Source organism: Candidatus Woesearchaeota archaeon, assembly GCA_030651375.1.
Classification (GTDB): Archaea; Nanobdellota; Nanobdellia; order Woesearchaeales; family UBA12501; genus JAUSFM01.
Genome location: JAUSFM010000011.1, coordinates 55538 through 111132, shown reverse-complemented (window position 1 = coordinate 111132; position 55595 = coordinate 55538). Strand labels below are relative to the sequence as shown.

63 protein-coding genes and 1 tRNA gene are annotated in these 55595 nt (G+C 46.1%); 35 read left to right on the top strand and 29 right to left on the bottom strand.

Annotated features, from left to right (window positions below):
* Window positions 1-1441 precede the first annotated feature (1441 nt).
* The 3 genes from Q7R76_04020 (at window position 1442) to Q7R76_04010 (ending at window position 5910) form a co-directional block, all read left to right on the top strand.
* Window positions 1442-4588: a hypothetical protein gene (locus tag Q7R76_04020; protein ID MDO8642726.1), complete on the top strand. Its 3147-nt coding sequence runs from the start codon at window positions 1442-1444 to the stop codon at window positions 4586-4588.
* A 105-nt stretch (window positions 4589-4693) separates the two neighbouring features.
* Entirely contained in the window at window positions 4694-5041 is a 348-nt protein-coding gene (locus Q7R76_04015) for a hypothetical protein (protein ID MDO8642725.1), read from the top strand.
* A gap of 146 nt (window positions 5042-5187) precedes the next feature.
* Window positions 5188-5910, top strand: coding sequence for a hypothetical protein (locus Q7R76_04010; protein MDO8642724.1), 723 nt, complete (start codon window positions 5188-5190; stop codon window positions 5908-5910).
* A gap of 36 nt (window positions 5911-5946) precedes the next feature.
* Here Q7R76_04010 and Q7R76_04005 read toward each other — a convergent pair whose 3' ends face one another.
* On the bottom strand, window positions 5947-6339 hold the full coding sequence (locus tag Q7R76_04005; protein ID MDO8642723.1) for a PIN domain-containing protein: 393 nt from the start codon (window positions 6337-6339) through the stop codon (window positions 5947-5949).
* Window position 6340: 1 nt separating this feature from the next.
* Window positions 6341-6577: a hypothetical protein gene (locus Q7R76_04000; GenBank protein MDO8642722.1), complete on the bottom strand. Its 237-nt coding sequence runs from the start codon at window positions 6575-6577 to the stop codon at window positions 6341-6343.
* Between the two features lie 111 nt (window positions 6578-6688).
* On the opposite strand from Q7R76_04000, the gene Q7R76_03995 reads away from it, so the two are divergent.
* Window positions 6689-7369, top strand: coding sequence for a hypothetical protein (locus Q7R76_03995; protein MDO8642721.1), 681 nt, complete (start codon window positions 6689-6691; stop codon window positions 7367-7369).
* On the opposite strand, the gene Q7R76_03990 is transcribed toward Q7R76_03995, so the two are convergent.
* The 4 genes from Q7R76_03990 to Q7R76_03975 all read right to left on the bottom strand — a co-directional run bounded on the left by Q7R76_03990 (window position 7347) and on the right by Q7R76_03975 (window position 10692).
* Window positions 7347-8321, bottom strand: coding sequence for a bifunctional phosphoglucose/phosphomannose isomerase (locus tag Q7R76_03990; protein ID MDO8642720.1), 975 nt, complete (start codon window positions 8319-8321; stop codon window positions 7347-7349). The genes Q7R76_03995 and Q7R76_03990 overlap by 23 nt on opposite strands.
* 91 nt (window positions 8322-8412) lie before the next feature.
* Window positions 8413-8955 carry a nucleoside monophosphate kinase gene (locus Q7R76_03985; GenBank protein MDO8642719.1) on the bottom strand — a complete coding sequence of 181 codons (543 nt, stop codon included), beginning with the start codon at window positions 8953-8955 and terminating at the stop codon, window positions 8413-8415.
* 70 nt (window positions 8956-9025) lie between these two features.
* Entirely contained in the window at window positions 9026-10432 is a 1407-nt protein-coding gene (locus Q7R76_03980; protein MDO8642718.1) for a hypothetical protein, read from the bottom strand.
* Between the two features lie 41 nt (window positions 10433-10473).
* Window positions 10474-10692, bottom strand: coding sequence for a hypothetical protein (locus Q7R76_03975; protein ID MDO8642717.1), 219 nt, complete (start codon window positions 10690-10692; stop codon window positions 10474-10476).
* 330 nt (window positions 10693-11022) lie between these two features.
* On the opposite strand from Q7R76_03975, the gene thsA reads away from it, so the two are divergent.
* Window positions 11023-12648, top strand: a complete 1626-nt coding sequence (thsA, locus tag Q7R76_03970; protein MDO8642716.1) for a thermosome subunit alpha — start codon at window positions 11023-11025, stop codon at window positions 12646-12648.
* A 10-nt stretch (window positions 12649-12658) separates the two neighbouring features.
* Here the strand turns inward: thsA and Q7R76_03965 are convergent, their stop codons facing one another.
* Both Q7R76_03965 and Q7R76_03960 read right to left on the bottom strand, forming a co-directional pair.
* Window positions 12659-13504: a BRO family protein gene (locus Q7R76_03965; protein ID MDO8642715.1), complete on the bottom strand. Its 846-nt coding sequence runs from the start codon at window positions 13502-13504 to the stop codon at window positions 12659-12661.
* Window positions 13505-13588: 84 nt separating this feature from the next.
* On the bottom strand, window positions 13589-14518 hold the full coding sequence (locus Q7R76_03960) for a DDE-type integrase/transposase/recombinase (GenBank protein ID MDO8642714.1): 930 nt from the start codon (window positions 14516-14518) through the stop codon (window positions 13589-13591).
* A gap of 94 nt (window positions 14519-14612) precedes the next feature.
* Here Q7R76_03960 and Q7R76_03955 point away from each other — a divergent pair, with 94 nt between their 5' ends.
* Together Q7R76_03955 and Q7R76_03950 are read left to right on the top strand one after the other, a co-directional pair.
* A complete protein-coding gene (locus Q7R76_03955) occupies window positions 14613-14768 on the top strand; it encodes a hypothetical protein (GenBank protein MDO8642713.1) in 156 nt (51 codons plus the stop codon).
* Window positions 14765-15802 carry a site-specific DNA-methyltransferase gene (locus Q7R76_03950; GenBank protein MDO8642712.1) on the top strand — a complete coding sequence of 346 codons (1038 nt, stop codon included), beginning with the start codon at window positions 14765-14767 and terminating at the stop codon, window positions 15800-15802. Before Q7R76_03955 ends, Q7R76_03950 begins: the two co-directional genes overlap by 4 nt.
* Here the strand turns inward: Q7R76_03950 and Q7R76_03945 are convergent.
* Window positions 15794-16396 (bottom strand): MjaI family restriction endonuclease, encoded by a 603-nt coding sequence (locus Q7R76_03945; GenBank protein MDO8642711.1) that lies wholly within the window; start codon window positions 16394-16396, stop codon window positions 15794-15796. The genes Q7R76_03950 and Q7R76_03945 overlap by 9 nt on opposite strands.
* Before the next feature lie 296 nt (window positions 16397-16692).
* On the opposite strand from Q7R76_03945, the gene Q7R76_03940 reads away from it, so the two are divergent.
* Window positions 16693-17301, top strand: a complete 609-nt coding sequence (locus tag Q7R76_03940; protein ID MDO8642710.1) for a hypothetical protein — start codon at window positions 16693-16695, stop codon at window positions 17299-17301.
* 14 nt (window positions 17302-17315) lie between these two features.
* A complete protein-coding gene (locus Q7R76_03935; protein MDO8642709.1) occupies window positions 17316-17948 on the top strand; it encodes a hypothetical protein in 633 nt (210 codons plus the stop codon).
* A 9-nt stretch (window positions 17949-17957) separates the two neighbouring features.
* On the opposite strand, the gene Q7R76_03930 is transcribed toward Q7R76_03935, so the two are convergent.
* On the bottom strand, window positions 17958-18320 hold the full coding sequence (locus Q7R76_03930; GenBank protein MDO8642708.1) for a hypothetical protein: 363 nt from the start codon (window positions 18318-18320) through the stop codon (window positions 17958-17960).
* Between the two features lie 139 nt (window positions 18321-18459).
* Here Q7R76_03930 and Q7R76_03925 point away from each other — a divergent pair, with 139 nt between their 5' ends.
* Window positions 18460-18675, top strand: a complete 216-nt coding sequence (locus Q7R76_03925; GenBank protein MDO8642707.1) for a hypothetical protein — start codon at window positions 18460-18462, stop codon at window positions 18673-18675.
* 12 nt (window positions 18676-18687) lie between these two features.
* Window positions 18688-19578, top strand: coding sequence for a DUF1385 domain-containing protein (locus Q7R76_03920; protein ID MDO8642706.1), 891 nt, complete (start codon window positions 18688-18690; stop codon window positions 19576-19578).
* Window positions 19579-19597: 19 nt separating this feature from the next.
* Here the strand turns inward: Q7R76_03920 and Q7R76_03915 are convergent, their stop codons facing one another.
* Complete coding sequence (locus Q7R76_03915) at window positions 19598-21328, bottom strand: glutamate--tRNA ligase (GenBank protein MDO8642705.1); 1731 nt, start codon at window positions 21326-21328, stop codon at window positions 19598-19600.
* Window positions 21329-21400: 72 nt separating this feature from the next.
* Here Q7R76_03915 and Q7R76_03910 point away from each other — a divergent pair, with 72 nt between their 5' ends.
* A complete protein-coding gene (locus Q7R76_03910; GenBank protein MDO8642704.1) occupies window positions 21401-21628 on the top strand; it encodes a histone family protein in 228 nt (75 codons plus the stop codon).
* Between the two features lie 18 nt (window positions 21629-21646).
* Here the strand turns inward: Q7R76_03910 and Q7R76_03905 are convergent, their stop codons facing one another.
* The 3 genes from Q7R76_03905 to Q7R76_03895 all read right to left on the bottom strand — a co-directional run bounded on the left by Q7R76_03905 (window position 21647) and on the right by Q7R76_03895 (window position 23320).
* The gene (locus Q7R76_03905) at window positions 21647-21913 is read right to left on the bottom strand and encodes a hypothetical protein (GenBank protein ID MDO8642703.1); all 267 of its coding nucleotides are present in this window, start codon (window positions 21911-21913) and stop codon (window positions 21647-21649) included.
* 77 nt (window positions 21914-21990) lie between these two features.
* Window positions 21991-22248: a hypothetical protein gene (locus tag Q7R76_03900; GenBank protein MDO8642702.1), complete on the bottom strand. Its 258-nt coding sequence runs from the start codon at window positions 22246-22248 to the stop codon at window positions 21991-21993.
* A gap of 106 nt (window positions 22249-22354) precedes the next feature.
* Window positions 22355-23320, bottom strand: coding sequence for a PD-(D/E)XK nuclease family protein (locus Q7R76_03895; GenBank protein ID MDO8642701.1), 966 nt, complete (start codon window positions 23318-23320; stop codon window positions 22355-22357).
* A 100-nt stretch (window positions 23321-23420) separates the two neighbouring features.
* On the opposite strand from Q7R76_03895, the gene Q7R76_03890 reads away from it, so the two are divergent.
* The 6 genes from Q7R76_03890 (at window position 23421) to Q7R76_03865 (ending at window position 26904) form a co-directional block, all read left to right on the top strand.
* A tRNA-Ala gene (locus Q7R76_03890) sits at window positions 23421-23492 on the top strand.
* Window positions 23493-23722: 230 nt separating this feature from the next.
* The gene (locus Q7R76_03885; GenBank protein ID MDO8642700.1) at window positions 23723-23878 is read left to right on the top strand and encodes a hypothetical protein; all 156 of its coding nucleotides are present in this window, start codon (window positions 23723-23725) and stop codon (window positions 23876-23878) included.
* A gap of 169 nt (window positions 23879-24047) precedes the next feature.
* A complete protein-coding gene (locus Q7R76_03880) occupies window positions 24048-24809 on the top strand; it encodes a prolyl oligopeptidase family serine peptidase (protein MDO8642699.1) in 762 nt (253 codons plus the stop codon).
* 36 nt (window positions 24810-24845) lie between these two features.
* Window positions 24846-25178, top strand: coding sequence for a hypothetical protein (locus Q7R76_03875; protein MDO8642698.1), 333 nt, complete (start codon window positions 24846-24848; stop codon window positions 25176-25178).
* A gap of 90 nt (window positions 25179-25268) precedes the next feature.
* Window positions 25269-26477, top strand: coding sequence for a sugar phosphate nucleotidyltransferase (locus tag Q7R76_03870; protein MDO8642697.1), 1209 nt, complete (start codon window positions 25269-25271; stop codon window positions 26475-26477).
* Window positions 26478-26490: 13 nt separating this feature from the next.
* Window positions 26491-26904, top strand: coding sequence for an HIT family protein (locus Q7R76_03865; protein MDO8642696.1), 414 nt, complete (start codon window positions 26491-26493; stop codon window positions 26902-26904).
* Window positions 26905-27062: 158 nt separating this feature from the next.
* Here Q7R76_03865 and Q7R76_03860 read toward each other — a convergent pair whose 3' ends face one another.
* Both Q7R76_03860 and Q7R76_03855 read right to left on the bottom strand, forming a co-directional pair.
* Complete coding sequence (locus Q7R76_03860) at window positions 27063-27314, bottom strand: hypothetical protein (GenBank protein MDO8642695.1); 252 nt, start codon at window positions 27312-27314, stop codon at window positions 27063-27065.
* Complete coding sequence (locus tag Q7R76_03855) at window positions 27295-27888, bottom strand: nucleotidyltransferase domain-containing protein (protein MDO8642694.1); 594 nt, start codon at window positions 27886-27888, stop codon at window positions 27295-27297. The genes Q7R76_03860 and Q7R76_03855 overlap by 20 nt, the downstream gene beginning before the upstream one ends.
* A 119-nt stretch (window positions 27889-28007) precedes the next feature.
* Between Q7R76_03855 and Q7R76_03850 the strand changes: the two genes are divergently transcribed.
* The 5 genes from Q7R76_03850 to Q7R76_03830 all read left to right on the top strand — a co-directional run bounded on the left by Q7R76_03850 (window position 28008) and on the right by Q7R76_03830 (window position 30078).
* The gene (locus Q7R76_03850; protein ID MDO8642693.1) at window positions 28008-28250 is read left to right on the top strand and encodes a hypothetical protein; all 243 of its coding nucleotides are present in this window, start codon (window positions 28008-28010) and stop codon (window positions 28248-28250) included.
* A 49-nt stretch (window positions 28251-28299) separates the two neighbouring features.
* Window positions 28300-28683: a hypothetical protein gene (locus tag Q7R76_03845; protein MDO8642692.1), complete on the top strand. Its 384-nt coding sequence runs from the start codon at window positions 28300-28302 to the stop codon at window positions 28681-28683.
* A gap of 60 nt (window positions 28684-28743) precedes the next feature.
* A complete protein-coding gene (locus tag Q7R76_03840) occupies window positions 28744-29217 on the top strand; it encodes a hypothetical protein (protein MDO8642691.1) in 474 nt (157 codons plus the stop codon).
* A 135-nt stretch (window positions 29218-29352) separates the two neighbouring features.
* Window positions 29353-29811, top strand: coding sequence for a hypothetical protein (locus Q7R76_03835; protein ID MDO8642690.1), 459 nt, complete (start codon window positions 29353-29355; stop codon window positions 29809-29811).
* Window positions 29812-29817: 6 nt separating this feature from the next.
* Window positions 29818-30078, top strand: a complete 261-nt coding sequence (locus Q7R76_03830) for a hypothetical protein (protein ID MDO8642689.1) — start codon at window positions 29818-29820, stop codon at window positions 30076-30078.
* A gap of 111 nt (window positions 30079-30189) precedes the next feature.
* Here the strand turns inward: Q7R76_03830 and Q7R76_03825 are convergent, their stop codons facing one another.
* From Q7R76_03825 to Q7R76_03815, 3 genes are all read right to left on the bottom strand, one after another.
* Window positions 30190-30318: a hypothetical protein gene (locus Q7R76_03825; GenBank protein ID MDO8642688.1), complete on the bottom strand. Its 129-nt coding sequence runs from the start codon at window positions 30316-30318 to the stop codon at window positions 30190-30192.
* A 68-nt stretch (window positions 30319-30386) separates the two neighbouring features.
* Window positions 30387-30986 (bottom strand): 30S ribosomal protein S7, encoded by a 600-nt coding sequence (gene rpsG / locus Q7R76_03820; protein ID MDO8642687.1) that lies wholly within the window; start codon window positions 30984-30986, stop codon window positions 30387-30389.
* 69 nt (window positions 30987-31055) lie between these two features.
* Complete coding sequence (locus Q7R76_03815; GenBank protein MDO8642686.1) at window positions 31056-31265, bottom strand: hypothetical protein; 210 nt, start codon at window positions 31263-31265, stop codon at window positions 31056-31058.
* A 449-nt stretch (window positions 31266-31714) separates the two neighbouring features.
* On the opposite strand from Q7R76_03815, the gene ileS reads away from it, so the two are divergent.
* The 6 genes from ileS (at window position 31715) to Q7R76_03785 (ending at window position 38379) form a co-directional block, all read left to right on the top strand.
* Entirely contained in the window at window positions 31715-34927 is a 3213-nt protein-coding gene (ileS, locus tag Q7R76_03810; protein ID MDO8642685.1) for an isoleucine--tRNA ligase, read from the top strand.
* Between the two features lie 128 nt (window positions 34928-35055).
* The gene (locus Q7R76_03805; protein ID MDO8642684.1) at window positions 35056-35838 is read left to right on the top strand and encodes a hypothetical protein; all 783 of its coding nucleotides are present in this window, start codon (window positions 35056-35058) and stop codon (window positions 35836-35838) included.
* Between the two features lie 93 nt (window positions 35839-35931).
* Window positions 35932-36120, top strand: coding sequence for a hypothetical protein (locus Q7R76_03800; protein ID MDO8642683.1), 189 nt, complete (start codon window positions 35932-35934; stop codon window positions 36118-36120).
* Window positions 36117-36374, top strand: a complete 258-nt coding sequence (locus Q7R76_03795; protein ID MDO8642682.1) for a hypothetical protein — start codon at window positions 36117-36119, stop codon at window positions 36372-36374. The genes Q7R76_03800 and Q7R76_03795 overlap by 4 nt, the downstream gene beginning before the upstream one ends.
* Window positions 36375-36388: 14 nt before the next feature.
* Window positions 36389-38161, top strand: coding sequence for a carbamoyltransferase (locus Q7R76_03790; GenBank protein ID MDO8642681.1), 1773 nt, complete (start codon window positions 36389-36391; stop codon window positions 38159-38161).
* Between the two features lie 62 nt (window positions 38162-38223).
* Window positions 38224-38379 carry a DUF5989 family protein gene (locus tag Q7R76_03785; GenBank protein MDO8642680.1) on the top strand — a complete coding sequence of 52 codons (156 nt, stop codon included), beginning with the start codon at window positions 38224-38226 and terminating at the stop codon, window positions 38377-38379.
* On the opposite strand, the gene Q7R76_03780 is transcribed toward Q7R76_03785, so the two are convergent.
* The 3 genes from Q7R76_03780 to Q7R76_03770 are packed head-to-tail and all read right to left on the bottom strand — an operon-like array spanning window position 38364 to window position 42541.
* Window positions 38364-39707: a hypothetical protein gene (locus tag Q7R76_03780; GenBank protein MDO8642679.1), complete on the bottom strand. Its 1344-nt coding sequence runs from the start codon at window positions 39705-39707 to the stop codon at window positions 38364-38366. The genes Q7R76_03785 and Q7R76_03780 overlap by 16 nt on opposite strands.
* A gap of 9 nt (window positions 39708-39716) precedes the next feature.
* The gene (locus tag Q7R76_03775) at window positions 39717-41039 is read right to left on the bottom strand and encodes a hypothetical protein (protein ID MDO8642678.1); all 1323 of its coding nucleotides are present in this window, start codon (window positions 41037-41039) and stop codon (window positions 39717-39719) included.
* Window positions 41040-41059: 20 nt separating this feature from the next.
* Complete coding sequence (locus tag Q7R76_03770) at window positions 41060-42541, bottom strand: RtcB family protein (GenBank protein ID MDO8642677.1); 1482 nt, start codon at window positions 42539-42541, stop codon at window positions 41060-41062.
* Window positions 42542-42618: 77 nt separating this feature from the next.
* Here Q7R76_03770 and Q7R76_03765 point away from each other — a divergent pair, with 77 nt between their 5' ends.
* Both Q7R76_03765 and Q7R76_03760 read left to right on the top strand, forming a co-directional pair.
* Window positions 42619-42939: a hypothetical protein gene (locus Q7R76_03765; protein ID MDO8642676.1), complete on the top strand. Its 321-nt coding sequence runs from the start codon at window positions 42619-42621 to the stop codon at window positions 42937-42939.
* Between the two features lie 7 nt (window positions 42940-42946).
* On the top strand, window positions 42947-43606 hold the full coding sequence (locus Q7R76_03760) for a hypothetical protein (GenBank protein MDO8642675.1): 660 nt from the start codon (window positions 42947-42949) through the stop codon (window positions 43604-43606).
* Here the strand turns inward: Q7R76_03760 and Q7R76_03755 are convergent.
* From Q7R76_03755 to Q7R76_03740, 4 genes are all read right to left on the bottom strand, one after another.
* The gene (locus tag Q7R76_03755) at window positions 43593-45743 is read right to left on the bottom strand and encodes a diphthine--ammonia ligase (GenBank protein ID MDO8642674.1); all 2151 of its coding nucleotides are present in this window, start codon (window positions 45741-45743) and stop codon (window positions 43593-43595) included. The two genes, Q7R76_03760 and Q7R76_03755, sit on opposite strands and share 14 nt — an antisense overlap.
* 36 nt (window positions 45744-45779) lie before the next feature.
* Window positions 45780-46640, bottom strand: coding sequence for an EamA family transporter (locus Q7R76_03750; GenBank protein MDO8642673.1), 861 nt, complete (start codon window positions 46638-46640; stop codon window positions 45780-45782).
* A gap of 2 nt (window positions 46641-46642) precedes the next feature.
* The gene (locus Q7R76_03745; protein ID MDO8642672.1) at window positions 46643-46909 is read right to left on the bottom strand and encodes a hypothetical protein; all 267 of its coding nucleotides are present in this window, start codon (window positions 46907-46909) and stop codon (window positions 46643-46645) included.
* A 496-nt stretch (window positions 46910-47405) separates the two neighbouring features.
* The gene (locus Q7R76_03740; protein MDO8642671.1) at window positions 47406-47831 is read right to left on the bottom strand and encodes a hypothetical protein; all 426 of its coding nucleotides are present in this window, start codon (window positions 47829-47831) and stop codon (window positions 47406-47408) included.
* Between the two features lie 139 nt (window positions 47832-47970).
* Between Q7R76_03740 and Q7R76_03735 the strand changes: the two genes are divergently transcribed.
* Window positions 47971-48381: a hypothetical protein gene (locus tag Q7R76_03735; protein ID MDO8642670.1), complete on the top strand. Its 411-nt coding sequence runs from the start codon at window positions 47971-47973 to the stop codon at window positions 48379-48381.
* A 12-nt stretch (window positions 48382-48393) separates the two neighbouring features.
* Here the strand turns inward: Q7R76_03735 and Q7R76_03730 are convergent, their stop codons facing one another.
* Window positions 48394-50310: an ATP-dependent DNA helicase gene (locus tag Q7R76_03730; GenBank protein MDO8642669.1), complete on the bottom strand. Its 1917-nt coding sequence runs from the start codon at window positions 50308-50310 to the stop codon at window positions 48394-48396.
* A 62-nt stretch (window positions 50311-50372) separates the two neighbouring features.
* Here Q7R76_03730 and Q7R76_03725 point away from each other — a divergent pair, with 62 nt between their 5' ends.
* On the top strand, window positions 50373-50666 hold the full coding sequence (locus Q7R76_03725; protein ID MDO8642668.1) for a hypothetical protein: 294 nt from the start codon (window positions 50373-50375) through the stop codon (window positions 50664-50666).
* Window positions 50667-50893: 227 nt separating this feature from the next.
* A complete protein-coding gene (locus Q7R76_03720; GenBank protein MDO8642667.1) occupies window positions 50894-51169 on the top strand; it encodes a winged helix DNA-binding protein in 276 nt (91 codons plus the stop codon).
* Between the two features lie 11 nt (window positions 51170-51180).
* On the opposite strand, the gene Q7R76_03715 is transcribed toward Q7R76_03720, so the two are convergent.
* Window positions 51181-52008 (bottom strand): inositol monophosphatase family protein, encoded by an 828-nt coding sequence (locus Q7R76_03715; protein ID MDO8642666.1) that lies wholly within the window; start codon window positions 52006-52008, stop codon window positions 51181-51183.
* A gap of 216 nt (window positions 52009-52224) precedes the next feature.
* Between Q7R76_03715 and Q7R76_03710 the strand changes: the two genes are divergently transcribed.
* Window positions 52225-55380: a PKD domain-containing protein gene (locus Q7R76_03710; protein ID MDO8642665.1), complete on the top strand. Its 3156-nt coding sequence runs from the start codon at window positions 52225-52227 to the stop codon at window positions 55378-55380.
* 89 nt (window positions 55381-55469) lie between these two features.
* Here Q7R76_03710 and Q7R76_03705 read toward each other — a convergent pair whose 3' ends face one another.
* Window positions 55470-55592, bottom strand: a complete 123-nt coding sequence (locus Q7R76_03705) for a hypothetical protein (GenBank protein MDO8642664.1) — start codon at window positions 55590-55592, stop codon at window positions 55470-55472.
* Window positions 55593-55595 lie beyond the last annotated feature (3 nt).

Sequence of the window (55595 nt, the reverse complement as noted above, 5' to 3'; positions counted from 1 at the left end):
AGTAGTTTTGTTAATCGTTCTTTGCCGGTGTGTGGGCCGGATTCGCAAAAACTTGTTTATAATGATACTTTTAAGGTTTTTACGTGTGAGTCTGATATTTCTACGTCGGGTGCGAGTCAGGGTGCGGTTGATTCGTTGAATTCGTCGAAGGCGAATGTGACGAATACTCAAGCTGGTTTGGATAGTTTGAATTTGAGCAAGGCTAATGTGACGAATGTGCAGGCGGGGCTTGATTGGGTGAATACAACAAAGATTAATTCTCTAAATGATAGTAAGTTGAATTTGACTGCGGTGTTGAATGATACGGTTTTAATCAGTGTGAATAGTTCTTTTGTTAATCGTTCTTTGCCGGTGTGTGGGCCGGATACGCAAAAATTGGTATACAACGACACGTTTAAGGTTTTTACGTGTGAAACTGATCAGAGTGCGTCGGGTGCGAGTCAGGCAGCGTTGGATTGGGTGAATACGACGAAGTTGAATAGTTTGAATGATTCGACGGCAGGATATCTTCCAGTGCAGGGCGAGGGTGGATTGCCTATTGGGTTGAATTTGAGCAAGGCTAATGTGACGAATGTGCAGGCGCGTTTGGATGGGATTAATACGACTAAACTTAACAGTTTGAATGGTACGAAGTTGAATTTGTCGTCGGGGAATATTGCGAATGGTGGTGTGTTGATTAGTGTTGATAGTCTGTATGTGAATAGGACGCTTCCGACCTGTGGGCCTGATAGTCAGAAGCTTGTTTACAATGATACTAACAAGGTTTTTACGTGTGAGACTGATCAAACGAGTGGCGCCAGTGGTGCGTCACAGGCAGCGTTGGATGAAATAAATATCACTAAACTTGAGGTAGTAAACAAAAGCATAGTGAGCCCCTTTGGTAAGAATGGGAGGCGAATATTTCTTGAAGAATTTTTGGGTGATACCCTGACGACCAGAATTACCACAAACGGAACAGCCAGTACCATTAGTAGTGATGTAGTCGGCTCTAACTTTTTAGGAGTTTACAGCTTTACACACGGAACAGCAGCAAGCAACGGCGCTGATATGGCATTTTCTCTTGGTGGTTCACCTAATTCAATCACCAGCACTCTTGATACCAACATCGGGATATATAATGCTTCTAAATTCATTCATTTTGAAACAAGGTTTCTAATACCTTCAGCTTGGAATTCTATAACAACTGCCTTTGGTTACTTCAGAACACAAGATGATGGTAAGCTTCTTAACATCACTGACGGGGCTTATTTTGAAGGAAATCTAACCTCAGGAACTTTTTTTGCTGTAACCTGTTTTTCTATTACCAACTGTACAAGAACGAATACCGCTATCAGTAATCCTACAAATAACTATGTCACACTCCGTATACTTAAAGAAAATGTTTCGAATGCAAGCAGCCCTGTTCTTTTTTATATTACCACTGGACTCACCAAGAATCTGCTTGTCGCAAATCATTCAACAACGCTTCCTCAAAATGTATCATGGATTGGAGTATGGGGTGAAGAAACATCAACAACGGCACGCTCCATACGCATTGATTATGTTCGCGCTGAACTTGCAAAAGACAATGGCAACTAACAATAAAAAACAAAACGGCATACTCATGCATATCACCAAACCTACTGGAATTGTGTATTCATTGATGTATGTAGTGCTCTTTGTTACGCTCTGCGCTTTTGTTGTTGCACAAGCTGAAAGTGCCAATTATGTTGTTCACTCTCTATCTCAAGTTGTGACCTCGCCTGTTCTTGATGAGGTGTTCTCAGTACCGGCTATTGACTCTTCCCCAAATGAAACGGTACCTCCTCCTGAAACCCGAGACAACGAAACCATGCCTGATTCAATTTCTCTTCCAGAGACTCTTCCAGAACTGCTTCCTGACGAGACATCCATTAATGAAACGCCCGAATCAATCTGGTTTGCCAATGGAACAATTGAACTTCCTGTTCCTATCAACCCTCGTAACGACACGTTACCCAATGAAACACCCTCTGTTGTTGATACATCTCCTGTCATAATTTCCAATGGCACCAACTCGTCACCCTCTTCCAAGAATGAAACGTCCTCTTTTATTGATTCTCCAACAATCATCCCCCGCATAAATGATACCGTCTCAAATGATACCAACGTCTCAATTACGCCCGGAAACGAAACACTGAATGAAACGCTGAATATAACCATTCCTGAAATTGTGCCCTTGAATGAAACCAATAGCTCAATCGTCAACGATTCAAACGCCACCTCTCCTCCTATTTCTGCTTTTTCTGTACCACCCATCGACACGTTTCAGGAAGGAGTGGGAGATGTTTACAGTGTCGAGCGCACTGCTACGGGAAGCGGGGGAACTGGTGTTGGTTCAACCTTTAGCGCACAATCCTATTCACCTTCTGGTGCATCAAGTAGTCGGGATGCGCAATCCTCAAGTTTTTCAGCAAACGTTGGCTTTTATAGTAGTACCAGTTCCAGTGGCGCTGCTGCTGGCGGTGGCGGTGAAGAAGGCGGTGCGCCGCCTGGCGGTAGTCCTGCTCCTGCTGCGCCAAGTCCCGGTGCTCCTGCCGGCGGAGGAGGTGGCGGTGGAGGAGGCGGAGGACCCGGTGGCCAACCTGCGTGTACGTTCATCTGGCAGTGTAACGCATGGACTGATGAGTGTACTGGAGGAACACAAACGCGCGTTTGTACTAATGTGGGAACCTGTAAAGGCGGACAAGACAAACCAGCAGAAGTGCGCAGCTGCCAAGAATCACTGTTTGACATCTGGCTCAACCTTGAAAATCTCGAGTTGCTGAAAAACCAAAACCTCGAATTTAAGGTAACCATGATAGAAACAAAAGGGCCGCCGGTTGATGTGTTGTTCAAATACTCCATTCTTGACCCTGATGGAACACCGATCTATAATTCATCCGAAACAAAAGCCGTATTCAGAAGTCTCTCGTTTATAAAAACAATTAGTGACGTTACATTCAAAGAAGGAGAACATCTGCTTCGGGTTGAAGTATCGTATGGCAACAACCAGCATGCGGTTGCTGCAGCCACTTTCCGGGTAACCGACGAAGGATTGCAGGTTGTCAGTATGGTACAATACATACCGCCAGAAGCTCAAGCAGCAAATACTTGGCTGCCGTTCCTTATTTTACTCGTGCTTCTCCTGTTGATTATCTTGTATTCATACCACAAGTACGTCAACAAACGCTTGAACGACATCCAAAAAGACGTGGCAGCTGCAAAAGCACTACCAGTGCCGCAGCAACAACAATGGCAGGCAACAATCACCGGCAAAATCAAAGAGCGGCCCGTACTCCAAGATAAACAGCATACTCGGGATACTCCACTGATTCTGCTTTCAGACATTGTTTCGAGCGCCGCTGGCTCAATCAAATCAGTTGCATCTGGTGTGTCCCGTTTGTTGGATGGAATAACTGAAACAACTGGCCAGGCTGCAGAAATTTTGGATTCCGGCGTGTCAAAAGTGAAATCAGCAGTGTCAACAACAGTGTCAACTGCAGTGCAGCTCCCTGCACAAATTCCTGCGCAGCTCACTAAATTAACCAAACCAGTAACAGAAACCATAACAAACGCGCTTGCAGGAATATCACGAGTAAGAATTCCACGAATCGGCACGACAACTATTGGCACCAAACAACCGAAACCAATTATCATTCCTTCAGTTTTCTGTACCGTAGTTTCTGGCAGACGAGCTGGCTGGGCCAGCCTGCGGGAGAGCATCGGAAAACACGTCTTCTTTTCCTCGGGTATGTATCTTGGAAAAGTCTTTGAGCTGTTGATTTCCGGCAGGAAAATTGATTCAACATTAATACAAACCGGCGGACAGTTTGCGATTCACGGCAAGAAAGGCGTAAGTGTCAAACAGAAAGACGTTCTTTGCTTCGGCGATGTGGTCTTTGTCAATGAAACATTAGAAGATGCCTTTGTACAGCTCACGGGGAAATCAATGCCGAAACCAATCTTAAAACCAGTTACCAAATCAATGCCAGTGGCGCGACCGGTGACGCGTTCGGTTGCTGATTCTTTCTCCGCACCACGGCCTGCTCCGTCAACATCAATTCACTCAACAATCTCTCCACGATTGCCAACACCGTTCGTACCTGCCAGCGTTCCGACAGTATCCGCCCAAAAAAATGAAAGCCCCTCGAGTACATCAAGCACATCGAGCACCTCTCTTGCAGCCTCCGGTGCAGTATCAGGTGTTGTTGGTGCGGCATTTGGTGGAGTGACTGATGCAGTGTCACGTGCGGTGTCTCGTGCACTGCCTGCTCCTATTCGCGCAAGCATACGCGAAAGTGTTGGAAGACAGGTATTCTTTTCATCCGGTGAATACATCGGCAAAATCTTTGAGCTCGTTGTATCCGGTCGGAAACTTGATGCAGCGTTGGTTGCGTTGGATGGTGACTATCAAATCACCGGCAAAAAGGGAGTAATGGTAAAACAGAAAGATATCCTTTCATTCGGCGACGTGGTATTAATCAGCGAAAACATAAAATCACTTTTGTTGAAACACCATTCGGTTGAATCGGAGATTGGGAAGGGCGAACAGACATCTGGTGCCTTGAGTATAACAAACTTTAAATAGGCTAATCAGGCTAATATTATCCAGAATTAAACGGTGGGGGTTTATCACCCATCTATTTAAACTAACAACGAGGAGGCTGACCCGATGAAATCAAAACTATTTAAATTGCTTGCACCACTGACTGCCCTATTGCTTTTGTTGCTGGTGATTGCGAGTGCGCAAGCTGCAAAAAATAATGTTGTTCGTGGATTTATTATGCCGAACACGCTTGAAGTAACGATCAACGAAGATAATGAGCTTGTCTATACAGGAACCATGATTTTCGCTGCTACTGATGGGATCTACTTTCAACGCATCGACGCTGTTCTTGACCTCATAACCCCTAATGGCATCAACTACGATTTAACCAACGCATCAATAGCTGCTGCCACCGGTCTGGGGCTCGTTGGCGTTAATGGAACTAACATTATCCTACCTGAGTTCCGGCGAGGGGACAGCTCATTCTTGAGTTAAGATATTTTATCTCTTTTTTTCTTTTTATTTTTTTTAACTATCATTTTCTAACCTTCACTCTCACAGAGAAGAAAACTTTATAAACCACAACATTCAATACTTATCTAACCAGTTAATTCATAATCACATAAAAAATGAGGTGTTTGATGAGGCCGGAACATCACCATGCGTCTGATGAATTAATTCTTGTTGCAGTTATTGCGCTGGTTGCCATCGGCAGTCTCATCATGATTGCGCCGTCAAGTACTGACCCACTCACTGATACTGTCACGGGCAAAGCCGTTATTGCTGATCGTGAATCAACGCTTCCGGCTCAATACGATTATAAGGGTGCCTTGGAACGCGGCAAGCTTATTCCAACCTCGAAAAAGGGATGTCCGGTATGCACGTCAGGAACGCTCCGGCCAAGCATGTCACAGGTCTATTCGCTGTGCACCGGCGATTACGCTGTTCGGCTGAATCTGGTTAGCAGCCTCAAAAATCGGGTTATTTTCGACGTCAACGGCGAGCTGTTTGACGCCATGGCCGATGACAAGCTCACGCTGCGCGATGGCATGAACTTCAATGTCAACAGCATCAACAGCAAAAACGGCCAGCAGATGATGTCATTTGAGCTCGGCGCGTTGACCTACACCGGCACATTGAATTCTGGTGATTCAACACATTTCACGCTCTGTGATAGGGCATACACGGTTTTTGTCAACAGTGTTTCAGCTGACCCAAAAACGGTTTCCCTGATGATCAACGGTGAGAACTTTGTGCTTGGCTCGGGCGAGGCACGGCCGCTCAAAGGCGGCAAGACGCTTACGGTCTGGAGCATTGATGCAAAACAAGACCGCTGGGGCAAAGTCAGTTTTGAGATAAGTTGAGTATGTTGTCGATTATTTTGTTTTGAATGTTGCTTCTTAAGAAATCACACGTGAAACCTTTTTGAATTCTTCATCAAATGTTGCGATGGTATCAGTATTAGTAACCGTGAGCGCGACAAGATTTGTGCAGTCAACCAGATTGAGCCCTAAATCAGTTTTGGTAAATATTTTCCATGCTTCCTGAAGCAGGTGCTCATCAATATTCAATAGAACCACGCTTTTTAGAAGACCTTCACCGATCGTTACTGCACGTTCTTTTCCAAATTTTCGGAGCGTAACACCAACCACCTCGTTGAAGATATAATCAGTTATGAACCATGAGCCGTAGGTTCCTCCCTGTATCTTGTTCAACAGGCCACAAGCTTTGGTGTGGTGGACATCGTCTTTATTTTCATATGCTAAAAAGACGTTTGCATCAATGAGAATCACATTATTCACCATACATGATGGAATCTACTTCTTCGCTGACGTGTTCACTTCCTTTGCCGCCGTCAAACGGCGTAACCAGTTGAGTAAACAACGGTCTTTTTTTGGTAAGTTCAGCCCTAAATTTTTGCATGGCAAAGTTTATAGCAGTGCCCAGTGTCATGCCTTTTCGCACTGCGTCTGCCTTAAATTCACGAAAGATTTTTTCGTCCACATCCCGTATTGTGATTTGCATACTCATGTGCAAACATGTAGTACTTGTTGTATTTAAAGGTTGTGATTATCTTTGCTATCGTTCTTATCTGACCATATAAACTAAAGGGTTTATATATCCCAACAATATTCTTCCTTTATGCCTTTATCCCAACTCCATCTCGATGATGCGGCGCGGGCGCGTGCACTTGGAGACCGTGATGCCGTAGCCTATGTTCGTCTTTGTGACGCACAAGGAATCCGTCCTGAAGATGATTTTCTGTATGAACAAGGCCTTGCTGAACGCGTTGCCAAAGCGCATTTCACCACCCTTGCTCCATCGGTACCTCCCCAATTCGGCATACGAAGAAGCGACATCGAACGATTTGGTTATCCAGTTTTAGAATCTCTCTTTCACGGCATGCACGCCATCGCGCTTGCGCCTGAAGTTATGGAACGCATGAACCCTGATGAAATTCTGGCAAAATACTATGGCGCAGCTGACTTCAGGCACCGCAATCAGCCCGTTACAACGAATAGTTTTTCAACACTGATGAAATTGCTTGATGGGCTTGCGTATCGTTCTCCTGGTTTTCGCTCAGGTGTTCGCGGCGTCCAGCGCCGTTTTTCAGCAAAGCCGGGAGAACAGCAAAAACGCCTTGCAGATATTGAACAGCGGGTGAAACAAGAAGTTGTTGCCTCCTTTTTCTCTCCAGTTCCAAAGTATTATAATCCAAATTGCGATGGCAGAGACCGTGAAGTGTATATCGACTCTCTTTTCCGGCGGCTCAAAGAAACTCACGAAACATATACCACGCTCACGCCCGCATCTTCTTTTTGAAATCCTCGACCATGGTAATTGGTGTCGGGTCGACGTTGTACTCCATTGCCAGATAATATCCGACAAAACTGCCGAGCATTATCGTCGAGAAAATCCGGGCGAGCCGATTCTGGCCCGTAACTTTCAATAACAACACCGGAATGCCGCGCTCCTGCATAAACTCCTTGGTTATCTGCATGCGCTTCTTGACACGCTCATGGTCTTCCGCATCCTCAATAATAATCATATAATAATCGCCGAGCGTGTTCGTGAAGCCGACCATCTCGTTGTGGTTCAGCTCGGGAAACACGTTTGCAAATGCCTGCACTTTTGCATTCTCATTAATCTTTGCCTTCCAGATTTTTGCGTAGCACGCCATTTTTTCTGACGAGTAAATGATGGGAATTTTATTTGCTATGCGCTCGGCAATTTGCACCGCTTTTTCACGCACGTCCTGTTTCATGATGCGTACGAGGCTGTTCAGCTCATTTGCCGGTGGAAGCATGCCAGAGCCGATAAGCACGTTCAGTACGGGAATGCTTTGGAAGCCCAGCGAGTCTCGTGGCATCATGCCGCGAGGCACATCAATGACTGGCACACTATCACGTGTTGCCAGCTCGCGGAGCTTGCCATCGCTTACAATGCACACCACCGTGCACTGGCGTTTTCTTGCTTCGGCATAGCACGACAGAACTTCTTCAGTGTTGCCTGAATAGGACACCATAAACATCAGTGTATTCTTGTTGGCCCATACTGGAATCGTGTAATCACGCACAATAAAAAAAGGAAGCTTGTCGTTAAGGTAGGATTTCAGAATTTCAGCGCCCAGCGCACTGCCACCCATGCCGCATACCACAATTGCGTTGATAGGCGGCTTTATCTTTATGTGGGTTCCGAGAGCCAAGGCATCTTCGCACTGCTGCGAAAACGCGTTGAGAACACCGAGCATATTAGATACATCTACTTTCGCCATGCCACCACCGGTGTGGAGAAAGCGCAAACGGCTTATAAATATTGTCTGGAAAGGGGGTATAGGTTGAAATAGTTATTTTTCAATAGGTATGTTACTGTTTTTTCTTCAAAAACAGCAGAATCTTTTTCGCCACCACTACAGCAGGCATGGCTGTGGTGTCAACAAGAAGATCATACTGGCGCTTGTCCATATAATCAATTCCATAATATTTTTTATACCGTTCGCGCTCAAGTTGCGTTCGCTTTGCGAGTTCGCGGGTTGCTTGAGCAAGTGTGGTTATTTTTTCAACCCCCCCGCGATGCTGTTTGACAATCCGCTGTGCAGCAATCTTCGGCTCAACATCAAGAAATATTTTTATTGAGCGAGGAATAAAATGAAAGCCAAGCCGCGCATCAATGATAAAATTCTTTTTTGTTCTGCCCAGCTTTTTCTGGTACGCATCAAGCTGGCGGTCAATCTTTCCCTTGTCACTCTTTGCTTCTTCACTCAACTCAATCAACGACACGCCGCGCTTCTTTGCCAGCGCGCGCATGAAATCGCCGGTAGAATAATGCGTCAGCTTCAACTTTTTTGCGAGCGTCTTTGCCACGACGCTCTTGCCGCTGCCCGGCCTGCCGGAGATAGTGATAATCATCTATCTGTTCTGGAGAATTGATTTTATTAATGTTGCTTTTTTATTTAGGGTGAGGCGTCTTCACATCAGATTATTTCTTCTTGGACGCAAAGATATCAGCGTACGCTTCAGAAAGTTTCTTGTTTGCATTTTTTGGATCTTGATAATATCGTGAAAGCTTGTGTCCAATAGCATTGCCTCGAAGTTGTTGCTCAGGTGCCCATTCCTTCTTTGCTTTATCCCAGCTGTTTTTCAAAGCATTCAAATTGTTTTCCAAGGCATTTAAGTTCTGTTTCAAACCGTTCACCGATTTTTCGTTGGTGTATCCTCTGGTGAATTCGTTTTTTTTGTAGTCATCGAGAACCTGGCCAATAACTTGGTAAAAGTCTCCTGCATCCGTGTTCACCATCTGCATAATTTCTTGTGATCGCATAACCTCTTGTGGTTGGAGTGTTGGTAGTATACCTGCTCCCGGAAGTCCTAGTTTTACTCCGACACCTACTGCACCAGGAGACCTGCCTATATCTGAGCGAAGTCCTGCGTAGCTATGGCCGAGGTCTACATTCTCTTTATCATCGTCAATGATAATTCTTCCATACAGTTCACCTACCTCATTATCCTTAACATCTTTCCATTTGTTAGTCTCAGGAACATGAATAAACAGCGGAGTATTGAAAACAGACTCCTTTAAGAACGGAATATTCTCTAATTCTGGATGCGTCTTTAGTGTTTTCCCTAGTGTTCTCTCGAGATCCTTTTTTTTAGGAGAGTCATATGCCCGTGCGTGCAAGTATGCAGTGAGTGTTTTCCAACTCATGTCTTTATTTTCGTCTTCAAGTTTGCGCAGGTAAACTAAGAACTCTTCTTTAGTGAGCGGTTTCCCGAAGTCTTCGCCTGGTGTGTAATCTCTGCCTGGGTCTTTTTTGAGCTTTTTCTCGACGGCGGACCATTCCGCTGGTTTCTCTGCCGGTTGTTTCGTCGGCAATGGCTTATCAGTCGCAAGAATCTCAAGGTCAAAGTCACCGGTACGCGTCAGCGTGCCGCCGGTGCCGCGCACTGCAAGAGGATAATCGCCGGGAATGCTTGAGTCGGTCGTCGTAATCGTAAGAGTTGTTCTAAACGGCGGCGTGCCTTCAGTGGTTTGGCTGCCGGCAAAGTTCCAGTACGCGCGCTTGCTTTTTACCAGGTCAAAGACGCCCGTGCCTCCTAATGCAAGCAGTACTGATTTTGGTTTTCCCTTTCCCTTCGGCAAGACCTGAACCGCGTATTTTGCTGCTGCCCCTGCCTGTGTTTTCTGCGGCGATGGGCTTACCATCACTATAAAATCAAACGGCTCTTCAGCTTCTGGTGTAGTTGGTCCGGCATTTACGCTTGTTGTTCTGCCTGTTCTGCGGGCTTCGTCGCGTGCCTGTTGGTGAGATTCACGAGCGGCACGAACATCCGCTCTTTTTTGTTGTTTGACGACTGCTTTTTTTGCGCATCTGTTAAGTGCTTTCATTGCGCTGCTATCACTGGATACGCACATCGCGAAGCATGCTTTTATTCTGTTAGTCTTAACGCCTCGGCAGCTGTTAGCACAAGAGAGGAGACGGCTGTTTTGGCACGGGTTGCCTGATTCTGATTTTTCAGAAGGCGGAGAATAACTTGGTGAAGAGATTGGTGAGGATGATCCACTGCTGCTTTCTCCAGTTTGACTTGTTTCAAATGGAGGACAACCCGGAGCGCATCTCTGGTACGATTCATCACAGCGAGGCCCATTTGGCATCGGGTTGCGCCATGCACATACTGCTTGGCCGACATCAGGAATAGGGGCGAGGTACGCCTGAACAGTGATGTTTGCTAGTAAAAAAAGTGCACAGGTCACGAGAACTAGTGTGATACCAAAAAATAAGTTGTTCTTAGCCATAGTGACCTCTTTTTACGCATTTAACCATTTTAACTATTATAAATCTTTTGTTTATGTTTCCATTTTCTCCTTGTTTGTCTTTTTCCTTCCCACCTTTTAAACCATTTTTAAACCCCCTCCGTAACCTTTAAATAGCTCCCGCTTTGTTGGTCTCATACGAACACAAAAAGCGGGGTGCGTCCATGAACCAACAAATCCAACCTATCTTTATCCTTCCGGAAGGAACACAGCGAACCACCGGCAGGAATGCCCAGAAAAATAACATCGCCGCTGCCAAGCTGGTGAGCGAGACCGTCAGAACCACACTCGGCCCGAAGGGCATGGACAAGATGATTGTGGACAGTCTCGGCGACATTACCATCACCAACGACGGCGTCACAATTCTGAATGAAATGCAGGTTGAGCATCCAGCTGCAAAAATGCTGGTTGAAATTGCGAAAACGCAGGAAAAAGAAGTGGGCGACGGCACCACCACTGCGGTTGTTCTTGCTGGTGAACTGCTGAAACAGGCAGAAGACCTTCTCGATCAAAATATCCATCCATCAGTTCTGTCGCGAGGATACCGCATTGCTGCTGAAAAAGCGCTCGCCATTCTCAATCAGCTCGCTGAAGACGTCACTGAAAATGACATTGTCACCCTGAAAAAAATTGCAATGACTGCCATGACTGGCAAAGGCGCAGAAGCATCGAAAGAAAAATTGTCTGACCTCACGGTGCAAGCCGTTATGCAGGTCATGGAGAAAAAAGACGGCATCACTGAAGTAAGCGCTGAAAATATTAAAATCGAAAAGAAAGTGGGCGGCAGTGTTGAAGACACGGAACTTGTCCGCGGCATTGTGCTCGAAAAAGAGCGCGTGCATCCGCAGATGCCCCGACAGGTGAAGCAGGCAAAGATTGCGCTGATTGACTCTGCCATTGAAATCAAAACAACAGAAATTGACGCAAAAATTGAAATTACCGACCCAAACCAGCTGCAGGGATTCCTTGACCAGGAAGAAAAAATGCTGACGAACATGGTCAACAAAATTGCAGCGTCCGGCGCAACGGTTGTGTTCTGCCAGAAAGGCATTGACGACCTTGCGCAGCACTTCCTTGCAAAGAAAGGAATCTTCGCCGCACGGCGCGTCAAGAAATCAGACATTGAAGCGATTGCACGCGCCACCGGCGCGTCCATCGTAACGAGTCTTGATGACCTTTCACCCGGTGATTTGGGCAGTGCTGGACTGGTCGAAGAAGTCAAGATTGGCGATGAAGAATTAACCTACATCAAGGAATGCAGCAACCCGAAATCCGTCACTATGCTCGTCAAGGGAGGCAGTGACCATATTGTTGACGAGGTCAAGCGCGCACTGGACGATGCCGTTGGCGGCGTTATCAGCGCGCTTAAAAACAAAAAAATTGTCGCCGGCGCCGGCGCCGCAGAAATCGAAGTTTCACGAGGACTGCGCCAGTTTGCTGACTCGCTTTCTGGGCGTGAACAGCTTGCGGTGCTTGCATTTGCCAAAGCCATGGAAATCATCCCACGCACGCTCGCAGAAAATGCAGGCCTTGACCCGATTGACGTGCTCACTGAATTAAAATCAGCGCATGACAAGGGCAAGAAATGGGCAGGCGTAAACGTTGACACAGGCAAAGTCTTTGATGCGTGGGCCGATGGCGTGCTCGAACCCTTGAAAATCAAGACGCAGGCATTGAGTTCCGCATCAGAAGTCGCCATCCTTATTTTGCGCATTGACGATGTTATCGCTGGCTCGAAATCCGGCGGCGGCAGAATGCCACAGGGTGGCATGCCAGGAATGGATATGTGATTATTTCTTTTTATTTTTCTTCAATCATCTTTTTCTTGTTTTTTTCCTGCAACTGCACATAATTCTTTTTAGAAACTAAGGGCTTGCCAATTTTTTGTTCGAGCTCCAATCGCGTATTTTTGGCGATATCTCCTCCTTCTCTAGCTGTGGTTGTACATTCTTCCAGCCCTTGTGCGTCTCGTGACGTAGTTATGTCAGTTGTTGCTTTCTCTCCAACCATCGTGAGAATCAATTCCCAATCAGTCATGTGGTCGCGTAGGTTCTGATTTTTCTTGTCGAGGTTTTTGAATTCCTTGTATTCCTGCACTGTTTTCCCAAAGGTTGCCTGCGTTATTTCGTTGGTGAGGATGGCAAATTCTCTTTCCTGCCCGACGCCCCGATTTTTCCATTCATCGGTGAGCTCTTGGCGAATAGCAATGCCCCGCAGTCGCTTCTCAATCCAATCTTTCGGATAACCCTTCAGTTCATAATATTTTTTAATGCGGTCTTGGCCCAGTTCAGGGTTTTCAATTTCCTGAATGCGCTCGTAGCCGACTTTGGCAAGCCAGCGTTTGAATGGCTCTGCTTTAGGGGAGGGGATGGATTGGATGATGCGGAACATAGTGTCAGTATTCGCACAGTCGGTTTCTCGTAGTTTACTATCTTCTGATGGTAATTTCAACTGTACGATTTTATCGTACGCTTCAAAACCTTCTCCTTGAAGCTTAGTTTTAAGATCAGACCAGTATCTTTTTGGTACCGAGCTATCAGTTAAAATTTTTACAATATCTATAATTGAGAAGTACCATTCGTTCTTGTGGAACAGTCTTCGAATATTATTCCCCTCAAACACGACCAAAGCAGTTTTTTGATCCATACTCTATTGGTGGAAGCGGTACTATATAAACCTCACGCGGGTGTTACATTGGTGCATTAAAGGTTGGTAATTCAACCCAAAAAATTAAACTGACATTCTAATCAACTCCAACCATTTATTTTCTGAATTAAGTTTTAAATCAGTAGCCAATTCATAAGGGCATTTATTGATGGTTTGATGCTTTGTAATGAAGTTATAGTATATCTCCCAACCTTTCAATATTGCATTTGCAGAACTAACAGAGCCGTGAAATCCTCTAAAAGTTTTAGTTCTGGCTCTTAAATTGTTATGTAGTCTTTCTATAGGATAATTAAATCCTTCTCCATTTGAAGCATTAACTTTATTGTGGAAAACATTAAGACTATGAGTTTTATTTGAAAAGCCATAAACCTTTTTTATTGCGTTTGGATAAGCAAGAAGTCCATCTGTAGTTATTACTTTAACTTGAACATCTGTTTTTGTTTTAATATCCTTTATTACTTGTTTAAGTTCTTCCATTCCTCTTGATTTAACATATTTAGAAGCGACCATAAATTTTGTTTGAGGACAAATAGAATCAATAAACCAATTTTTATCTACCCCTAATTTTTGTTTATGTGATTTTCTTCTGTGATATTCAACCTCATCAATCTGAACTTCTGCACCAACATTCAATTTTAATTTATTTGTAAACTTAGAAATCATTAAAGAGTATTTTGTAATCCATCTTAAAATTGAGGTATGGTCTGCATTATGAGGATAAAACGCTTTAAAGTGTTCTTGGACTTTCCTTGTGCTTACTCCTCTATAGAACAAGTCAATAGCACAGGTTACCTTTTGGGGTGCATTTCTCATTCTAAAAAATCCGTCATCTATTGTAAAATATTTATTGCAATCCTTACATTTGTATCTCTGAATGTTGCCTCTATTCTCTGTCTTTCTTTTGCACCATTTAATTACATTCTCACTTTTGCATTGAGGACAAATTATCTTTTTATCGTCGGTATCTCTTGTTTGTTGTATTGTATCTACCATAGTAATATACTATAGGTATATATCTATTTAAACCTTTCGGTTATGCTCTATGATTATAGTAAAGTATTTAAAGTAAGACATTCATTAGATATATATGGGTAAGAAAGAAATCACGGTTTATGAGTGTAAATGCGAAAGATGTAAGCACGAATGGATAACGAGAAGTGAAGATGCTCCTGTTGTTTGCCCCTCTTGTAAATCTCCATATTGGGATAAACCAAAAATTATTATAAAAGAGGATAACAAATGAAAACACGACATCAAATAATTTTCGGTGATGCAAGAGATATGGGCAAAATTTCTAATCAAAGCGTGGATTTAATGATAACTTCTCCACCCTATCCTATGATTCAAATGTGGGATGAAATATTTGGAAAACAAAACCCTGAAATAACAACTGCTCTTAATAATGGAAATGGAGAACTTGCTTTTGAATTGATGAATAAAGAATTGGATAAGGTTTGGAAAGAAGTTTATAGAACTCTAAAAGTCGGCGGAATTGCTTGTATAAATATTGGAGATGCAACAAGAAGTATTTCTGAAAAATTTCAGATTTATATGAGCCATGCAAGAATATTGAACTATTGTTTGTCTTTAGGTTTTCATGCTTTACCAGAAATATTATGGGTTAAGGAAACAAATAAACCTGATAAGTTTATGGGTTCTGGAATGTTACCTGTTGGGGCATATGTAACTTTAGAACATGAGCATATCTTAGTTTTAAGAAAACAAGATAAAAGGGAATTTAAGAGACCAGAACATAAAGAAAATAGACAGAGAAGTGCGTTCTTTTGGGAAGAAAGAAATATTTGGTTTTCTGATAAATGGAAAGATATTAAAGGAACTCATCAAAAATTAGAAAATTCGGCAACAAGAGAAAGAAGTGGAGCTTACCCTTTTGAATTAGCTTACCGATTAATAAATATGTTTTCTGTTCAAGGAGATATTGTTTTAGACCCCTTTTTAGGAACAGGAACAACTACTATTGGAGCTGTTGCTTCTGCAAGAAATAGTATTGGTGTAGAAATAGATAACACCTTTAATGAAATGATAGAAGATAAAATAAATAGCGCAATTCAATTAAATAGCTTTATAGAAGAAAGAATAAATAACCATAAAGAATTTATAGAAAAAAGAGTCAAAGAAAAAGGTGAAACAAAATATATTAACAAATTCTATAATTTCCCAATTGTAACAAGGCAAGAAATAAACTTGCAAGTCCCTAAAATAAAGAGTGTAAATAAGAAAGACGAAAATTTATTTGAAGCAGAACATTTATTCTAATTGTGAAATATCAACATTAATTCCATCTTTCTTTTTATCATAGAAAATAAACTTAACATCTATTTTCTCATTTAACATATTCTTAGTTTTGTAAGTTATTGGTTTTATAGAAACTGGCTCTTTTCCGATATAACCATCAATACCTTTGCTTTCTTCTTGCGGATTAGATAAGCGATAAGTAGTATTTTTCATTTTAGCAACCCTCTTTAAAATAGCTTCTTGGAATTTCAGACCAATAAAGGTTTTATCAATTACTAAATCTCTAATCCATAACCTAACCATTGCTTTATCAATTTGATTAATAGTCTTCTTAAATTCTTCAACCATAGCAAAAACCTTTTCAGTTGCGTTGTCTATTGCCTTTGGTTGTTGTTGCAAATACCACTCTTTCCATTTAGAATACTCTTTATGAGGACATTTCTGTATAAGTTCAGATAACTGCCCTACAACTTTTGGGCGAGTTCCTTGTGAGTTTTGATTAGCAAGATTAATTATTTGAGTAGTATACTTTGGAAATATCTTAGCTTCTCCCGAGATTTCAACGATAAGTTCATTATTCTTAATCTTGAACATAATACCCTCTTTTTTATTCATATAAGAGTTAATGAGTCCCTATTTAAAACTCTTTCCACCAACCGCTAACTCACCAATGTACGCGGGTGTTTGTCCAGTGTCCAGTGAAGGCGGGGCACTGCCGGAAATTTTCCGGAGAAAAACAACAGTCCAATGTGATTGCAAGTCGGAAAGTTTCCGGCATAGAGCGAACAACACCTAAGAAAAGGGTGTCCAGTGGTACAGGTTTGTTTTTGGTCAAGTTGCAGCGGCATGAGTTTTTTTCATAAACTTTATAAACCTACTAAGCTAAAAAGAATCAGAAAAAGAGGTGCGCCATGCCAGTCAAGGTGCCGGAAAAATCCGCCAATGAGCAGGAAGAAGATTATGACATTGTTCCGCACAAGCGCTTGATTGAGCTTGAGCAAAAAGTTGACCAGATAAAACAAAATCCATTTGCTTCTGTTCCTTCTGGAAAAGAGCTTGTTGAAAGCATGCGCGCGCTCAACAGAAATCTCACTGACCTGACCGGACTTTTCAAAACTGCAGCGGATGACATTCAAACCGAGCAACACGATGTTACTGTTGTACAACAACAGATGGGGCCGGTTGCTGAAAAGCTGGATATGCTCCTCGAACAAAACAAAAAAATCGCGCGCGGCATCATTGCCATCGCTGATATGCTCAAGGACCAGGGCGCAAAGCTGGAAAAGCTCAGCATGGGCAATCGTTCTTTTCCCCTGCCTCCCGGGCCGATGCCGCCGTCTGACCGCATGCGCCCGCTGATGCCTGCAGATGTTCCTCCAGCTGATTTCCCTCCACCTCCCGGCATGGGAATGGGCATGGAGTCTGGATTCATGTCACCGCCAAAAGTCGCGATGGGCCGGCCGATGCCGCCGGGCAGCGGGACGATGTTTGGCTTCAGTCCGCTGGAAAGGAAAAAATAAGCATCAGTCGTACCATGGAACACTCTCTACAGTTCCGAGAACACCGTGTCTCTCCGTTTATGGTACGGCGTTTTCTGAAAGCATTTATCCGTGCGGCGAAGAACCGCAACAATCCACGTCAGCAGGGCACCGGCAAGCACCTAAAAGAAATTCCACACCAGATTTACTCATTTCAAAAAGACGTGCTTATGCACCAGCCCAGCCCACAGCTTCTTCGCGGCGAGCTGAACGAATTGCAAAGAAAAATCAACCTCGCGCTGAATCAGGAAAAATACATCAGCACGATTCAAGAGCAGGAAAACAAAATTCTTCGCACCATGGAGATGCCATTCCAGACAATGCAGGTTCCCGCGTCAGTCGAGAAAAAACGTGACGTTGCCACACTCCAACACGAATTTCCAACACCTACAGTACCGGTCATGCTCCCGCTTCCTTCTCCTGCGCAGTTGCCGGCAATTATCGAGCCGACACTGCAGCAGCGCATCATTGCGCAGGTTGAACAGCAGCTTGGTGCGGTTGAAGTGTATGCGCGCCAGCTCTCGAAAAAAAAATCAACCGACCAAACGCAGCTGCGTAGTGCGGAGAAACTCATTCGCCAGTATCAGAAAAAATTAAAAGAAGTAAAAAAGAAATATGCTGCTTCATAATTCTAATTCTCATAAATCTTTTGCCATCACCGTATTGCGCTTGTTCTCCTGCGCCCGCGCAACTGCCTGCCTGACAAAGTGATTCAGCACATTGTTCATCCCTTCTGCCAAATCGCCGGCAACATTGCAGTCCTTGCAGACTTCCTTAATCTTTGAGCGCACGGCGAGCATATCTTTTGCGTTGCCGCAGCAGTAATAATACGGAAGATCCTTGGGCATGACCGTACTGCGCTTGTTGTCCTTACTTCGCGCAACGGCATCCTTGAGAAGCTCGCGCGCTTTTTTGTCGAGCGCTTCAGCGAAATCTCCGGCGACGTTGACCTTTCCGACAACATCTTTGATGGTTGCTTTTACCACAATAAGGTCACTCATAGTACACCCCTCACTTTTCTGACTTTTTTTGTCGTGTGCGTTCACACGTAAACCGGTTTGTGCCATCATGGTTTATAAATATTGTTGTTGACGGGAATAAAACAAAAACTATTTATAGCATCGCGCCGTGCAATCGCGCATGGCATCTGATGTTCAGAAACTCGTCGTGTTTGTCGCGGCAAGCGTCCTGTTTCTCGGCATTTTTTATCTCTTTACTTCCAACACGCCGATCACCGGCGCGAGCGTTACTGCTGTTTCAACGCCCTCATCTCTTTCGTCATCACCATTCATCATCTTTGTTGTGCTGGGCATTGTGATTTACACCCTTTTGACCATCATGAAAAAACATGAATAACTCTGAATAACCATGGCGCAGCAACCTGAACTCATCACTGCTGGCGGACAAGCAGTCATTGAGGGCGTACTTATTCGCTCGAGCAACAAAATGGCCATTGCGGTTCGCGCGCCAAATAAAAAAATTATTCTCAAAATCGAACGCGTTGTGCCGTACACCAAGCGCCACCGCCTGCTTGGGCTTCCGGTGGTTCGCGGCGTCGCAACCATGGCTGAAATGCTCATTACAGGCGTTCGCGCCCTGCACCATTCTGCCAACATTGCCTTGGGCGAAGAAGAAGAGCTGACCGTGTGGAACATGGCGTTGAGTTTGGTATTCTCATTTGGTTTGGTCATTCTGCTGTTTAAAGTTGTTCCTCTGCTTATTGCCCAGCTCATGACTACTCTTTTTGTTGCGGTCAAAAATAATTATCTTCTTTTCAACCTTATCGACGGCGGCATGCGCATTATCATTTTTATGGTCTATCTCTACAGTATCTCGTTTATGGCGGATGTCAAGCGGCTCTTCATGTACCACGGAGCTGAACATAAAGCCGTGCACTGCTACGAACATTTTAAGGGAAATCTGAAAAAACTCACTGTGGCAAATGTGCAAAAACATCCTCCCGAGCATCCGCGCTGCGGCACGAGTTTTATCATCATCGTGCTTATCATCAGTGTGCTGATGTATTCCTTCATCCCAAAAACAGTTTCATTTGCTGCCAAACTTGGTCTGCGGCTGCTCCTGCTGCCACTGGTCGCCGGGCTGTCCTATGAAATCTTAAAATTCAGCGCCAAGCACCTTGACCATCCGCTCATGCGCATCGTCACGTGGCCCGGTCTGCTGATGCAGAAAATAACGACAAAAGAACCCACTAACGACATGGTTGAAGTGGCAATTAAAGCGCTGAAGGCGGCGGTGTAATCGTTTTTCTAATTTCTATCTATCGATGCCCATAACAGAAAACCGCAGTATCTTTTTCTCGTTTCTCAAGCCGGCAAAATCCGACGCGCTCCAGCTGGACAATGGCGCCGGCTTCCAGTTCATTGATTTTTTGTTCGCCGACACCAATAATGGTCGTGCCATCAGGCATAAGCACCTGTACCGTGACGAGCTCTTTTTCCGCGGGTAGCCAATGAATAATGAGTTTTCCGCTCTGTTTGTATTTTTCATAATCAAGTCCGTCAAAAACAAACGTTGTTTTGTCGCTTTCTTTTTTCACCGCACAGTTGAGGCAGTCCATCAGCCGTATGAGTGTGCCGTCGGGCAGGTGGCTGATTTTTTCGTAATCATCAGGCGGCACAAAAAATCGGTCATGTACCTGGAACATTCTGCCGCCCTCCTTGTGTTGGGGGTGAAGATCCAACTCTATCGTTTGTTTCGGCGCGTTCTCGACTTTTATTTCAACCGGGTCGCGAATAAAAAACAGCCGCCATGACGCTGCGTCAATAACATCCTTGTTGAATGAATTGATTGACTTGAAAAATTCACCAGCGTCGACGGTTTTGTCAACAAGCGTTGCGCCGACGCTCAACGCATATTTTTTGAATGCCTCAGGCTGATATCCTCTTCGGCGCAGCGCGCGCAGGAAGGGAATGCGTACATCGTCCCAGCCGGCATAGTCACCTTTTTCAATGGCGAGCCGCGTTTCGCTCGTTGAGAGCCGCAGTCCCGCAAAATTAATTCTGCCGAGGTGGATGTATTCAGGAATGCTCCATTTAAAATAGTCAAACACATATTTCTGGCGCTGGGTGTTGTCATAGTGGTCCTTGCCGCGCAGCACGTGCGTCATGCCCATCTCATGGTCGTCGATGGCAACAGCGAAGTTCATCAGCGGCCAGACTCGGTATTTTTTCCCTTGCCGCGGATGTGGGTTGTCGTTGATTCGCAGGAGGGGAAAGTCACGCATGGCAGGATTCTTGTGGCGGATGTCAGTCTTGAGCCGTACGGCTGCGTCGCCTTCTTTGAATCCTTCGGGGTCGAACATTTTTTTCCAGCGGTGCTCGTTTTCTTTGGTCGAGAGGTTCCGGCACGGGCACGCTTCTGTTTGCAGTTTCAGTTCGGCAAAACTTTCAGTTGAGCAGGTGCAGACGTAGGCGTGGCCTTCTTCAATGAGCCGCAGCGCGTAGAGGTAGTACGTTTCCATGCGCTCGGATTGCACGTGGATTTCATGCGTCACGTCTGGGCAGAGCCATTTGAAATCCTCTGGAATCATGTCGTATGCCTGCGAGTCAATATTTTCAGGGTTGGTGTCAGCGAGCCGGAGAATAAGTTTGCCGCTGTATTCCTTGCAGTAAGCATAATTAAGCATGAGCGCGTAGGCGTGGCCGACGTGCAGTGGTCCAGATGGCGATGGCTCAAATCGCATAATAACTTTTCCCTGCACTGCGTTGTGCAGCGGCCGGAGTTCTTTTTTTTCAATCTTTTTTTCAAGCAGTTCCGGCGCGTGGTGTTCGAGTTCTTTTGTTTGCTGTTCAACCGAGAGCCCGTTGATTTCGTTGACGATGAGCTTGACCCGCTCGATGAGAATCGGCATATCCTTCTTGTCCTTTGCCATTTCAGAAAATTCTCCGAGCACCTTGCTGATGACATTGCCCGGGTTTGCTTTGCCGTTGTACCGGATGGCGTTTTGGAGGGCAAAATTTCTGATGGTGCGCTCGATGAGGGTGTTCACAGTGTCTGGCTTTTTTGCGGCTATTTAAAGTTAATCAAAACTTTTATAAACGCTGCATGCTCATGTTGTTTCATGGGTCAAAAACAAGCAGCCATCATTCCCAAGGCGCCGGTCGGGCGCATGATTCTTAAGGCAGGCGCAAGCCGGGTGAGCCAGGATGCGATTGATGCCTGCACTGAAATTCTTGAGAGTTATGCTGAAGATGTTGGGAAGCAGGCCATTGTCAATGCGAAACACGCCGGCAGAAAGACTGTTATTGATGCTGATATTAAACTGGCGGCAAGTTCGATGAAGAAGTAAAAAGAAAAAATAAAGAAATTATCGAGTGTGTGCTTCGATGCCAGCAACAGGGATCCGCTGCTCTTCTACAAACGCGGTGAGGCCGGCTGCAGTAACTATATTCCCTCCTTGTAAGGCGATGTATTCAGCAACAATTCTCTGATTCTTTGGGTTCAAGTCTTCAAACGCGGGTGTGATGTCATAACTTCCCGTTGGGATTCCTGCCCTTTGGCACACATCCATATTTATCCACGCACCATACTCTCTATTTTTGGGTACGGATGTTTGTGGTTCATACGGGGGCATATCTAACCTCCTTGGTTGGAAATTTTAGAAGAATAAAAGAACCATATTAACCTGACGTTATTATACTAACAGAATCGTTATTGTCCCTGGCCATGATACGTTATACTCCGCACCACGCCACCGCGGGTTTCGACGTCAACTGGCGGGCCACGGTAGCCTGTTTTTGGGCTGTACAATCCAGCGCGCATGGCATACCAAGAGACATCATCTCTACACAGTCCAAGGTGCCGATCTACTTCTATCGTTCCTCCCGAACGACTCGCCTGCCGTATTGCAGTAGCTAATTCAGAACGTTCATGTACTTGTACTCTGCATCTTTCTTCAACGCTCAGCACGCACACACCTCGCATCACCTGGGGCTGTCCTATCCCGCCCCCATCAAACGCAAAGTGTAGCACAAGCTATTCGTGTATATATAGAGTTGGTATATAATGTATATACTCACCATCTCCGTTTTCCATTCGGAAAGCATTGCTCAAAGAAATCACACTGGCCAGTGGACCACTTGCAGAGCGGGCTGGGCTTCATCGGATAATCATCAAGCTTTTTTGTTTGGGTGTTGAAATGGATTTGCTCAATCTCAAACTTTGCAAGCTGTATAAGCTCATCATCAACATGTACACAGACTTCCTTGCCATTTTTCAGGAACCACAGCCCCACCTTGTTCGGCTTTTTTCCGTAGGTTTCTTCGTACAACAGCGCGTAGATTGCAAGTTGGAGGCGGTAGTTGTCCGTGAGCTCGGATGATTTGCTGGTTTTGTAATCCATCAAGCGGACTTTTTTTTCACCCACAGGTGTCGTTGAATCAATATATTCTTCGATGTAATCAATAAAGCCCCGTACCATATGGAGTTCGCTGTTCAACCCTTGTTCCATAGCAACGGGCTTGATTGCCGCAAAGCTTTCCCGTACGCCTTTGGTCTGCATTTCTTCCCGGAGCCGAAGCAGGAATTGGTTGAGCCAGTTCGCCAGCATCATAATAGTCTCTTCATAATAAAACACAATCTGGTCCTCGGTCAGCCCGAGCTTGATAATGGAGGGGCGCTCCTTGGTCCAGAGCGCGTTGAACAAATTTTTTACATAATACGTAAAATGCTCAACATAATTCTCATCGCTTATCTCGTCGAGGGGAATAACAAAAAACCGCTCGAGCACTTCGTGGGTTATTTTTCCGCGCACAAGGTGGATATTTTCTTTCGTCGGCAGTTTCGCAATGTACTGGTAAAAATATTTTCGCGGGCACTGCTTGTACGTGAGAATTGATGATGGTGATTGGACTCTGCTGGCGATTTCCTTGAGCGATTTTTTTGGGATGTTTTGGATGATTTCAGGCTTGAGCGCGAATTCCTGATTAAGAACCGGTATTTCTACTGGTATCTCTACTACTCCTTTTTCATCCATCACCATTTTTCTTTCGTCACCCTAAAGCGTTTATAAATTTTATGTGACGGCGCGCGGAAGGTGTAAGCATAAATTAATAAAGGGGCACTTTTTTATTCTCCCCATCGGGCCAGTAGCTCAACGGTAGAGCGCCGCAGTGGCTCTGCGGAGGCTTCGGGTTCAAATCCCGACTGGTCCATAGCCACCAACATCTTTTTTGCTAACGCAAAAAAGCTGTTGTACACGACGAACGTTTCCGCCGGAGGCGGAAACAGCGCTTCGCGCAAACGGCACACATTTGACACACAACTTGTTCGGTGGGCTGAGCAACGCGAAGCCCACCCCGCAAGATACAAGCTTTTGCGCAGCAAAAGATTGTTTCCGACTGGTCCATTCCGGTTTACGGTCGAACGTGGTGGTCTATGACAAGTGGCATTTTTCTACATACGCTACTATCACGAACGGGAACGGCAAGAGAGTAAACTGTTGAAGCAAGATAACGATGCAGCGGCACTTTCATTCATTCCATCAGAGGCGAAAACGTGGCGCCACGTTTTCGCCGCGCGGGAAAAACAGAGCGTGTGAACCTCGTATGTATTCTTGCACGTTTTTGTATGTCTTGCAAAACCCGTTTCGTATTGGCTGTTTAAGTTTTTTTACAGCACATTCAAAAAACTCTCGTATTCGAATAACGCTCGATTTTCACAAACTATAAAAAGCATCTAATCAATTTAGTCTCAAAAAGAGGTGTCTGTTGATTCAGCAGGATGTTTCATTCCAATCTAAAGGGGGTAAAATCTTTCCCGGAACACTGCGCATTCCGCGAGAAGACGCCAAGTTTCCCGCCGTGCTGATTTGCCACGGCTTTCTCGAAAACAAAGATAATGGCTTGATTGCGGACATTGCCAACGGGCTGTCGTACTACGGCTTTGTGACGTTCCGCTTTGATTTTACCATTGAAAATGATGTGAGCAAAGAGGGTGAAGAAGAGATGACGCTCACCCAGCAAACCGAAGATATTCGTGACGCGGTTGAGTTTCTAAAAACCGTGCCGCAGGTTGATACGCGCCGAATGATTCTGCTCGGCCATGACCTCGGCGGTGTTGCCTGCCTGCTCGCTGACCATGAAGAAGTTGACGGCACCATCCTGCTCAATGTGCGTGTTGATACGAAAGCGTTTATCATGTCGTTCATCAACGAGTACGATCTCAAAGAGTGGCTCAAGACCAGTTGGATAACGATCAATGGCGTCAACCTGCACAAAGATTTCTACAAAGACTTGGTAAAATACGACGTCATTGACGAGATAAAAGACGACAAGGAACCGATTCTCATCATTCAAGGAACTAATGACAAACGCTGTCCTGTTGAGGATGCGCGCACACTGTTTCAAAATGCAAAAAATGCACACCTCGAATTAATTGAAGGCGCTGACCATTACTTTTCTGACCCGGAACAAAAAATGTATGTCATCCAATTAATGGCTGACTGGATTAATAAACTATTGGGGACCTAATTATCAACTACAATTCATATAAAAAAGGTGATACCTATGGAAGAGCGTACTTTTGCAAGAAATATCTTTTTGATTATTGCAGTTGTTGCCGTTGTTGGCTTGTTAAGTACTGGTTCGTTGGATATAACTGGATTCGCTTCCAAGAAAAGCAAAAAAAGCCATTACCAAGCGCCGGCACCGCGCGAAACAGCTGAATCCTGCGCAATGCGTGTCTTTGAACTTGACAGCGAATGTGAACGTGAATGGAGAGGCCTCTGCGAACGAGATCCTCGTACCGACCTGTACCATCGTGACCTTGACCGTGATGGCTCGGTTGGCTGTTCAGATCCGAGTTGCAACAGCTTCCATGCTGACATGCCGCTCTGCTGATACCTTTTTCTTCTCTTTTCTTTTTGTTTTTCTCTTTTTTCCCGTTCTAAACCAACAACCTTAAATACCTCTTTTTTCTGCCAATAAGTCATGAAAGCAGTTATCCTCTGTGCAGGCAAGGCAACGCGGTGCTATCCGCTGACGCTCACGCGGCCCAAGCCGCTGTTGACGGTGGCAAACAAGCCGCTGCTCCAGCATGCGCTTGAACAGCTTGCACAATTAAAAGAAATCGACGAAGTCATTTTGGTGGTCGGCTATAAAAAAGAAATGATTGGGGATTGGGTTGAAAAAAACAAGCACCTCTTTCATTTTGCCATTTCATTTGTTGAGCAAAAAGAACAAAAGGGCACCGGCCATGCCCTAGCACAGGCCAAATCAAAAATTCATGAGCCCTTTTTGCTGCTGCATGGCGATGATTTGTATTTTGCCGATGATATGAAAAAACTGCTGAAACATGACTGTGCGTTTCTCGTCAAAAAAGTTGCCCAGCCCGACCAGTTCGGCATTGTGATTGCTGAAGATAAAAAAAATAAGCATGTGCTGAAAAAAATTATCGAAAAGCCCAAAGAATTTGTCGGCGATCTCGCAAACATCGGCTGCTACAAACTCAATCCCGAGATTTTTTCTCTCGACATCAAACCATCGCACCGCGGCGAAGTTGAAATTGTTGACTATCTTACTGCATGGGCGCAGGAGCACGATGTTGTCTGCGTTGAGGCAGTGCAGTGGGTGCCGATTCCGTTTGCGTGGAGCTTGTTGGACGCGAACAAATATCTTCTTGAAAACCTCAAACAAAAAAATGAAGGAACCATCGAGTCCAACGTCACGGTCAAGGGCATTGTTTCTCTTGGCAAAGGCACGGTCATTAAATCAAACTCCTACATCGAAGGCCCGGTGGTCATCGGAGAAAACTGCACCATCGGCCCAAACTGCTACCTGCGGCCGAACACCAGCATCGGCGACAACTGCAAAATCGGATTTGAAGTTGAAATCAAAAACAGCATTGTGATGAACAACACTCACGTGCCGCACCTCGCTTATATTGGCGACTCCATCCTCGGCGAGAACATTAATGTCGGCGCCGGCACCATTACGGCCAACCTGCGCCACGATAAAGGGCTCATTCGCACAAGCCTCAAAGGAGAACTCGTTGACACGGGCAAGGAAAAGCTCGGCACAATTATCGGCGACAACGTCAAGCTCGGCATCCGCACACTCATTTATCCTGGCAGAAAAATCTGCCCCCACCAGAGCACCATGCCGGGACAGGAAGTGACAAAGGATATTGAACAAAACTGAATGGGTGATCGCTATGGCAGACGACTGTATTTTTTGCAAAATTATCGCCGGAAAAATTCCCGGCTCAAAAGTCTACGAAGACTCCCACGTTATTGCCTTCTTAGACATCAATCCCGTGCATCCAGGGCATACGCTCGTCGTGCCGAAACACCACAGCGTTAATTTGTTTGATATGCCTGCCGATGACATCATCCACGTTTTTCAGGCAGCACAAAAAGTTGCAACTGCCATCAAAAAAGCGACAAACGCCGGCGGCGTGAATCTCACGATGAACAACGAGAAAGCCGCCGGTCAAATTGTGTTCCACAGCCACATCCACCTCGTGCCACGGTTTGAGCGGGACGGCCTCAAGCTGTGGCCCGGCAGAAAATACAGCGAAGGCCAGCAGGATGAGATACAAAAACGGATTGTGGGATGCCTTAAGTAAACACAGATATTTATTTTTTTTAAATTCAGATTGTCTTTTCAACCATCAGAATAAACTTTTCCGCTTTTCGTTTCATTTCCTCAAAATCTTTCTTACTGAAAAAAGCCCCGCGATATTCCGCTTTTGCTTTGTCTACAATCGCATCCTGAATTATTTGTTTATATTGGGCATATTCTGATTTTATCAGGTTTTTTTTTAATAAGGTCTTCAAATAATCGGCGTGCATCATCATGGCGCCGCGCCGTTATATTCATATATTTGAACGTGAGCGCATCGTTTGCTTTAATAATCGCATGAATTGCCATTGCTATAGCTACTGCATATTTATCATTTTGCTGGGTGGTATGGTTGGCTATGTGGCAGGCGCCTTCAAGCCATAATTTTGCCTGCTCAAAATGGTGTTTTTCCATAAAGCACCTCCATCTGTTTTTGTACTGCCGTGAGGAACTGGCTGTTTTTTTCATGCTGTATTTCCCGTTTGGTCATTATAGTTACCGCAACTGTTTTGTTTACTCCTGAAGAAATCTGTGCTGCAGCACGATGTATCTCTTCTTCTTGTTGTTGGTTGTGTTTTTCGAGCACGACAAGGATATCAATATCACTCTCGGGTGTTATCGTTCCTTGTACGCTTGAGCCATATAAAATAATGCTAACGCTTGATTTTGGCTGTATCTTTGCTACAAATCGTGCAGCAATTTTTCGTGCTACTCGTTGTTCCAAATTCAAGATGTGCTGTAATTCTTCTCGGAGTGGGGATTCTTGTACCAGTTCGTAGAGGATATCTTTCTTGTTTATTTTAAAGCTCTTGAGCAATCCATGGTGTGTGAGTCCCCGCAGTGTCCTAAAAACCGTTGCGTGCGGCATGGCCGTTGTTTCTTCAAGTGCAGAACAACTCCACTGCCGCTGGGGATATTCAAATAGCGTTTTTACTATCTCCCTTCGGTTCTCCGATTCAAGCACATAGGACGCTATATTGGTTCTCATGGTGAACTAATCAGTTCATTAGATGAACTTATATTTAAAGGCTTCTTTTTTTTCTCTTTTCTTTTTCCAAAACCACAATCATTTTAAATCCCACATTCTTAATCTTATTTGGTGATAGTATGCCTGTAGTAACTCGAGGAACAATTCTTACCCGGCGGCTGGTCGCAACTGGTTCTGGCGCGCCACAATTTACTGACTCCAACCATCGCGTCTATACAAAACGCTATGAAGGCATGCTCAAACCCATCGGCGGTGACCCGATACCCTACCTCTCCACCTCCAAACTCAATGTCGGCGATATGGTTCGCTTTTCCGGCACGAAACGCGCGACGAATGTGCAGCGGTTCCGTACCCTTAACTAACTCGTTCAACCATTTTTATTTTTACATACCAGATCCACCGGGTGGCAGCATGAACAAAGCAGTATACATTATGTTCCTTACTTTCTTTCTCACCGCATGCTCTGCACCGCCGAAAAATCTCAGTTTTGTCCATGTTGTTCCAACCTATCAGGAAGTTGCGGTTGGCTATGAAGAATTTGTTCCTTCTGTACCTCAGGTTGTGCCAGTACGGTATCAACATCCATCACCACCCACCGACATCAGACCTCAAGCTCCCAATCCCCGGCCTCTCGCTGATGCAGGCAGCCCCTGTTTTCAAGAAGATTCTTGCCTCGGCTTTTGCCTTGCGTATCACTCCAATGCAACACAGGGATTTTGCTCTGACACTCGCAGGCCGGAGGGATGCTGGCAGTACCTGCTTGCCCGCAATGTGACCACCTTGATTTGTGAATAAGTCAATAAACTTTATATATTCCCCTTCTCTGTATCGTTCTATTTTAAAAAAGGTGATTTCATGGCTGAACGTCGAGATGAACGAAACGATGGGCGCTTTGCGCGTACTCTTCTTATTATTGTTGGGGTTGTTGCCGTAATTGGGCTTTCAAACTCGGGCTTTTTCAGCGCAGCAAGCAATGGCATGACTGACATTTCAGGCAATGTCGCCTACGCGGATGCGCTTCCAAAAATAGCATACACTGGTCCAACAGATGCACCGGAAGTTCGTCCAGCACCGACTTCTCCGGTTCGCCAACCCCAACCAACTTCTCCATTGCGGCCATCAGAAGACAGCACGAGTTGCACCGGCGGTGATGCAGGCGGCTATGCTTTACAGGCTTCATGTGTAACTGCAACCGGCGGTCGTTGCATAATAGATACACATGCACCGCGCAAAGGTCTCTGGAAGAATGATAAAGATAACGATGGAACGTCTGGCTGTGCAGATTCTGACTGCCGGAACATCGGCGGCGCTGATATCCTCTGCGCTTAATCTTTTTCTTTCCTCTTTTATTTTTATGTATTTTTATTCTGTCTTTTCTTTTTTCTTCGTTCATCCCTCCAAAAAAACAAACTTTATAAACAGAAACACCTCTGTTTAGGTATTCAATTAAAAGAGTGTGATACCATGGATGAACAACGCTTTGGATTGCTTCTCGTACTTATTATAGCCAGTGTTGGCTTAGTTGGCTTGTTTGGTGGCAGCATTACCGGCAACCTGATCAGAATTGACCGGGGCCTTCTCGATACTAATTCATTATACGAACGATGGAGTTCGAACTGTGACAAAGAAGTACAGAACTACAACGAGCTCTGTGGCGAAACCATCAGTGGTTCAGGCGTGCAGAAAGTTCCTAACAAGGCACGATGCACCATGCTCCGGTCAAAAATGGTTTCTGCGTGCGAGAACAAAGATGCATACGCCAAGCGCCTCGCCCTACCGACCGGCGCAGCAGTTGCTGATGTAGGTGCAGATGCTGAATCTGACGTCGGCGGAACAACCGTTGCAGGCTTTCCGCTCAGCGCCGTTGTCGTGGTCGGCATTGGTGGCTTATTCCTTTATTTCAGAAGGAGACAAACGAGGTGAACAAACATGGAATCAAGATACCTGTTAACGATTGTTGCAATCGTTGCACTGCTTAGTCTTAGCATGATGTTCTCACAGGCAGGAAAATCGCCGGTAGGACAAGGTGCAGCGACCGTGAGTCAGAGCACGATGGAGCGTATTGATACCTGTACAAATGACCACATGGAAGAAGCAGGTGGCGACCAAGGAAAAGCGGCGCGCTACTGTGAGTGTGTGGTGCTGTACAGCGGCAGAAATGAGTGCCTGAAATATCTTGCAGCAGAATAAATTTATTTTTTTTATACCTTTCTTTTTTTATCTCTTTTTCTTTTGCTGTTTTCTCATTCAGAGAACCGTTTGCTTACTGCGTACGTTTTCTTTTTTGTTTACTCTTTTTGCTTAATACACTTCATCAAAGTCGTAATAGCGCCGATCAGTGAAGTCGTGCTCCTTTGATTCCTCTACAAAATCATAGTCGTTGCTGTTTCTCATGTCCTTCATTACATCTTCTTTTTTTCCCTTTGCCATAGCGCACCCCCTAAGGGGGAATGGTACACTATCTGCTCTTAATAAAATTCCGGATATAGAATATATACTTACCTGCTTGAATCTGCTTGCCGCTCAAGTTCGAGCTTCTTGGTAATCGCGATTGACTGGCCGCTCATGTTGTACGCGTTCACAATCTCGTCAGTGAGCGAGTCAACCATAGACTTTTTGGTGTTGAAGCTGCGGTGGAACGAGCCCTGGGCAAATATGCGCAGTGCAAAATCAACGCGACGCTGGGGCGAGCATTCAACCGCCTTCGGATAGCGTGCTCCACCATATTCAATCGTGATTGTTTCTTCGCGCGGCGCGGCGTTTTCAATCGCCTTGACCAGCACTTCAATAGGATTCTTGCCCGTGCGCTGCTCAACTTTTTCCAGCGTGTGCTTCATCAGGTTTGACGCTGTTGCGTATTTTCCCGTGAGCCGGCCGGACGATTTGAAATGCTTCTTTGACTTGTGGCCGGAAACCGTGAGCTTGTTCATGAACCGCTCGACGATAAAGACTTTTGATTTGTAGAAACGGAATCCCATATATCTGCCGGCGCTTCGCGGGACAACGCGCGGCTGGAGTGATATATACTCTTTGAGGCCGGGGTCTTCCACAGTGATGCCCGTGGTGGGCCATTTGTTGAATGCCAATATCTCTACCATAGGTATCTTGACAAAGAGGGGGTTTATAAAGATAACGGTTTTCAGCAGCAGAAGGCCATTATTGATGTATCACGATGCTTCTTCAACTGCAATGGCGCGGTTCCAGAACCACGTAAACGCCATGATAACAATCAGGGAAACAACCACTGACTCAACGGTATAGAGCACTGCGGTTTTCACCAGCACCGTGCCAAGCATACCCTGGTGGCGGAAATAAAAAAATACAATGCCCATCATGATGAGTGTCATGAGGCCAAAATTCCGAAGCACGAGATCCATATACTCTTTTTAGTGTTTCTGGTTAATAAATGTTTTTAAACTGGTGTGTGCTGCATTAATCGGTGTCCGTGTGTTTTACACCAACAAAAACAACAACAAAAGAAACAGATTGCAAGGGGCGAATTATCAAAGCAAGATACCGATGTAGCGGCACATCCACCTGTCACTTCAAGGGCGAAAATGTGGCGCCACATCTTCGCCGCGCGAGAAAAACAGAATGTGCGGGCAGCATTCGCATCCTTGCTCTGTTCTTGCCCGTTTTGCGAAATTCGTTTTGTATTAGTCGAAGTGTTATCCTCACCATAAACCCCAAGCCAAAAATTAATTCAAAACCCGTTTCGTGATGGCCGAATCGTTCGTTACCTGCCCTGCATTCCAAACTCAAAATCGTTGCTCATCGTTCATCAGGCAGTAATATTTTTAAAGCCGCTCTTGTCTCTAACCCCCACATGAAAGCCGCGAAAGCCGCCAAAAAATCTGATGCAGGGCCAAGCCCGTTTGCCCTTCCGGGATATGCGCCGACCACGCTCGAGCCCGCAGTGCTGCAGTTCTGGAACAAGCACAAGACCTATCCATCCCTCAAAAAAAAATTGTCAAAAGGGCATGATGCATTCTATTTCCTTGACGGGCCGCCGTACACCTCCGGCAAGGTGCACCTCGGCACGGCGTGGAATAAATCACTCAAAGACGCCGTGCTGCGATACAAGCGCATGCAGGGATTCAATGTCTGGGACCGCGCGGGCTATGACATGCACGGCCTTCCGACAGAACACGCAACCGAAAAAAAGCTCGGCATCAAAGGCAAGCAGGGCATTGAAAAAATCGGCGTGAAAAAATTCATTGCCGAATGCGCCAAGCTCTGCGTTGAAAACATGCACGTCATGAATCAGGATTTCATCCGGCTCGGCGCATGGATGGATTTCAAAAATCCCTACCAATCCATCACCAAAGAGTACATTGAAGGCGTGTGGTGGCTCGTCAAAAAAGCGCACGACGCTGGCCGGCTCTACGAAGGCAAGCGCAGCATGACGTGGTGCAGCACCTGCGCAACCGCGGTTGCAAAACACGAGCTCGAATACAAAACCCTTACTGACCCGTCGCTCTTCATCAAGTTTCCCATTGTTGGCACGGAAAAAAAATTCCTCATCATCTGGACCACCACACCGTGGACCATTCCATTCAATCTTGCGGTCATGGTGAATCCTGACTTTGAATACGTCACGGTAAAAATTCTCGACGGCAAAGAACAGGGAGAACAGTGGGTGCTCGCCAAAAACCTCGCTGCACCCGTGCTCGGCATGGTCGCGAATCGGAAATACAAGATTGTTGAGGAATATGCCGGCGAAAAACTTGAAGGCACAAAATATGTCCATCCATTCCTTAAGGATATTCCATTTTTCAGTGAGTTCGAACATCCCAAGCTTCACACCGTGCTGTTGGGCAGTGAGTACGTGGCGCTTGATGCCGGCTCCGGGCTGGTGCACTGCGCGCCCGGATGCGGAGCAGAGGACTATGAAGTCGGCCATCTCAATGGGTTGCCGGCGTTCAATCATATTACCGAGCAAGCTGTTTTTGAAAACATGGGCCGCTTCAATGGTCTCATTGCAAAAAAAGACGATGCTGTTTTTGTCGATGCCATTGAAAAAACTGGCCTGCTGGTTGCCGCCGGAAACATTGACCACGAGTACCCCCAATGCGAACGCTGCCATACGTCGGTGGTGTACCGTTCCACAAAACAATGGTTCTTCAAAGTCGAGGACCTCAAGGAAAAAATGATTGCGGAAAACAAAAAAATTAAGTGGGTTCCTGAGTCTGCATTCAACGCGTTCAATTCATGGCTGACGCACCTGCGCGACAATTCAATTACCAAACAGCGTTACTGGGGCACACCCGTGCCGATATGGCGGTGCGACGATTGTGAAAATTATCTTGTCATTGAAACGGTCAAGGAACTCGAAAAACACGCAAAAAAGAAAGTCAAAGAGCTGCACAAGCCCGACATTGACTTAGTCACCATCAAATGCCCGTGTGGGGGCACCAAAAAAAGGATTCCTGACATTCTTGACGTCTGGGTTGATGCCGGATGCGCTGCATGGAACTGCATTGATTTTCCAGCGTCGAAAAAAAACTTTTCCTTGTTTCCCGCTGAATTTATTCTCGAAGGAAAAGACCAGATTCGCGGCTGGTTCAACCTGCTCATGGTCTCGTCTATGATTGCGTTCGGAAAGCCCTCATTCAAAGCGTGCTACATGCACGGCTTTGTGCAGGACGCGCTTGGCAGGAAAATGTCAAAGAGCCTCGGCAATGTTATCTCGCCGGCAGAAGTGGTTGACCAGTACGGCGCTGACACGTTCCGGTATTACACTATCGGCAGCTGCCCGCCGGCAACCGACCTGAAGTACAACTTCGATGACATCAAGCTCAAATACAAAAATCTCATTGTGCTCTGGAACCTGCACAAATACATCATCGACCTCAGCACCACTGCGGACATTGCGCCGCAGGACATCAGCGAAAAGCGGATTCGCGCGGTGTTTTCCGTCGAGGAAAAATATATGCTTTCGAAACTGCATGCTGCCATCAAAAAAGCAACCGATGCATTTGACGGCTACCTGCTGAATGAGGTGCCGTGGATTGTTGAAGATTTATTCCTTGAGCTTTCGCGAACCTACATCCAGCTGGTGCGGGACAAGTCAAGCGTCGGCACCGACACAGAAAAACAGGCGGTACTGCTCGTGCTTTCTGATACGCTGCGCGTCTGCCTGAAACTCTTTGCACCCATTGCCCCCTTTGTATCTGAAGCGCTGTACCAGAACCTTCGCACGGCGTTTGGCGCTGCGTGGTCAAAAGAAGAAAGTATCCACCACACGGCATGGCCGGTGTACGACAAAAAGCTCATTGATTCCGCGCTTGAAGAACAGGTGACTACCGCAAAAACAATTATCCAATCAATTCTTGCTGCGCGCGAAAAAGCAAGCCTCGGCGTGCGCTGGCCGGTTGCAGCTGTTTCAGTTGTTTCATCACAGCAGACGGTGCGTGATGCAGGCGCTGCGTTGCATTCCCTGATTAAAACACACACCAATGTGAAGATTGTTTCATTCAGCGACCATTTGCAGGGCGTCAAGTTGAAAGTCAAAGGTGACTACAAAAAACTTGGCCCGGCATTCGGAAACAAAGCCGCTGAAATAATTGCCAAACTTTCCATTGACAGCCCCGAGACCGTCCTCTCCCACATCGAAAAAGAAGGCAAGCACCGCATCAAGGTTGGCAGCGAAGAAATTGCAATCACACGCGACCAGATAACCATTGAGCGCGAGCTTCCGGCGCATCTCATTGCTGCTGAATTCCGCGGCGGCACACTCTATCTCGACACAAGGCGCACGCCTGAACTGGATGCTGAAGGATTTGCCCGTGAGCTCACCCGCCGGATTCAGGCGCTGCGCAAGAACGCCGGCCTTGAAAAGCGTGACACTATCACTATTTTTGTGAAAACAACCGAGGAAATGGCACGTGGGCTTGGGCCATGGAGCAAACAGCTCGCTGAAAAAATTGGCGCGTCAAGCATCAAAATTTCTGCCCACGAACCAAACAATGACCACGCCCACAAAAGTGTTGAGAAAATCAAGGACGTCACGTTTGAAGTCGGGTTTGATCGAGTGTAATATCTTAATCCTCCACTCTTTACTATATTCTACCACTCTTTTATCCTCAATCCACCACAACAATATTAATAAATCCTTACCCTTTCTGCTCTTTTAATAGTTTTCAACTAGTTTTCATACACAGGGTGATGGACGTGAAGGAATGGGAGCAGGAAGCAGAAGGGTCAACCGACCGAGACGCCATTCAGCGCGTTGTTTCTAAAACACTTGAAACAGCAAATCAGGTAGAAAAGACACAGCCCGACATCCGCAAGTTCGGCAAGCTCGTGCCCACGCTTATCGAGCGTGGCATTGAAGGCATTAATCTTTCTATGTTTGACGATACCACTAAACAGGCAATTCTGACTGAAGTTGGCGATGAATGCCTGCGCAAGGGAAAAATCAACGACGCCGTCAAGGCGTACGTTTTTGCCGGCTCCCGCGATCGGCTTGTTGCCCTGGGAGAAAATTACGAGAGCATGGGCATGTACTCAAATGCCATTGACATGTACGTCTATGCCAAGGCAAAAGAGCGCCTTGAAGTTATCGGCGACAAGTGCATCCGCGACGCAAAATTTTCTGACGCAATCAAGGCCCTCAACCACTCCGGCAACCGGAAAAAACTGCTCGATGTGGGCGACGAATGCATGAAGCGCGCCAAGTGGGACTTTGCCCTCGAAATTTTCAGCATTCTCGGCAACAAACAGAAACTCAACGAGCTCGGCGATATGTGCTGCACCAGCAGCCAGCTGTTTGGCTATGCGTGCCGTGCCTACGAGCTTGCCGGCGACAAAGAACGTTTGAGCAGGCTGGCAGATCTCTGCCTGCGCGAAGGGCTTATCAACACGGCCTACAAAACCTACGCAACTGCCGACAATACAGCGATGGTGGCGTTCATCAAGGAGAATTTTATGAAAGGCCAGCAGATGTGATTGTTTTTACCTCATTTGTGTGTATCCGCGTCCACTATCATCACGGTCTGTACTAAAGAAATCTTTATAAATCTCTCTCGAATTGTCCTATCCATGCTTTCTCATCTGCAAACCCGCGCTGAAACCATTGGTACGGTCCTTGGCTTTAGTTCAGGCATTCTTCTTAGCGTTGCTGTGATTTTTGTTTACACACTCCTTTTTCGCTTTATGTTTTTGATGCTCATCAGCATCTGGGGGGCTCTCTTTATTGCTGGTCTTGCTTTGTGGTGGTGGCTTCAATGATGCTCTCTTTCAAGACGTCTGTTTGGCGCGGTGTAAAAAAAGGATTTTCAAATTACGGACACCTTCTTTCTCTTCCGGTTACTATCCTCTTGTTGGTCCTTGTTTATTTCATTGGCTTCGGAATTACTGCGCTCGTTGCGCGAATTGTTGGTAAACATTTTCTTGTGCAGCGTTTCCCTCCAGACACCAAATCATTCTGGTCTGACTTGAATCTCAAAACACAAAAGCGCGAGCAGTATTATCGACAATTCTAGGGCGGAGAAATCGTATGGTCACGCACACGTACATTCTTGGCATCAGCTGTTTTTACCACGATTCCTCGGCAGCGCTGCTGAAGGACGGCGTCATTGTTGCTGCGGCAGAAGAAGAGCGTTTCACGCGAAAAAAACACGACGCCTCTTTCCCTATCAATGCAATCAATTTTTGCCTCGATAGCGAAAAGATTTCAATACATGACATCTCATATATTGGCTTTTATGAGAAGCCGTTTCTCAAACTTGAGCGGTACCTGTTCCAGTTGCTTGAGACCTTTCCGTTGAGCATGAAGATTTTTATTCAGTCGCTTCCCTCATGGCTGCATGAAAAACTCCATGTGCCAAAACTGCTCCGAAAGAAACTTGGCTACCGCGGCTCGATTTTTTTTCTTGAACACCATCTTGCGCACGCTGCCAGCGCTTTTTTGGTGAGCCCGTTCAAAGACGCTGCAATTGTGACCATCGATGGCGTTGGTGAATGGACGACAACAGCGTATGGCGTTGGAAACGATAAGGACATTCATCTTCTGAAAGAAATTCGTTTTCCCCATTCGCTTGGTCTTTTGTATTCAACTATCACTGCATATCTTGGCTTTAGTGTCAACAATTCCGAGTACAAGATTATGGGATTAAGCCCCTACGGTACCTCCGACCCGCAAAAAAATCCGTACTATCAAAAACTCAAGCAGGTCATTGACATCCACGAGGATGGTAGTTATCAGCTTGATCTTTCGTATTTTCAGTTCCATTATTCGAATAGAATGCCGTCAAAAAAACTATGCGCACTGCTCGGTGGGCCGGTGCGAAAGCAGGAATCAGCGCTCATCCAACGGCACAAAGACATTGCTGCGGCGCTTCAGCTGATTACTGAAGAAGTTATGTTCAAAATTCTTCGCCATGTGCATTCAGTTGTTAAAAAAGATGCCGTGGTGCTTGCTGGCGGCGTTGCGCTGAACAGCGTATGCAATGGAAAAATTCTTCGGAACACGCCCTTCAAACAGCTCTGGATACAGCCAAATTCAAGTGACGGCGGCACCAGCATTGGCGCTGCGGCCTACGTCTATCACGCTCTGCTCCGGAAAAAGCGGGCATTTGTCCAGACGCATGCCTATCTTGGCCCGGCATTTACTTCAGCCAACATCAAACAGTTTCTCGACTCAAACAAGGTTCAGTACCAATCCTTTGCGGACACTGACAAACTTATTGCAACCACTGCTCAGCTCCTTGCCAAGAACAATGTCATTGGCTGGTTTCAAGGGCACATGGAATGGGGGCCGCGTGCACTCGGTGCGCGAAGCATTCTTTCAAACCCGTGCCATAAAAGCATGAAGCGTATTCTCAATGAAAAAGTCAAGCACCGCGAGGGCTTCAGGCCGTTTGCACCAGTTGTGTGTGCTGAAGATGCACCGGCGTACTTTGACTGCGACGTGCCCCTTTCACCTGCCACTGATTTCATGCTGATGGTGTATCCTATCAAAAAAGAATGGCAGGCGCGCCTTCCCGCAGTGACGCATGTTGATGGCAGCGGACGCCTTCAGACAATTCGGCGAGAACAGAATCCTCTCTACTATGATCTTATCAAATCATTTGGGGCAATTTCTGGCGTTCCCATTTTGGTGAACACCTCATTCAATATTCGCGGCGAGCCCATTGTCTGCACGCCGCAAGACGCATACACATGTATGATGGGAACCGGCATTGATTATCTCGTTATGGATACGTTTCTGATTAAACGGACAGACAATCCGCAGGATATGTGGGACAGCGAGAAACAGGCGAAGGATTGATGTCGAATTAATCAGCGTTGGATTCGTAACATTAATAAATCCCTGTTTTTATTCTCATTTCAATGAACCGTTCTTTCCTTGGCGAACTCTGGGATTTTCTGAAAGTTCGAAAAGTCTGGTGGCTGACACCCATCCTTATCATGTTGGTTCTTCTCAGTGCTCTTATTGTGATGAGCCAAACAACGGTTATCTCGTCAATGATCTATCCACTGTTATGAGAGAGTAGCTTGAGTGCGTCAAGTTTTTTTGCGACATACTGCGCTGAAACAGCAGCGCCAACCGGCGACCAATGATCGTCAGTTTTAAAATAAAACGTATTCTCATATTTTTCTGCAATCGGTAACAGGTCAATGTACGGAATATCGTACCGTTCTGCTGTACCATCAAGGAATACATTTTTTCTTGGCGCTCCAAAAAGATTCTCTTCATTTTTTGTTCGCATATACTCCAATTCCTCGGGCAGGTTCTTTGCCTGTTTCACTCCTTCAACAATTCGCTGCCGAAACCGAGTCTGAGCTTGGTACACACTAGGAATATTTATCAGGACAAACTGTGCATTCGCCTTTTTGACTTCGTAGTTGAAGGTTCCGATAATTGCCGAAACTTGAGGTATCATCTCCTGCATCTTCGGCCTTTTTTTCATTTCAAGCCTAATCAACTGGTCGTCCATAAGTGCTACTTTTGATACCAATCGATTAAATTCAGAATCTTTTTCTTCTTTTGCTGATTGCCTATGCGCAATTGTGCGGTCTGCAAAGCTGAACAGGTGCGAATGGGCGAGAAAGAACCGTTTATGCCACGACGGATGCGGAATAGGGACATTCTGTTCATTAAAAAAAAGAGCAAATGGCTGTTGGTTATCCTTTGTTTTCTCTCCCTCAAATACCTGGCGCGCCGTTGCGAACTCTGCTTTCTGTTCGCTGACCTTCATAACCGGCCGGGGGTAATTGGTTTCTGATGAAATAAAAGAATCAGTAACATCATTTTGATAAAAAAGATACAGTGCAACGTCAAACTCATATTTCTTTCCTTCAGTAAAATATGTTAAATAGCTTTGTTGCGTTCCATAGGAACCCATGCCAAAGGGTATAACCTCGATGGCCGGCGGGTTTTTATATTTTTGTTTGAGAATTTTTTCTATTTCTTCCTGAAGTTTTACCTGAAATGTTTGAGTATCATCCAGCATATCAGCAAGAATAAATGAGTCCCCAAACAGAAGAATACGGGTCGTATTTTGCGGTTTTTTATACGCATATTCCTGTTTTGTTCGCTGTCCTTTGTTGTTGGTTGTTATTTTTATTTTTTTGTTGGTGTCCGGCTGGTAAAGGCATCCTTGGAGGTTGGGCCGTGTGGTGTGGCCAAGAAGGTTGTCAGACATACTCAATCTGCCAATTCCTTGTGGGTGGGCAGGGGTGCATTTGTCGTACAATGGCTGCGGGGCAAAAATCCGAAAGCCAGCTTCTAATAGCATAAAGCACAGAACAAGAGTCATACAGAAAAGCACACTATTCTTTGCTATCTTCTTTTTCTTGATTACAATCTGCATGGTGCGTTGTCACCTCGTATCCTTCACTTTTGCACGTTCCTTCAGTAGTCCCTGTTCGTCAAGTTGTTCAGCAACGTATGCTGCTGACACTTCAACCCCTCGAGGCGACCAATGGTTGTCAGTCCTATGGTAAAATTTATTTTGGTGTTCATACGCCAGCTTCGTTAGGTCAACATACGGTATGCTGTTGTTTGCCGCAGTTTCGTTTAACACATAATTTGCCATACGTTTTTCTCTCGATGGGAAATCAGTAATCCGGTCAGCAATAATTTTCAAATAGGCATCTTGGACTTGGTGCACGCTGGGAATGTTAACGAGTGCGAATGCTGACGTATTATGTTTAACCGCCTGTGAAAAATGCCCTATAAGGAATGAGAGTTGCTTGGCCGCAGAAACAAACCGTGCTCCATCATCTCCTTCTTTCTCAAATTGTTTTAGCAAATCCGCGTTTAATGTGCTCATCTCTTTGAACAAGAGGCCTATCTCTTCCTCTGAACTTTTTTTATTTCTCATCTCTCGTATGTTGTTCATAAATACCATCAAATGGGAATGCGAAAGAAAGAACCGTTTATACCACCGCGGTGTTGTTTTTGGCTGGCGGTAATCATCCATGAAATACGGAAACATTTTATTTCCACTTTCATTTCTTATTTCACTTACCACCTCTTCTGCCGAAGAAATATGGGCGGCCATGGTGCCGTTCTCTTCCCTAAACGCAACCCACGGACGTGGATACTGCGCCTTCTCATCAAAGAGGTCAGTAAAATCATTCTGGTAAAAAAGAAAGAGGACAAGATCAGCAGCATACTTTTTTCCTTCTGAAGTATACCGAAGGTAGCTTTGCTGTGGACCATATGCCCCGACGCCAAAAGGTATAATCTCTACTTGGGTTGTATCGTTTCCTCGCTCCTGCAGGATTTTTTTTATTTCGTTTTCGAGTTGTGCAGAAAATGTTTCTTCATCAGCAAGGTTTGCGCTCCAGACAAATGAATCACCAAATACCAGTATCCGGAGCGTATTTGCCGGTTTCGTGTAGTTAAATTCCCGGTTTGCGCGAAGGCCTTTGTTGTTCGTGTGGATGATTATTTTTTTGTTCGTGTCCGGCTGGTGTAGGCACCATGTTCCATTTTGTCGGGGAACATGTCCAAGCAACGCATCAGAAATAAACAGCGGGTGTGGCCAATCCGGATGGTCGGGATTGCACTCGTCAAACAGCGGCTGTGGATAGAACAGGCGAAACCCAACTTCCACCATGACCAAGCAAACAACAAGAGAAATCAAGAACAAGAAACTATTCTTTGCTATCCTCTTTTTGTGGATTACAAACCACATGGTCGGTCCCTCTTTATTTCTTATCCCTTCACATTCCCAATCGGCTTGAGCAGCGCCACTTTTGTTGACACACCGCTCTCATGCATTGTTTCAATGACATCAGAAATGTTTTTGTATGCAAGCCCTGCTTCTTCGGCGAGGCCAGACATGGATACTGCCTTGACATAAATGCCGTGTTTTTCCATGTCTTTCTGCAGCTGTTCTCCCCGAACTGTTTTTTTTGCCTTGGCGCGCGACATGGTTCTGCCAGCGCCGTGGCATGTGCTGCCGAAGGTTTCCTGCTCTGCTTTTTTTGTTCCAACAAGAATATATGATCCGGTTTCCATGGAGCCGCCGATGAGCACGGGCTGGCCGACTTTTCTGTACAGCTCCGGAATTTCTTCCCTGCCCGGGCCGAAACAGCGCGTTGCGCCCTTGCGATGGACAAGGAGCTTTGTTTTTTTGCCGTCAATAATGTGGTCTTCCAGCTTGGCAATGTTGTGCGCTACATCATATACTAAATGCATACCCAGTTCTTCTGCGCTCTTGCCAAATACTTTCGAAAAACATTCCCGCACGCGGTGCATGATAACCTGCCGGTTGCAGAACGCGAGGTTTGCGGCGCAGGCCATGGCTGCGTAATAGTCCTGCCCTTCTTTTGTTTTGAATGGCGCGCAGGCAAGTTCTCGGTCAGGAATCGTGATGCCGTATCGTGGCATCGCGTCAGCAAAAATTTTGAGGTAATCCGTTGCAACCTGATGGCCAAATCCCCTGCTGCCGCAGTGAATCATGACACAGATTTGGTTTTCGTTGGTGATGCCAAATTTTTCTGCGACCTTTTTGTCGAATATTTCCTTGACATACTGGATTTCAAGATAATGATTGCCACTGCCCAGCGTGCCAATCTGCTCGTATCCACGAGCGATGGCGCGGTCGGTAATTTTTGAGGCGTCCGCACTTTTGATGCAGCCGTTTTCTTCAATGCGCTCGATGTCTTCTTTCCAGCCAAAGCCGTGCTCAACTGCCCATACTGCGCCTCGGGTGACGAGCTCCTTGAACTCTTCCTTGGTTGGCTTGATGAATCCCTTGCAGCCGACGCCGCAGGGCACGCGCTCAAAAAGATGATTGACGAGCTCTTTTATTTTTGGCTGGACTTCTTCAAGGGTGAGATTTGTTCTGACCACGCGTACGCCGCAGTTGATGTCAAAACCAATTCCACCCGGGCTGATGATACCATTTTCCGGGTCAAATGCCGCAACACCGCCAATGGGAAATCCGTAGCCCCAATGGCCGTCAGGCATGCAGTACGCGTAATTTTTAATGCCGGGCAGGCACGCGACGTTGGTGACTTGGTCAAACACGCCGGCGTCCATCTGGTCCAACAATTTTTTTGTGGCGAAAATTCGAGCAGGAACGAGCATTCCTTTCTTGTAGCTGGTTGGAATTTCCCAGACTTCGTCGGAGATTTTGGTAATGCAGGACGGAGGCCCTGCGGGGTGGTCGTGTTCAGATTCAGGAGCCATAGGCGACTGGTTTTTATGATGGTTTTTAAATGTTGCTACCACAAACTTTATTAACGCACTTCTTTTTATCATTCGTGGTGATAGGTGTGACCGAACTGCTTTTTGGCGATTCATTAAAATGGCTTCTTATTGGTATTCTCGGCCTGCTGGTGCTCTTTGTGCTGGTGCAGATTTTCTACCGCTACCTTGTTATCCTTGCAAAAAAAATAAAGGCAGCCATGCTCGGCCATGCGCAGCGTACGCCCCCTGATTTGGCACAAAAATATTCCCATGCCCATGACCCTGCCATGCTGAAGCGGCGCGCGATGGAAGACCAGTTGCTTCCAAAATATGGGAACAAAAAGACAGAACACATGCTCACAAAATTAATAAACAAAAAACAGCACACAAAAAAATAGGTGTACCATGAAACGATTTTTATTCCTCCTGTTGGTGGTTGTCCTTCTCGGCGGCTGCCTGCGCCTTATGCAAAAAGAAAGCATATCTCAACCACCTGTTGTCGGGCAACAGAATGCCCAGCAGCAACAGGTTGCCGCTCAACCCGCCGTGCCAATCCCACCGACGCAGGCACGGCCACCGGTACCTTCTCGTCCTTTTCCTCCTGAAGAAATTGCCATTCCCAAAGACCTTCCCGGTGTTGAAGAGCCGGAAAAAGGCATCTTTGTTATCGATCCGCTTGAGCCGCAAGACTATTTGACTATCCAAAAAATGAAATTCCAGCGCATCAGCAGAGACCGCGGAGAGTTGCGTGAAATGACGCTGGTGTTTCGCAACATCGAAAAACAAGACATCACACCCATGGTTCGCCTGACGTTTGACAAGGCTGATGTGCAGGGCAGTGAACAAATGATTGAACAAGATTTCACGCTGCCAACAATTCCTCCCGGCATGAAACTGGTGAAAGAATTCCCCGTCAGCATTCTGTTCAGCAACATTGAGCGTGACAAAACCCTCACACTGAAATTCTACAAGAAATACGAATCACCCCGCAGCTACTATGGAACACACACCAAGAAATTCAAGCCGATTGACCAGTTTGAAAGCTTGGAGATTAAGTGGCTTTAGAAACCAGTGTGGTTTTCTTTATAACCATCTGCGCGCAATTCGTGCTCTCTTCAACAATTTCACTTTCTTCAATCTCAATTCGTTTCTTAAACAGCGGCCCATCAATCATCAGCGTTTCTGCCTCGCCGCCTTCAAACGCAATGTTCAGGCCAGTTTTTTTATTCAGTTCAACGAGGCGGTTTATATCCTTTTCGGTAATCACTCGTCCCAGCCACGTTTTGTCAAGCCCTTCGCTCGCAACCTTCACTATAATAAACGAAAATCCCGCGTCAAGAATTTCGTGCAGTTCCTGTTCTTGGTCCTTGTGCCACAGCGGCGAGAACACCGTCAGCCCCAGTTCGTCGCACACTTTTTCAATCCGGTCGCGCTGGTAGCTTGATGCGAGTGCGCCGGTGACAACACCTTCGATGCCATACTTTTTTTGTGCTTGCACAATCGCTTTTTTCAAATCAGCAAGCTCGTGTTCTTTTTCTCCTTCAGTCTCCTGAACCAGCAGCGGAATGCCCAGTGCTTCTGCCTGCGTATCAACCAGATGAATGTTCGGCGTGTGGAACATATACGAGTCTGGATTTTTGCTCTTGAGCGTTATTAAACAGGAAATTTCATAATTTTGCTGTTTCATCAGCCACGCTGCATACGTGCTGTCCTTGCCGCCGCTGAACAGCACGCCAACCTTTTTGTTTGCATGCGGCAAAAACTGGGCAAGATACTGGCTCTTTGTTTTCTTTTCGCGGCGCGCGAGCTTTTCGAGCGCGCGGTCAAACCGGCTGCCGTACTGCGCTGCTTCTTTTTTTCTGAAGGCGAATTCACGCGGCATTCCCTCTTGTTCAGCAATGCACCGAAGAATGTATTTTTTGATTCCATCTCTTATTTTGTACAGTGCCGGAATTTTGAGTGCGTATTCTACCAGCTCTTTGTCAAGGAACGGCGCGCGCAGTTCAATAGTGTGCGCCATCATAACGACGTCATCTCGATATAGATCGCGTTCGTGCATCTTCAGCAGGCCAGACACACATTCCTTGTTGATATTGTGCGCTTTTTCATGGCGCTCATACCCCCCAAAAAGTTCTTCGCTGCCGATGCCGGAAAATAAAATCCGTACACCATCTTTTTTTGCCTGCTCTGCAGCGAGAAAAAAAGGGATCGCCACGCCGACTTTCACCACATTTGCATCTTCAATGAGCGGTACAATTTTTTTGAGGTAGTCGGGCACTTTTCCAACAGGAATGGTTATGCTTTTTAGCTCAAAGTCGAGTTGGTGTGCAGTTTTTTTCGCCGAGACAAAATCTGGAGCCGGCTGCATTCCCGGCTCTTCCAATGCGGCGGTGTAGCAGACAAAATCGCGGCCTTGTTTTTTACAGAGCCATGCGAGGAGTGTTGAGTCAACACCGCCGGAAAACAGGATGCCCATCTTTTGGCTCTTGTTCGGCAGGCGTTTTTCAACAGCGTGTTCGATGAAGCGCTGTGTTTTTTGTTTCAGTGTTTCAAACGCATCTTTATGTTCCGGTGTTACCTCAAAAAATGGCCGCCGTTGTGTTTCTATCTTTTGTGATTCAATGTCATAGGTGATAACTTTGCGGGGGTTCACTTCAACCGGCTCCTTGCCCAGTGCACGGATACATTTTTTTTCAGATGCGGCAACCAATCCTTGTGCGCCCTGCCAGTAAAACAGCGGCTTTTCGCCGATGATGTCCCGTGCAAGAATTATTTTGTTGTTGTTTTTGAAGATGAACGCAAAAACACCGTCGAGCTCGTTCAGGCATTCGATGGTGTTTTCTTCTCCTTGATGCTGGAGCAGATTGGACAGGGCTTCGGTGTCATTGGCTGCATTGCAATGGTACATCTCATTTAGCATGCGCCAGTTGTAGATTTCGCCGTTGAAGGCGAGCACCGCAGTTCCTTCTTTGATTGGCTGCGGACAGTGTCCGACAATCGCATGGAGGTTGTGGAGGACAATGTTTTTGTGTGTTGGTTTTTTTCGCAGCTGACTGAAAAATCCCTCTTTCTTTTTCGCGTGAAATTCCTCTTCGTCATCAACAAAGCCGTAGCTGTCTTGTCCGCGGTGTTCAATCTTCTCAAACGCCGTGATAATATCATTTGTTTTCCACGTTCCAAATAATGCAAGGATGCCGCACATATGCTCAAAGAATTAATCGAAGGTTTTTAAACCTTCCTACATCACAAACAGCAGCGCAATACCGCTGACAACAAGAATCCCCCCAAGCCACTGCACTGCGCTGAGCCGTTCCTTGAAATAGGTCACGGCGATAAGCGTCGAGACAACCGGCGTTGCCGTCACAATCGGCATCACCAGACTTAACGGCGCCATGGAAATCGCTTTCATGTAGCCGATGGTGCCGAGGAGTGTTGTCATGGCGCATGCGAAAACTATTCCGAACAATTTCCAGTTCATTTTTCGCAGTGCAGGGATGTCCTCTTTTTTCAGAAATGGCAGTGCTCCAACTGCAACGCCTGTTTCAGTTACGAACGCACAGAACAGCGGGCCGTATGCTTGTACTGGAAACTTCCACACAAAAAAGGCAACGCCCCACAAGAGTGCGGCGACCAACGCCGGAAGTACTCCTGCATGTGTTTCCTTCCAGCGGAGGGTGAAGAGAGAACGGATGTTCATGGACAACAGCAGCACGCCGAGAATAATCACGCAGATAAGGACTGCTTGGATAAGGTTCAAGCGTTCATTGAGAAACAGCAGCGATAAAAGAACGGTGATGATGACCGCGCTTTTTGCAATCGGCGCAACAATACTCAAATTGCCTTTTTTGACGGCGCTCAAGTAAAAATACACCGGCACAAATCCCGCAATGCCAAGAGCGACCGTGAACAACAAGAAGGGCGATATCGGGACTGGTGCAGGGTAGAGCAGCACGATGCTTCCGAGCACCATCGATATCAGCACGCCACGCATGAACAAAATAAGCGACCTGCTGAATCTATGTATCTGCGCTTTGGCAAACACATCAGACAATCCATACGCCGCCATAGCAAGAAGCGCATACAGAATGCCGGTATTCATGCTTACTCCGCATGTTTCTCTTCGTATTTTTCAAAGCATTTTTCAGAACAGAATCGTTTCAATTCGCCATCGATTTTTTTCTCAACACAATTTTCCGCGGTTATCATGTCACCACAGTTGGCGCATTTGCCGAGCTGGCCTTCCATGTTGGCGCCTTCGATAAATCCTTCTTCCCAGGGCTCGATCTCATCATCTTCTGCTGCTTCTTCGCGGCCTTCTTCTGTTTCAAGGTTGTCTTCAGCTGCTTCGTTTACTTCGTCTTCTGACATACGCTGAGAAGAAGATAAACCCTTTAAAAAGTTTATTGTTTTTGAGCATATAGTTTTTGAAGGGCGCATGGATCTGTGCATGGTGGGGTTATAAAACCTAACTTGCCTTATTTGGTGCAACTACTAATCTGGCCAAAGAAGAACAGGTTTCACACGACAAACAAGAACGGGCAAGATACGAATGCTATCGCACAGTCTGGTTTTCCCGAGCGGCGAAAATCGGGCGCCAGATTTTCGCCCTTGATGGAATGATTGATTGTGCCACCGTACTGAAACAGTTCCTTCACAATTCGCCCCTTGCCGTTACCGTCTCTATTGGCTGATGCAGATTTTTAACAACAAACTTAAAAAAATAGTATGTAAACCAATCTGTACTATTCATACTATTCGTCGAAGAAAAAGTACAACGGCCCCCGGAGAGAAGGACTCATGTTGGGGGGTGGTTGAGAACTTGGGCATCACCAAGGAGCCGTTGTGAATGTGAGTAATACTTGGATTAATCATTGAACACCACCGGCGGGGCAGTGCCTTTTGGATACGTTTCTGCTTTCCACATGACGCTCACTTTCTGGAGCGCCCTGCTGAACCGGTCTGAAACCCGGTAGCGTTTCTTGTACATGTCAAAATCAATCATACCCATAGCGCGCATGGGGGTTAGGATTCGGTCGTAAAACTGGCGCTTGTTGTAAGATAGTTTTTCCTTGACTGCGCGCTTGACCGGCCCGCGGGTTTCTTCAGTTTCAATAAGGGTGCCGTCATGGAGCCGATTGGCGAATAGGGACATTTCGGTCTTACCCAGCTCGCCGTCGTGGGACTTCAGTTCTTCGAGTAAGAGGCGACCTACTTTGACTTGCTGTTCGGTTGCGAACACCACTTCAAACACGTCCTTCGGCAGATTGTACTGGTCGAACAAAATGACCACTCTTTCACCCTAAGATACTAATAGCATAACTGGTATATAAATATTGTCATTTTCGATGTATTTTGGTCATTAGTTGTGTAATGTGTATACTGGTTGTGCGCTGAAAAACTTTAAATATCCTTCTCACTCTTTGTGGGCGATGGGCTTGGAGATTCGTGCTGAACGCTGCGGCGAAGGTATGATGCGCAGTACTGCACAAACCAGTGCGCCTGAAACCATGCGGGTTGAACTCTATAATCTTCATATCTCTGCACCCTTTACTATCGCCAAGAGCCATCGCGTCGGTGACTTGGTGCACATTGAATCAATAATCGTGCATGACCAGAATCAACGGCTCGTCTATTCTGGCCCACTTGTCAAAGACAAGGTCTTTGATGACGGTTTTATCGGATCTCTCGGACGGTGCGCACCAGTTCAACCGCCGTACGATCAGTATCTACAATTTACCAGATTGAAAAAAGTAACTATTTGCATACGTGGTCCCGACTACCATCAGGGTGTTCTTACTATTGACGGAGTCGTTGCCTATTCGATGAAACAGGCGCAGTGAATTTTTTTTCAGTCATCCAAAGAATTCTTCAATCTCTCCGACGTAGTCCTGCGCAACCCGCACGCCATAATCTTCTGGAAAACAGCGGGCGTACCGGGGCCATGTGTACCGCTCATCGAGAAATACCACGACGCCGCGGTCGGTTTCTGTGCGAATGCACCGGCCGGCGCCCTGCAAGCATTTGATGAACGCCGGAAAAATATATCCATAATCCCAGCCGCGCTTGAATTTTCCGTCGTAATACTTGATGAGCTCCTGCGTTTCCAAATCCGGCTGGGACAATGGCAACCCCACAACAATAACTCCCTTCAGCAAATCACCCGGCAAGTCAATCCCCTCGGCGAAATTGCCGCTAATCGCGCCCAGCAGCACCGCGCCTGTTTTCTGGGCGTGCTTGAACCGTTCCAGCAATTCTGTTTTTTCCTGCTTGGTCATGCCCGGCTGTTCAACGAAAACGGTTCTCGTGCATAGCTCATGAAAATATGTGTGGACTTTGTTGCGGATGTCATAGCTTGGGAAAAAAATCGCGACATTGCCCGGCACCGCGTGCACAATTTTTGAACAAATCTCCGCGATTTTTTTAAACTGCCCTTCACTACGCAGGGCGAACTTCGTCGTGGTCTCCGGAATCACGAGCGCAAGCCGATTGTCCTCGATAAACGGGTCATCGTACGCCCGTTCAATGCACCGCTCTGCTTCATATCCCAACAAATCAGCGTACATGCTCGTCGGATTCAGCGTGCCGCTCATGATAATGCTGGCGTGGCATTCCGCGAACACCGATCGTGTAAGCAGCGATGGGTCAAGGCAGCGATAGGAAAGCATCATTGTCTCATCGCGTCCGGGCTTGAGCGAAAAAATCCGGCAAAAGCCATCATCCGCTCCCTGCTTCCATGCCTCCAAAAATCCGGCAACACTGCCAATGAACGAGCGCCGCTGCACACCGCGGATTGCCTCGCTGATGGTTTGATAATCAATGACCAGCGAATCATAGTCGCGAATCGCCTGCACCGCATCCATAAATTCCTTCTGCGTGACTTTCATTTCCCATGTTCCAAAGCCGGGCTTGCTCCGCAGCTTTTCAACAAACGCGAGAAATATATTTTGGAGGCCCGCGAGCTCTTCAACAACATTCATATAGTTGAATTTTTTTGCTTCCTTAATGGCGTACTTCAGCGTGTTGCTGGTCAATAGTTCAGTCATAAGGTCGCGGATTCTGCTCGGCAGATTGTGGCCTTCGTCGACAACAATGATACAGTCCTTCAATTCTCTGCCTGCTTTTGCCAAAAATGAGTTGCGGATCGTGGGATGAAACATATACGAATAATCCGCAATAACTACCTGCGCTTTTTTTGCGAGCGCGAGCGTGATCTCATACGGGCATACTTTTTCTTCGGTGCAGGCGGCAACGAGAACGTCAACTGCGCAGGGCTGGATACTGCGGATATCGGCGAGGGCCTTCTCGCCCAGCACCGTGAGTTTTGTTTCAGGGTTTGTTTTTCCTCCGCGGCAGTTTTGATAAAACTCGCAGGTTCCATCTTCACGCACTTTTTTGCAGAACTCGCTAAAATCACTGCTCGGCAGCAGCGCGGCGCCGGGCTGGGCGCACATATGTTTTTTCCCAATAATATCACACACATCAATGGTAAGATTATATTTTTGTTTAATCTGCCGAATGGTTTCTAATGCAATGAGGTGCTGAGTGTGTCGCGCCGTGAGAAAAAATATCACTTTATTTTTTTCTTTTTGGTTCAGCACGTGACCTAATGCTGGTGCAAGTGCTGCAGCTGTTTTTCCCAAGCCCGTCGGCGCATGGGCCAGCAAATGCTTGCGTTCACGCACCGTGGTAAGAACGTCCTGCATTAATTTTTTTTGCTCATCGCGTATGCGTTCGTACGGAAACAATATTGATGCTGGTTCCAGTTCCATATCCTCTCTTTTTCCGGCGCACTATAAAAATATTTATAAACCTAAAGCGGTATAGAGATTGTATGCCCAAGCAAAAGAAAAAAACAGCGCGCGAGCTTCTTCATCCTCCCTTTCCCCCTTCACCGCGGCCGAAACTTGCCGGAACAATCTACGGCATCGGCGGGATTATTATTGCCCTGCTGGGCATGTTCTTTTTGCCGCTCATTATGGGCATTGTAGCAGTGTGGTGCGGGGTCAAGGCATGGCGTTTGCATACTAACAAGGTCGGCACGGTTGCCATTCTGCTTGGCTTGTTGATGGCAGTGCTTGGCTCAATTCGCATTATTGCCAGTTTTACCGAGCTTGGCTTGGTGTAGTTTCATGTGTGTAGTTCCATCCCCTGTTTTAAGCTTTATAAACCATTTTAAAAGAATGTGCTGATTTCCTTTTTGAGTGGTGACTTTTTCCCTCGTTATGCTCAAAAAACCTAAAGATTTAAAAATAACCGGTGAATCCCCTACACTGAAACCTATATACGATAGAACTATATGTTCAATATACATACCATACTTCGCCGAAATCGTTTGGCATGGGGGGCATAACCATGAAAAATAATGAGATATTTAACGTCTTTTTTCGTGAAAAACCAGCCATGATGTTGGTTGGTCTCAAGAATGCCAAAAATGAGGTATACGCTTCTTCGCTTGCAAAGCAAATCGACTGCACGTATTCACACGTGGTCAAAATTTTGCAGCAAATGGAAACATCCGGCCTGATAAAATTCGATAAGCAAGGGCGGCTCAAACTTCTTTCGCTTACCAAGAAAGGGCAGGACGTGGCTGACAACATTGATAAGATCCGCGGCGTGATGAATTTTTAATTCATGCTTCTTTAATTTATTATTTCTCTTTTTTTATTCATTTTATCTTGTAATTGTTCAAGAACTTCAGCGTGGATGCTCCCGTTAGTCGAAACTATTAACCGCTGCCACATAGCTTCTTTTTGCGCGTAGTCCGGCGGGTTGCCGCCACTGTCAGTCATTTTTCCCCCGGCTTCCTCAAGAATAATCTGCGGGCCGCACGTGTCCCACTTTGATACCTTCACATTCACCCGGCATTCTGCTTCTCCTTGGGCAATAATGCATGAAACGCGGCCGCACATTCCGTCTCCTTTTTTCAAAAATTCTTTGAAGGACATCGAGATAACAACGGACTTGATAAACGCGGGTGTTGTTCGCGTGCCCACCAACACGCGTGCGTCATTGAGATTCTGTATGGTGCTCACTTGTATCTTCTTTTTGGAGTTTGCCTCAATTCTCCACGCGCCCTTATTTTTTTCTGCATAAAAAACAACGCCCGACAGCGGTTCGCAGACCACACCGAGTACCGGCGTTCCGTTTTCACATAATCCTATAATCACAGTGAAATTTTCTTCATGCGCGACAAAGCTTGCCGTGCCATCCAGCGGGTCAACAAACCATACTCTGCCTGAAAAATTCGTTGGCCGGTTGGTGTCTTCTTCAGAAAAAATTTTGTCGTTGGGAAACAGCTCAGCCAGCCGCTTTTTGATGTGTGCTTCTGACGCAAGGTCCGCCGTGGTGACATAATCAGTTGGGCCGCTCTTCGTTGAAATAGAATACGAGCGAGACGTATACTGCTCCTTCAAAATCTCTCCTGCTTCACGCGCAATCTCAACAACCTGTTCAATCTGAGAACTCATGGACTGTTGTTTTTTGCATGCACTTTTTATATTTTTGCCTTTACTCATCGCCTCTTCTTATTTTTTCCCTTACAACGTACCTTTTGCACAACAACAAACTATTTATACTGCGCATTCCAAGAAATTATTCAAACTAAAAACATATCAAGAATCAAACTCCGTGATATTCAACTCCGTGATATTCAACTAAACCAATAACAAAAAAGGGTGGTAGGTATGGCAAAACAATATGCAACAAAAGTAACTTTTCTGTTTCTTCTTTTCCTGATACTCAATCTGTATATTGTTTCTGCGCAAAAAGATGGTATGCTCGTCTATGGCAATGGCGCATTTGCAAACCCCCGTTACAGAACATGGAACGGAACATTACAGAACTGGTCAACCGAGCTTAGCACGGCACTCAATGGCCAAACCTCGCCTTCATTAGAATGGGTTAGTGTTGCTGCCTCGCCAGTAAATGATGAATTCATTTTTGCTGTTGCCGACTCTCTCGACGATGTCAAAGCGCAGATTTTCTCAAACAAAACCGGCTCGTGGTGCTGGAGTAACGGAACAAATTGTTCTTACATGATCAATCTCTCGCGGACATCATCAGTTGCTGACACGCAGAAAGTGGCTGTTGCCTACGAACAGCTTTCAGGCAGGGCACTGGTTGTCTATTCGAATAACACCCCGAACGCAAGCTATGTTGTGTGGAACGGATCATCGTGGACCACTCCTGCCAGCGTTCCGAATACCCGCAGCACCGGTCTCGTGCAGCTGGTAAAACTTGTTCCTCGAAGAAACACCAATGAAATCGCGCTCGTGTGGAGTGACATAAATAACGATCTTAATGTCATGATATGGAATGCAACCTCGAACTCATGGGGCTGTGAGCCAGCGCAGGTACTTTCACAAAGTTTGCCTGCCACCCAGCGGCGTAAATTTGATGCAGCGTACGAATACAACTCGGGTGACCTTTTCATTGCACATGGTACTCTCGCAGCTGCAGGCACGCTTAATTATACGACCAAAACAGCAGACACCTGCACGTATACCACCGCTTCAAACACCGCACCGACCATTGTTCCTCGTGATATCAGTGCTAAAGCAAAAACAGGCAGTGATTACGTCCTTGTTTCAATCAATGAAGGAACTGCAGTTGATGACATGGAATCTACCGTCTGGAACGGAACAACGTGGCTTGCGCTGAGCACGAAGGATACCACCATCTGGAGTGGTGATGTATCAGGAAACATTTTAGCCGATGCCTCATGGCTCGGCACGAGCAATTCGGGCATCGTGGTTTATTCTGATGTGAGTCCGAACACGAGTGTTGATTACTATCTGTACAACCAATCAGTTAACACGTGGAATACGGGCGGACCTGCTGGTTCAGGACTGCATTTCAATCCGTCGCCAAACCTTACCGGACCTGATAACAGTATTCTTGCGATGAGTTTCCTTGATGAAAACAAGAGCTTTGTTTTTATAAAAGATGAATTACAAGATTTATGGGCAAAAATAATCACCCTCAACAGCAGTGCCACCAATACAAGTCTTTGGTGGACTAATACTGAAGGCGGTGCTGCTTTGAACACTGCAGCAGGTGCTGTTAACTTGCCGTCATTTGACTTTGCGTGGAAGGTTTTTGTTCCGTCGTTTGCTTTTTCGGTTTCCCTCAATTCGAGCGCGTCCACCGTCGTACCAGGACAAAATGGAACAACGAACGTGACAGTCACCCTGGTGAACGGGTCAAGCCAGCAGGTTAACTTAACATCAGTTGGCTGTCCCTCTGCTTCGACGTGTTCATTCAATCCGTCGAATGGCAATCCCACATACACCTCACTATTTACCGTGGCGACCACGAATACAACAACTCCCGGCGTTTACGTCGTAAATATCTCTGGCACCGGCGGCGGGGTCAGCAAGAATGTCAGCTACACCGTGACGGTTCCTGCGTTTAATTTTTCGGTTTCTACCGATTCAAATAACGCCACAGTTGTTCCAACCCAGAACGCAACGATGAACATGACGCTCACTTTGTTGAATGGTCTGAGTCAAGAAGTTAATCTAACCTCCGTTGGCTGTCCGACTGATTCGGTATGTTCGTTTACTCCGTCGAGTGGCAATCCGACCTACACCTCAACATTTACTGTGGCAACAGGCGCAGCAACTCCTGATGGTGTGTATCTTGTCAACGTCTCTGCATCAGGCGACGACATAACCAACAACGTGACATTTATCGTCAATGTTTCAGACAGCTTGCCAGTCGCAACTGCTTCAGTAACCGGTTCTGCATCAGGCATGGTGCCGTTGCTGGTTAACTTTAGCGGTGGAGTGACCGACGGTAATGCACCACTTACTTATTTCTGGGACTTTAAAGATGGCAGCAACGATACAGCCCAGAACCCATCGCATACCTATTCGGTTGCTGGTATCTATAACTCCTCATTCACCGTGACTGACTTTGATGGTGATTCTTCAACGAGTAATGTTACTATTACTGTGGGAGACTTTTCTGTTGACGTAAACCCATTGAATGCTACGGTTGTGCAAGCGCGGAATACTACGACATTTACTTCAGTGAATTTGTTGAGCGGCACCACGCAGACGATTAGTCTTCTCACGTTTGGATGCCCCACATTTGCGACGTGTACGTTTAACCCATCAAGCGGGAGTCCGACGTATAATTCGACCTTGACCGTGAAGACAAATGCGACAACACCTGCAGGAACATACAACCTCAATGTGTCAGGCAGAACTTCGGACCTTAAATACCGAAGTATCTTCTTCAACGTGACCGTTACGGATAGCGTACCCGTCGGAAATGCGCTTGCAACGCCAACATCAGGAACTGCTCCATTGACGGTTGACTTTACGGGCAATGTTAGTGGTGGGGATCCTGAATTGTCTTATCTCTGGCTTTTCAAAGACGGCACGAATTCGACGCAGCAGAACCCCCAGCATAACTTCTCTGTTGGCGGATCGTATAATGTCAGCTTCAAAGCAACTGACTTTGATAACGATACGTTGAACAGCAGTGTGCTCATCAGTGTTTGTGGCCGCTTTGCGCCCAGCATAACTATTGTTCCCAGCCTCCAGAATGGAACAGCGGGTGCAACGTTGAATTACACCGCAAACGTGAGGAATACTGACTTGTCCTCATGCAGTGCTTCAACGTTCTCGTTAGATTCAGTCATTCCGGCGAACTGGACAGGTGTATTTGATAACACCACCTTGGACATAAGTCCGGGCGTTAGCAAAAACACAACCTTCAGAATAACCTCGGATGGCGGCGCTGGTGCTGGAAACTACACGTTCAACAACACCGCGACAAACCTGAATTCGTCGCTCAGCTCGAGCAACACATCAACATACAAAGTGATATGAATCTTGATGTGAACGAGCAATATATTTTTTCTTTTTTTCTCTTTTTTCGTGAGCTGTAAAGTAAACGTCTGGAATTTTGAACAAAAAAATTAAGTTTTCTTCACAACCAGCTTATTTTCCTTAACTTCAGCTTCTAAATCTTGTCCTTCTTTCCATTTTAGAGGATTGAAAGCTTTATGGTCTGCTCCAATCCTAATGACTGCTATTGTCATACA

What these genes read in the sequence shown, in the direction of transcription:
- Q7R76_03870 (MDO8642697.1), top strand. Translation starts at nt 25,269, where the DNA reads ATGAAAGCAGTTATCCTCTGTGCAGGCAAGGCAACGCGGTGCTATCCG.
- Q7R76_03960 (MDO8642714.1), bottom strand. Translation starts at nt 14,518, where the DNA reads ATGGTAGATACAATACAACAAACAAGAGATACCGACGATAAAAAGATA.
- Q7R76_03895 (MDO8642701.1), bottom strand. Translation starts at nt 23,320, where the DNA reads ATGGTGATGGATGAAAAAGGAGTAGTAGAGATACCAGTAGAAATACCG.
- Q7R76_03725 (MDO8642668.1), top strand. Translation starts at nt 50,373, where the DNA reads ATGCCCAAGCAAAAGAAAAAAACAGCGCGCGAGCTTCTTCATCCTCCC.
- Q7R76_03865 (MDO8642696.1), top strand. Translation starts at nt 26,491, where the DNA reads ATGGCAGACGACTGTATTTTTTGCAAAATTATCGCCGGAAAAATTCCC.
- rpsG (MDO8642687.1), bottom strand. Translation starts at nt 30,986, where the DNA reads ATGGTAGAGATATTGGCATTCAACAAATGGCCCACCACGGGCATCACT.
- Q7R76_03930 (MDO8642708.1), bottom strand. Translation starts at nt 18,320, where the DNA reads ATGAGTGACCTTATTGTGGTAAAAGCAACCATCAAAGATGTTGTCGGA.
- Q7R76_03825 (MDO8642688.1), bottom strand. Translation starts at nt 30,318, where the DNA reads ATGGCAAAGGGAAAAAAAGAAGATGTAATGAAGGACATGAGAAACAGC.
- Q7R76_04000 (MDO8642722.1), bottom strand. Translation starts at nt 6,577, where the DNA reads ATGAGTATGCAAATCACAATACGGGATGTGGACGAAAAAATCTTTCGT.
- Q7R76_03730 (MDO8642669.1), bottom strand. Translation starts at nt 50,310, where the DNA reads ATGGAACTGGAACCAGCATCAATATTGTTTCCGTACGAACGCATACGC.
- Q7R76_03795 (MDO8642682.1), top strand. Translation starts at nt 36,117, where the DNA reads ATGATGCTCTCTTTCAAGACGTCTGTTTGGCGCGGTGTAAAAAAAGGA.
- ileS (MDO8642685.1), top strand. Translation starts at nt 31,715, where the DNA reads ATGAAAGCCGCGAAAGCCGCCAAAAAATCTGATGCAGGGCCAAGCCCG.
- Q7R76_03745 (MDO8642672.1), bottom strand. Translation starts at nt 46,909, where the DNA reads ATGTCAGAAGACGAAGTAAACGAAGCAGCTGAAGACAACCTTGAAACA.
- Q7R76_03990 (MDO8642720.1), bottom strand. Translation starts at nt 8,321, where the DNA reads ATGGCGAAAGTAGATGTATCTAATATGCTCGGTGTTCTCAACGCGTTT.
- Q7R76_03815 (MDO8642686.1), bottom strand. Translation starts at nt 31,265, where the DNA reads ATGGATCTCGTGCTTCGGAATTTTGGCCTCATGACACTCATCATGATG.
- Q7R76_03840 (MDO8642691.1), top strand. Translation starts at nt 28,744, where the DNA reads ATGGCTGAACGTCGAGATGAACGAAACGATGGGCGCTTTGCGCGTACT.
- Q7R76_04010 (MDO8642724.1), top strand. Translation starts at nt 5,188, where the DNA reads ATGAGGCCGGAACATCACCATGCGTCTGATGAATTAATTCTTGTTGCA.
- Q7R76_03925 (MDO8642707.1), top strand. Translation starts at nt 18,460, where the DNA reads ATGGCATCTGATGTTCAGAAACTCGTCGTGTTTGTCGCGGCAAGCGTC.
- Q7R76_03715 (MDO8642666.1), bottom strand. Translation starts at nt 52,008, where the DNA reads ATGAGTTCTCAGATTGAACAGGTTGTTGAGATTGCGCGTGAAGCAGGA.
- Q7R76_03760 (MDO8642675.1), top strand. Translation starts at nt 42,947, where the DNA reads ATGAAACGATTTTTATTCCTCCTGTTGGTGGTTGTCCTTCTCGGCGGC.
- Q7R76_03775 (MDO8642678.1), bottom strand. Translation starts at nt 41,039, where the DNA reads ATGTGGTTTGTAATCCACAAAAAGAGGATAGCAAAGAATAGTTTCTTG.
- Q7R76_03830 (MDO8642689.1), top strand. Translation starts at nt 29,818, where the DNA reads ATGGAATCAAGATACCTGTTAACGATTGTTGCAATCGTTGCACTGCTT.
- Q7R76_03935 (MDO8642709.1), top strand. Translation starts at nt 17,316, where the DNA reads ATGGAACACTCTCTACAGTTCCGAGAACACCGTGTCTCTCCGTTTATG.
- Q7R76_03985 (MDO8642719.1), bottom strand. Translation starts at nt 8,955, where the DNA reads ATGATTATCACTATCTCCGGCAGGCCGGGCAGCGGCAAGAGCGTCGTG.
- Q7R76_03785 (MDO8642680.1), top strand. Translation starts at nt 38,224, where the DNA reads ATGAACCGTTCTTTCCTTGGCGAACTCTGGGATTTTCTGAAAGTTCGA.
- Q7R76_03720 (MDO8642667.1), top strand. Translation starts at nt 50,894, where the DNA reads ATGAAAAATAATGAGATATTTAACGTCTTTTTTCGTGAAAAACCAGCC.
- Q7R76_03995 (MDO8642721.1), top strand. Translation starts at nt 6,689, where the DNA reads ATGCCTTTATCCCAACTCCATCTCGATGATGCGGCGCGGGCGCGTGCA.
- Q7R76_03955 (MDO8642713.1), top strand. Translation starts at nt 14,613, where the DNA reads ATGGGTAAGAAAGAAATCACGGTTTATGAGTGTAAATGCGAAAGATGT.
- Q7R76_03965 (MDO8642715.1), bottom strand. Translation starts at nt 13,504, where the DNA reads ATGGATCAAAAAACTGCTTTGGTCGTGTTTGAGGGGAATAATATTCGA.
- thsA (MDO8642716.1), top strand. Translation starts at nt 11,023, where the DNA reads ATGAACCAACAAATCCAACCTATCTTTATCCTTCCGGAAGGAACACAG.
- Q7R76_03800 (MDO8642683.1), top strand. Translation starts at nt 35,932, where the DNA reads ATGCTTTCTCATCTGCAAACCCGCGCTGAAACCATTGGTACGGTCCTT.
- Q7R76_03710 (MDO8642665.1), top strand. Translation starts at nt 52,225, where the DNA reads ATGGCAAAACAATATGCAACAAAAGTAACTTTTCTGTTTCTTCTTTTC.
- Q7R76_03750 (MDO8642673.1), bottom strand. Translation starts at nt 46,640, where the DNA reads ATGAATACCGGCATTCTGTATGCGCTTCTTGCTATGGCGGCGTATGGA.
- Q7R76_03975 (MDO8642717.1), bottom strand. Translation starts at nt 10,692, where the DNA reads ATGGGCCTCGCTGTGATGAATCGTACCAGAGATGCGCTCCGGGTTGTC.
- Q7R76_03705 (MDO8642664.1), bottom strand. Translation starts at nt 55,592, where the DNA reads ATGACAATAGCAGTCATTAGGATTGGAGCAGACCATAAAGCTTTCAAT.
- Q7R76_03875 (MDO8642698.1), top strand. Translation starts at nt 24,846, where the DNA reads ATGGAAGAGCGTACTTTTGCAAGAAATATCTTTTTGATTATTGCAGTT.
- Q7R76_03855 (MDO8642694.1), bottom strand. Translation starts at nt 27,888, where the DNA reads ATGAGAACCAATATAGCGTCCTATGTGCTTGAATCGGAGAACCGAAGG.
- Q7R76_03860 (MDO8642695.1), bottom strand. Translation starts at nt 27,314, where the DNA reads ATGGAAAAACACCATTTTGAGCAGGCAAAATTATGGCTTGAAGGCGCC.
- Q7R76_03735 (MDO8642670.1), top strand. Translation starts at nt 47,971, where the DNA reads ATGGGCTTGGAGATTCGTGCTGAACGCTGCGGCGAAGGTATGATGCGC.
- Q7R76_03945 (MDO8642711.1), bottom strand. Translation starts at nt 16,396, where the DNA reads ATGAATAAAAAAGAGGGTATTATGTTCAAGATTAAGAATAATGAACTT.
- Q7R76_03905 (MDO8642703.1), bottom strand. Translation starts at nt 21,913, where the DNA reads ATGCCCCCGTATGAACCACAAACATCCGTACCCAAAAATAGAGAGTAT.
- Q7R76_03770 (MDO8642677.1), bottom strand. Translation starts at nt 42,541, where the DNA reads ATGGCTCCTGAATCTGAACACGACCACCCCGCAGGGCCTCCGTCCTGC.
- Q7R76_03835 (MDO8642690.1), top strand. Translation starts at nt 29,353, where the DNA reads ATGGATGAACAACGCTTTGGATTGCTTCTCGTACTTATTATAGCCAGT.
- Q7R76_03790 (MDO8642681.1), top strand. Translation starts at nt 36,389, where the DNA reads ATGGTCACGCACACGTACATTCTTGGCATCAGCTGTTTTTACCACGAT.
- Q7R76_03845 (MDO8642692.1), top strand. Translation starts at nt 28,300, where the DNA reads ATGAACAAAGCAGTATACATTATGTTCCTTACTTTCTTTCTCACCGCA.
- Q7R76_03940 (MDO8642710.1), top strand. Translation starts at nt 16,693, where the DNA reads ATGCCAGTCAAGGTGCCGGAAAAATCCGCCAATGAGCAGGAAGAAGAT.
- Q7R76_03780 (MDO8642679.1), bottom strand. Translation starts at nt 39,707, where the DNA reads ATGCAGATTGTAATCAAGAAAAAGAAGATAGCAAAGAATAGTGTGCTT.
- Q7R76_03805 (MDO8642684.1), top strand. Translation starts at nt 35,056, where the DNA reads ATGGACGTGAAGGAATGGGAGCAGGAAGCAGAAGGGTCAACCGACCGA.
- Q7R76_03850 (MDO8642693.1), top strand. Translation starts at nt 28,008, where the DNA reads ATGCCTGTAGTAACTCGAGGAACAATTCTTACCCGGCGGCTGGTCGCA.
- Q7R76_03755 (MDO8642674.1), bottom strand. Translation starts at nt 45,743, where the DNA reads ATGTGCGGCATCCTTGCATTATTTGGAACGTGGAAAACAAATGATATT.
- Q7R76_03980 (MDO8642718.1), bottom strand. Translation starts at nt 10,432, where the DNA reads ATGAAAGCACTTAACAGATGCGCAAAAAAAGCAGTCGTCAAACAACAA.
- Q7R76_03950 (MDO8642712.1), top strand. Translation starts at nt 14,765, where the DNA reads ATGAAAACACGACATCAAATAATTTTCGGTGATGCAAGAGATATGGGC.
- Q7R76_03920 (MDO8642706.1), top strand. Translation starts at nt 18,688, where the DNA reads ATGGCGCAGCAACCTGAACTCATCACTGCTGGCGGACAAGCAGTCATT.
- Q7R76_03910 (MDO8642704.1), top strand. Translation starts at nt 21,401, where the DNA reads ATGGGTCAAAAACAAGCAGCCATCATTCCCAAGGCGCCGGTCGGGCGC.